Below are 56,646 nucleotides of genomic sequence, written 5' to 3'. Positions count from 1 at the left end.
CGCAGCCCGCGCGTGCCTTCGCGACATACGCCCAAGCCGGTCGCGCGTTATCGCGGCACCCTGCGTGATCGGTACCTAGTGCACGATGGTGGCCTCAGTCAGGCCCGGTGATCTTGGAGGCCCTGGTGGCTGCGGGTCTCGCCGCCGCGCGGTGCGACGAGTTCTCCACCTGGGGATGGTGGTGAGTTTCTTCGCCTAGGGTCGCGCCGCACGGCCTCGTGCTGGCCTCATCGCTCGGGTCGCGACGGCGGCCGCACCGCGGGCCGCACACATTGCCGCGGTCGCCGCGATCAGCCACAGCAGCAGTGGAGTGCCCTGAGCGAGGACAGAGCCTGCGAGCAGGGTCAGCGCAAAGGTCATCACCGCGGTGTAGCCGACTGCGAGGATGGCGAACCACCGCGGAACGGTCAGCGGGCGGCGCGATCGCGGGACGGGGGCCTGGTCGAGTGCTGGGTAGGGGTAGTTGCTCACGGTCGGCTCTCCGGGTCGGGATCTGTAGATGCTTCGTGGTCTCCGGTGGTCAGCGGCGCACGGCGGACTTCTTCGGCCGCCTCGCTGGGTTCACCGTGCCGTGTGCCGACGTGGGCTTCGGCGCGCATCCGCTCCACCATGTGCGGGTAGTGCAGTTCGAACGCCGGACGTTCTGACCGGATGCGGGGCAGTTCGGTGAAGTTGTGGCGCGGCGGCGGGCAGCTGGTGGCCCACTCCAGCGAGTTGCCGAAGCCCCATGGATCGTCGACGGTCACGACCTCGCCGTAGCGGTAGCTGCGGAAGACGTTCCACAGGAACGGCAGTGTCGAGACGCCGAGGACGAACGCGCCGGCGGTGGAGATGATGTTGAGCGTGGTGAAGCCGTCTGAGGGCAGGTAGTCGGCGTACCGGCGGGGCATGCCTTCGGCTCCGAGCCAGTGCTGCACCAAGAAGGTGAGGTGAAAGCCAATGAACGTCAACCAGAAGTGGATCTTGCCCAAGCGTTCGTCGAGCAGTCGGCCGGTCATCTTCGGGAACCAGAAGTAGATGCCGGCGTAGGTGGCGAACACGATCGTGCCGAAGAGCACGTAGTGGAAGTGGGCCACCACGAAGTAGCTGTCGGAGAGTTGGAAGTCGATCGGCGGACTGGCCAACAGCACACCGGTGAGTCCGCCGAACAGGAAGGTGACCATGAAGCCGACCGAGAACAGCATCGGGGTTTCAAAGGTCATGTGGCCGCGCCACATTGTGCCGATCCAGTTGAAGAACTTCACGCCCGTGGGTACCGCGATCAGGAAGGTCATGAAGGAGAAGAACGGCAACAGCACGGCACCGGTGACGTACATGTGGTGTGCCCACACCGCGACCGACAGGGCGGCGATGGCGAGGGTGGCGTAGACCAGTCCTGAGTACCCGAACAACGGTTTACGGCTGAAGACCGGGAAGATCTCGGAGACGATGCCGAAGAACGGCAGCGCGATGATGTACACCTCGGGGTGACCGAAGAACCAGAACATGTGCTGCCAGAGAATGGCGCCGCCGTTGGCTGGATCGAACAGATGCGCGCCGAACTGGCGGTCGACTTCGGCGCCAAGCAATGCCGCGGTGAGCAGCGGGAACACCAGCAAGATCAGCACACTGGTGACCAGGATGTTCCACGTGAAGATGGGCATGCGGAACATCGTCATTCCCGGTGCGCGCAGACAGATGACCGTGGTGACCATGTTGACCGCGCCCAGGATGGTGCCCAGACCAGACACGGTCAGTCCGAGAAACCACATGTCGGAGCCGACGCCGGGTGAGTGGATGGCGTCGCTGAGCGGGGTGTAGGCGGTCCAGCCGAAGTCCGCGGCGCCACCCGGGGTGATGAAGCCGGCGATCGCGATGGTCGAACCGAAGACGAACAGCCAGAAACCCAGTGCGTTGAGTCGCGGGAAGGCGACGTCGGGAGCGCCGATCTGCAGGGGCAGTACGAAGTTGGCGAAGCCGATCACGATGGGGGTGGCATACATCAGCAGCATGATCGTGCCGTGCATGGTGAACAGCTGGTTGTACTGCTCGGTCGAGAGGAATTGCATGCCCGGCGTCGTAAGTTCTCCGCGCATCAGCAGCGCCATCAATCCGCCGATGAGGAAGAACCCGAAGCACGCGACGATGTACATCATGCCGATCAGCTTGTGATCGGTCGTGGTCAGCATCGTGTAGATGAATGACCCTTTGGCCTTTCGCCGCTCGGGATAGGGCCGCGTGGCGACCACCTCGGGCGGGCGCGGGGACACCGCGGTCATGAGGCCTCCATCTGACTCGGAAAATGGTGGCCCTGATCGAAGCAACACGCGCATCGTGCGTGCGACTTCCCGGGCCGTTACTACGGACTGTAGTCGATTAACTACTAGGTAGCATAGTTGGTACTGGAATCCCGAGTCTCGACCGGGAGGCGACAGAACCGCGGCGAAACGTCGCCTCCCTCATTGAGTTCGGCCCGACCGGTAAGTCGCGACCGTGCGCCGCAGCCACCCTTACCGCCAGAGGTCTGCGCTTCCGGTGCTCGGCGGTTCGTTGGGCGTGATAGTAGGTTCGGCGTCGCTGTCGGAGGGCAGACTGACGCCGCGTTCGGCGAGCCATCGCACCGGGTCGAGGGCGGCGCCGGATGCATCAGCAACCTCGAAGTGCAGGTGAGGCCCGGTCGAGTTGCCACGATTGCCCACCGTGGCAATGGGTTGACCGACCGTGACCGGTGCTGTCGCGTTGATGAGATTGTCGTCGTTGTGGCCGTAGGTCGTGATTGTTCCGTCGGCATGCCGGATGCGTACCCACAACCCGAAGCCTTCAGCTGGCCCCGAGTTGATCACTTCGCCGTCGGTGACCGCGAAAATCGGTGCCCCCAGGTCGTTGCCGATGTCCATACCCTGATGGCCGCGGCCGTCACCGAAGGTGGAGGTGACTCGGCCGTTCGTGGGAGCGACCACCGACCCCGGCGACGGCGACGAATAGACGGGTGGACCGGCTGGTGCCGGGTGCGCAGCCGCGGGATCATGGGGACGCATCTCGAAAGCCAGAAGCGCCAGCAACCGCCCGATCGGCAGCGCGTCGACAATCAGTTCGGCGGCTGCTCGTCCCGCACCGAGCACGGCGGCGAAGCATCCCACCGCAGTGATGGGATCCTCGGCTGGCACTGGCGGCTCGACTGGGCGCGCTCGGTCGGCCAGACATGTGCTGACTGTTCGGATCTCGTCGGCGAGGGTTCCCATCGCCGGGCCGCCCAGTGTTGCCGAGATCGTCTCGGCGACCAGTTGGGCGAACTGCTGAGTCACATGGGCGGTATCGGCGTCGGCTCGTGCTCGAGCGTCGACCGAGAAGCTCAGCAGAACCGCAGCAACGATTCCTGCGACCCCCAGTCTCAGACAAGGCCGTGGAGCGCCGCAGCGGCGGGTGAGGGACGACATAGGCATGCCAGCGAGACCTTCCGGAGACGGGCGCGACGCACTGACGTTCAGCACCACACGCCAGGTGCACATGAGGCCACGATCGGCAGCCCTCCGTTCGAACCATAGGCCCCACAGGTCACAGCAGTAACACGATCTGATTGAGTGCCCATCGCAATCGCGGGGCCTCTACTACTAGGTGATGTAGTTGCGGATGGGCAGTGACTGCCGAGTCGGGAAACACGCCCGAGTCCGAACGTATTAGCAGGTGGGCGTTCCTAACGCACTCGGTGAACGTCACACATGTACGCCGCAGAAAGTCGGCCACCGGTCGGGTGAGGGCCACAAAAACTATGCCTATGTTGACAAGTCGAATGGTGATCTACCACGCTGCGTAGTAGATCAACGTCGAGGAGTGCTGGTGCAGCAGGGGAGAAGGGTATCCGCGGTGCGGGCGGCGGTCCTGGCGCTGATATGCGTGGTGCCGTGGGTAGCGTCGGGTTGTGGTAGCGCTGGCGACGACGCCGTTGCGCAGGGGGGAACCTTTCAGTTCGTCTCGCCCGGCGGGCAGACGGTCATCACCTACGATCCGCCCGCGAGCCGTCAGAGGATCGCTACCGTCTCCGGCCCTGACGTGGTGACCGACCAGACCATCGGACTCGACGACTTCGCAGGCAAAGTCGTCGTCATCAACGTCTGGGGTTCGTGGTGCGGACCCTGCCGGGGAGAAGCCGACGACCTCGAGCATGTCTACGCCCAGAACAAGGCCTCGGGAGTCGAGTTCCTCGGTATCAATCTGCGCGACAACCGGCAGGCAGCGAAGGACTTCATTATCGACAGAAAAGTCGCCTTTCCCTCGATCTACGACTTTGCCGGTCTGACCCTGGCTGCGCTGACCACCCCAACGTCGGTGGTGCCGACCACCATCGTGCTCGACCGCGACCACCGTCCGGCCGCGGTGTTCCTCAAGGCCATCACCGCCGACGAACTCGGGTCAACAGTTCAGCGAGTTCTCGCCGAGCCTGTGGCACCACCCCAATGACCCCGCAGTCGGTCGAAGTGCAGGCCGCGGTCGGCGAGACGTTTGCCAACCTCGTCGCCAGCGGTCCGCTCCTACTGGCGCTGCTCGCGTGCGTGATCGCCGGACTGGTGTCGTTCGCCTCACCGTGCGTGGTCCCCCTCGTTCCGGGGTATCTGTCGTATCTGGCTGGCGTGGTCGGCGCCGAGGCGCCTGCGGTGTCGGTGGGGGAGCCGAACAAGCGGGGTCGTTCGCGCGTGGCGCTCGCCGCAGGCCTGTTCGTCCTCGGTTTCACCGTGGTCTTCGTGGCAGCGACCGCCACCGTACTCGGAGTCACCACCACTTTCGTGGTGAATCGTGAAGTCCTCCAGCGCATCGGCGGCGTGGTCACCATCATCATGGGTCTGGTGTTCATCGGGCTGGTGCCGGCACTGCAACAGGAACGACGGTTCGCCCCCCGCCGCGTCTCCAACATCGCCGGCGCTCCGCTGCTCGGCGGGGTCTTTGCACTCGGGTGGACCCCATGCCTAGGGCCCACGCTCGCGGCGGTCATTGCTACGGCCAGCGGCACCGAAGGTGCCACCGCAGCGAAGGGCGTCGCGCTGATCGTGGCGTACTGCGCGGGCCTTGGTATTCCTTTTGTCGTGCTTGCGTTTTCCTCGGCGTGGGCGTTGCGCAGCCTCGGCTGGTTGCGGACCCACGCCCGCATGATCCAGATCGTCGGCGGCGCCATGATGATCGCGGTAGGTATCGCCTTGATTACCGGCCTGTGGGATCAATTCATCGTGTGGGTCCGCGACGCGTTCATCACCGATACCCAACTACCCATCTGAGGCCTGTAGTGGCGGCGCCGTTTCGACGGACCCAATACCACCGGCATCACGCCGCCGACGTCGGGCCATCTCAGCACATCCCGATTCAGTCGTGACGTGATCCGCCGGTTCCGTTCCGCCCCGATCTGTCATATAGTCACATGCGCATGTATTGATATATGTGGACAGCGTAGCTATCTGGGTGTGGATGAGAGGGAGTACGACGCATGGGAGCCGGACACAATCACGGACCAACCGACCCCGCATCCAGCGACTCGTCGCTGCGTGTCCGGTTGGCGATCGCGTTTGCTCTGACGGGGATCATTGTCGTGGCCCAGCTTGTCGGGTCGGTGATCACGGGAAGTCTGGCGCTGCTGACCGACACCGCACACGCCGCGACAGATGCGATCGGTTTAGCGGTCGCGCTCGTCGCAGCAACCGTGATGCACCGCCCGGTCAGCAAAACCCGCACGTGGGGATTGCGGCGCATCGAGGTCATCGCCGCTCTGGGGCAGGCCTCGCTGCTGCTCGCTGTGGGCCTCTACGCTGCTGTCGAAGGCGTACGACGACTGTTCTCGCCACCCGAGGTGCCCTCGACCGAACTCCTGCTCTTCGGAGTCATCGGGCTCGTGGCGAACATCGTCGCCATGCTTGTGCTCGCCTCGGGACGCGGCGCCAACTTCAACATGCGAGCGGCGTTTCTGGAGGTCCTCAACGACGCACTGGGGTCGCTGGGTGTGATCGTCGCCGCAATCGTCATCGCTACCACCGGTTTCCAACAAGCTGACGCGCTGGCCGGGTTGTTCATCGCCGCGCTCATCGCACCCCGCGCCCTCAAACTCATGGCCGAGACGACGCGGGTGCTGATGGAATTCACCCCGAAAGGGATCGATCTCGACGACGTCAGGGCCCACATCCTCGAGATGGATCGTGTGCACGACGTGCACGACCTTCACGCATCGACGGTGGCCACGGGCCTACCGATCATCAGCGCTCACATTGTGGTCGATGACGACTGCTTCCAGGACGGCCACGCCCCCACCATCTTGGATGACATCCGGACCTGCGTGGCGACCCACTTCGCCATCTCCTTCGAGCATTCCACCTTCCAGCTCGAGACCAGCGCCCAGCGCCACCACGAGGAAGCGTTAGCCACCCATCACCCGTGAGGGATCACATCGGCGTCACACCACACCTGCGGTCTGCGCGAGTGCAGATCTCTGCTACACGAGTCTGCCGTCTCGGCCGGGCGCTGCCGCGGAGGTGTCACATCAGCGTCGACCAGTACCACCAGAAACGGTGGGCGATAAGGGCGATCACTGCCAGCACCCACACCAGCGGTACCACGGTGTGCACCGTGAGGATCGCATCGAGGGCTCGGCGTGCTGTCCCGGGTGGGCAGAAATGGTCGGCATTGCGCAGGCTCACATACCAAAAGGCAACCACGACAACCACCCACACGGCCATGCAGTACGGACAGAGCGCGTTGATTCGGTACAGGCTCTGGAAGATCAGCCAATGGACGAACACCACCGCACCCGTCAACCCACTCTGCAGCCCGATCATGACCCAGGTGGGCGGCCGGCTCCCCATCAGGACCGCGACAGCAATCAGCGCGGAGAAGCCGGCAATTCCGATCAGTGAGTTGGGAAACCCGAAGACGACCGCCTGGGGGGTGTCCATCACCGATCCGCAATTGACGATCGGGTTGATACTGCAGGTCGGTGTGTACGCCGGATCGGTTGCCAGTTCGAACTTTTCAACCGTCAGCGTGAACGCAGCGATGAGCCCGATACCTCCGCAGACCGCAAGGATCCACCCGAGCAGTCGCGGAGACACTGGGAATCGTGTCACTGGCGCCGAGGGTGAGGATGGCGAGGCCTGGCGGGGTGGTGGTGGGACGGTCACTGGCGTACTGCGGATTCGAGCGCCGAGCTCAGATCGCCATAGCTCTCGGGTTTGATCAGTTCATCGTTGATGAAGAAGGTGGGTGTACCGGTGACACCCAGCGCTTTGCCGTCAGCGACATCGCGGTCGATGAGTTCGCGGGTGGCCTGCGAGTTGTAGTCGGCGGCGAATCGATCCATGTCCAGACCGAGCTCCTGGGCATAGGAGAAGAACAGATCATCCAGCGGTACCCGCTGCTCACCCCAGCTGCGTTGGGTGTCGAACATCTTGCGGTACATCGGTTCGAACTGACCTTGCTCGGCCGCGGCAGCCACGGCCCGTGCCGCGCGGTCAGCGTTGAAATGCCCGGGGAGCGGGAAGTAGCGGACCACGAAAGTGACCTGATCGCCGTATGTTTGGCGAAGCTGCTCCACCGCCGGGTATGCCGCCCCGCACCCTTCACATTCGAAGTCCAGGAATTCCACGAATGTTGCCTTGGACTCGGTCGGAGTCGATAGACGTGGGGAATCATCCCGTACCGTCATGCTCGCCTGGGCGGCAGCCTGTTCGCTGTCGCCGGCCCGGGACACCACGAACACCACTGTCAGCGCCAGGCAGAACACGAACACTACGGCGAGTGAGATCTTGACGGTGCGGCTCACCGGGGCATCCTCGACTCGAGTCGAATCTTCAGCGCTTGACCTGCCACGATGTTCACTCCCGTCAAACTACTACTACGTTAGCTAGTAGTTTACAGGCGCGCGGCCCCGGCCGGGCGACCGCGGGCGGATCGGTGCGCTCGACAAATTTCGGTGAGGGGTGCGGTGCGCGGTGGTGAGTTCTTCGGGTGCTCGGCGGGCCGGTGCGTCGTTTCCACCGATGCTTCATCCGGTGCTGCGCAGCGCTGCTGCCGTCGGCGCCGGCGGCATGCTGTACGTGAGTTTCCCTCCGCGTCAGCTGTGGTTCCTCGCCCCGTTGGCTATCGCGGTTCTGGTGGTGACGCTGCGGGGGCGGTCGTTGTGGGCGGCATCCGGCTATGGCTATCTGGCTGGGCTGGGGTTTTTCGTGCCTTTGCTGCCGTGGGTCGGCATCTATGTGGGTGCGGTGCCGTGGCTGGTCTTGGCAGCAGTCCAGGCGGTGGCGTTCGGGATCTTCGGGGCGTTGGCAGCGGCACTGGGCAGATGGCGCGGCGCGCCGGTGTGGTTGGCAGGCGCCTGGGTGGCAGTCGAAGCTATTCGTTCCCGGATACCGTTTGGCGGTTTCCCCTGGGGCCGAATCGCATTCGGTCAACCGGACGGGTTGCTCCTGCCGTTGGCGGCGCTGGCCGGCGCGCCGGGGTTGTCGTTCGTTGTGGTGCTGCTCGGCGCGGCCCTGGCCGCGGCGGCGGGGGCCGTGGTCCGCCGGCAGCCTCAGACGTTGGCCGGGCCTGCGGCCACGGTTGCCGTGATTGGACTGCTGGTGTGGACGATGACGCCCGCGGGGGGAGGCGATGACGCGGGGGAGCGGTCGGTGACGGTGGCAGTGGTGCAGGGCAATGTGCCGCGGCTGGGGTTGGATTTCAATGCTCAGCGACGCGCAGTGCTCGACAATCATGTCCAACGCACCCTCGACCTGGCCGAGGAGATCCGCTCTGGGCGGGTCGTGCGTCCCGATGTGGTGGTGTGGCCGGAGAACTCATCCGACATCGACCCGTTCGGTAACCGCGATGCTGCGGCGCAGATTGATCGTGCCGCGCGGGCGATCGGGGTGCCGATCCTGGTGGGAGCGGTGATCGCCGGGAGCAACGGCACGTCCCGCAACACGTTGGTGGTGTGGGATCCGGTTACCGGTCCTGGTCAGGAGCACGACAAACGTCAGCTGGTGCCGTTCGGGGAGTACTTGCCGCTGCGGGAACTGATGACACAGCTGTCGTCCTACGCCAGCCGGGCCGGCAACTTCGTTCCTGGCACGGGCAATGGTGTCGTCGATCTTGCAGGTGTACCGGTGGCGGTAGCGACCTGCTACGAAGTCGCGTTCGACGATCTGGTGACCGACTCGGTGCGCGCCGGCGCGCAACTGATCGCCGTGCCGACCAACAACGCGACGTTTGGGCGCACCGAGATGACCTACCAGCAACTCGCGATGTCGCGGGTGCGGGCAGTCGAGCACGGTAGGGCGGTAGTCATCGCAGCAACCAGTGGGGTGAGCGCGATCATCGAGCCTGATGGGGCCGTTGCACAACGCACAGCGCTGTTCACCCCCGATGTCCTCATCGCGCGGGTGCCGCTGAGGACAACGACGACTCTGGCTACGCGGATCGGAGCAGCAGGAGAAGGGATCTGTGCTGCCGCGGTCCTGGCGGCACTGGTTGTACGCACGTGGAGATCACGCCAACGCACCTGACGCGGCGTGATGTGCCTCAGTGGCGTTCGCGATGAGGCGTTGGTGAGCTACTCGGTGTGTCATCGGCGTCATCCGACGGGCTCGAACAGCAGCTGCACCCTGGTTCTGTTGTGGCAGCACAACTCGTGCTGGTCGCCGCGCCGCGTAATCGTGGAGCCGGCAGCAGGGGTGCCTCGGGCACCGGCCGTGGCTGATCGGTGGTGGTGGCTGATACCGGGGCGCAGCAGGCGTCGCCTGTGTCGTGGTAGGCCGCCACCGAGATGTTGAGCTTGCCGGGGGTTACCCGGTGCACGGCGCCGGTGCCCGGCAGTGCTTTCGTCCGGGCGGCGCGAATCGCGTTGGCGATCACCAGCACTTCTGCGAGTTCGTGGACGAAGACCACTGTGGCCAGGCCGAGGACGCCCGTGGCGGCCAGCGGAATCAGAACACCGATGATGGCCAGAGAGAATCCTATGTTCTGCACCATGATTCGGCGTGCGCGCCGAGCGTGGGACAGCACTTGTGGGAGATGGCGGAGATCTTCGCCCATCAACGCCACATCGGCGGTTTCGATGGCGACGTCGGTACCCATCGCTCCCATCGCGATTCCGACATCGGCGGTGGCCAACGCTGGGGCGTCGTTGACGCCGTCGCCGACCATGGCGATCGCCCGCCCGCGCGCCAGTGTGGGCAGCAAGTCGGCTTTGTCTTCGGGAAGCAGTTCGGAATGGACGGTGCTGATTCCGGCCGCCGTGGCCAAGGCGTGTGCGGTGCGATCGTTGTCCCCGGTCAGCATGACCGAGTTGACACCCAGCGCCGTCAGCTGAGCGACCGTTTCAGCGGCCTCGGGGCGAAGCTCATCGCGGACGGCGATGGCGGCGACGACGGTGCCATCGCGTTCGATCAGCACGACGGTGGCACCGTCGCTCTGCAACCGGGTGACATCGCCGGCGAGCGCGCCAGGATCGAGCCACCCGGGTTTGCCCAGGCGCAGTTGCTGTCCGCGTATCTGGCCGGTGAGTCCGTGACCGGCGATCGCGGTGACGTCCTCGGCAGGTGAGCCCAGAGCAGGTGCGGCCGCGAGAATCGCACTCGCCAGCGGGTGCTCGCTGCGTGCCTCGAGCGCGGCGGCATAGGACAACGCGTCCTCGCGGGTGATTTCGGGGGTGCTCACCACGGCGATGACCTCCGGAGTGCCGCGGGTCAAGGTGCCGGTTTTGTCCAGTGCGACGACGCGGACCCGTCCCAACTCCTCTAGTGCAGCACCGCCTTTGACCAATGCGCCATGGCGGCTGGCGGCGCCGATCGCGGCGACCACCGTCAGCGGCACCGCGATCGCCAACGCACACGGGGACGCGGCAACGAGGACTACCAGGCCGCGTTCGAGCCACAGCAGGGGATCACCGAGCAGCGCACCGATACCTGCCACGAGCGCCGCGAGCACCATGATGGCCGGGACCAGGGGGCGGGCGATGCGGTCGGCGAGACGTTGGCCGGCGCCTTTGCGTTCCTGCGCTTGCTCGACGATGTGAACGATGCGGGCCAGGGAACTATCCGCGGCGCGGGCGGTCACGCGGACTTCGATCGCACCGCCACCGTTAATCGCGCCGGCGTAGAGCAAGTCGCCCGGACCCGCCTCCACCGGAACAGATTCGCCGGTGATCGCCGACATATCCACGCTGGTAGTGCCCGCGGTGATCGTCCCGTCGGTCGACGCGCGCTCACCGGGACGCACCACCAGCACATCGCCGATGATCAACTCATCAGGGGACACGGTGATCTCGCGACCCTCACGAATCACCGACGCGGTCGGTGGAACGAGCGCGAGCAGTGCCCGCAGCCCGCGCCGGGTCTTGGTGACCGCGTAATGCTCGAGTCCTTCAGCGACCGAGAACAAGATTCCCAGCAGCGCAGCCTCGGGTATTTGGCCCAGCGCCACAGCCCCGATCGCGGCGATCGTCATCAGCGTTCCGACACCGATGCGCCCGTGGCGCAGCGACATCAGCGTCGACGGCACGAACGTTGAGGCAGCGACGACGACCGCGACCAGTTCCACGACGATGCCCGCGGTCTCTGATAGAGAGTCTCCGATGATCCAGCCGAGCGCGAGGAACACTGCTGCGGCGGCGGCGAAACGCAGCTCGCGCACCTGCCACAACCGAACCGGGCCCTGATCGACCTCGGCGTCGAGGTCGGCGGGATCTGATGGCCCGCAGCATGCGTCAGCCATGAGCTCGCCCCTGCACTGTGGCCGCCGACGGTGTCGTCGTGGCTGCGGTGGAGAGTCCTGCAATCGCGAGAACCGCTGTCACGAGAGCGTGGCCGGAGGGGGTCAACGCGTACATCACTAACCGTCCGTGCCGGCGCCCGGTCACCAGGCCGGCGCCCTTGAGTAGGCGCAGATGGTGCGAGACAAGGTTCTGCGCCAGGCCTACCACCCACGCGAGGTCGCAGACGCATAATTCCTCGCCCGACAGCAACGCCGTTGCCACTCGCAGCCGGGTGGGATCACCGAGTGCGCGAGCTCCGGCGGCGGCACTGTCGACCGCGGTCACCTCGGGTAGCGCAGTCCGGATTGTTTCTGCGTGCGGTAGATCGAGGCACAGCAGGTCGCATGTGTCCACCGACTCCTGAGTCATATCAACATCCTTACGTTTATTGATATGGCTTACTATAGGCGTGCCGGCGCGAATACCTCAACACCCATCGATATGGCGAGTGGCGTCGACAAGCTCCAGCCAGGCGGGGGGCGCCTAGGTGTCGGTGTTGCCCTTCTTCCACTGTGACCACGGGATGTTCCAGTCGCCGAGTCCATCGACTCCCGACAGTGTGTCGGCGTTGGTGTTCTTGACCGTGACGGGGTCACCGCGCAGGGTGTTCTTGACGAGCCATTCCGCGTCTGCGGGACTCAGGTTTGGGCAACCGTTGCTGACGTTGCTGTTGCCTTGCGCCGACATCGACCACGGTGCGCCGTGCATGTAGATGCCGCTGTAGGACATTTGCACCGCCCATTGAACGGGTGTGCGGTATCCCGCTGCGGACTCGACAGGCACTCCGTAGGTGGACGAGTCCATGATGATGTGCTCGACGCGATCTCCGATCATGTAGATGCCGCGGGGCGTCGGAGTGCTGTCTTTGCCGAACGAGGTCGGCATGGTGCGGATGACCTTGCCGTCTCGTTTGACGACGATTGTTTTGGTGTTGTCGTCGGCGACGATTTCCTGAGCTCTGCCAATGGTGAAGTCGTAGGACAAGTTCTCGTCGCCGTAGAGCCCGTCGCCGAGGTCGACTCCGTAAATGTTGACGGCGACACTGACTTTGGTGCCCGGTGTCCAGAAGCGTTCGGGCCTCCACCGGACCTCGGAGTCGCTGATCCAATAGAACGCACCCTGCATCTGGGGGTCAGACGACACGGTGATCGCCGCCTGTGCCTTCTTTCGGTCGGGGATGGGATCGGCGAACCGCACGCCGATCGTGTGGGCGATCCCGACGGTTTTCTCGCCGAGGATGGCCGCGCTGGTCAACGATTCCGGTGAGGTCGTGGTGAAACGCTGCGAGACGACCGATCGACCGCCCACGCCCACGGCCTCGGCTTGAACCACGTATCGCTTCGAATACCCCAGGGGCTGGGTGCTTGTCCACGTTGAGCCGTCCTCGCTCAGGGAGCCCGCCAAGGGACGGCCGCTGGCTGTGGGAATACGGACGTTAGTCAACGCGCCGCGACTGGCCGTGACAACAATAGGAAGCCCAGGTTCGACGACCGCGTTGGGCGCAAGTCGCCCGCCACCTTCAGTGGCCACAGCGATGGAAGGTTGTGTGATGTCGGCGAAGCTGTCAACGGCCCGAATCTCGTTGCTGAAGGCGGCACCTCCGGTCGAGCTGCACGAGGTCAACACCATCACCACCGCCGTCAGCGTTGCGAGCATCAGCAGTCGCGGGATACCGGCCCGGACCGACCCGCGGCATTCACGAGAGTCCGAGCACTGCGGCCGCCCACCGTGAGTCGATCGGCGATCACGTGGCTCTTCGGTAGCTCGAGTCCCTCTTACGCGGCCCATCGATTGTCGAACCCTCCCACTCGGCGCTGGACTAGGTTTACTAACCACGATAGTAGTTGAAGGCTGTGCGCTCCTCTAACCACTGCACCGCGTGAGAGAAGGTTCGAAACGTCGTCGTGGTGGGCGACCGCCGAGACACCACGTCGACCTCACTATTGCCGTGTGGCGACACCCAACAGGTAGTCCCCGCCGATGCGTGTTCGCCACCGCTCGCCGACCTCGAGACCGTGGTGGGACAACTCGTGCAGGAATTCACCGGCGGTGAACCGATCCTCGCTCGGATGGTCAAACAGCACTTGGTAGGTCGGCCGAGCAAGGGCGGTCGCGGTGACCTCGTCAAAGAAGAACCGCCCACCCGGTTTGAGTACGCGGGCCACCTCGTCCAAGGCTTCCCGCCAGTTCGGGATGTGGTGAATGATCGCGAAGTCGAAGACTGCGTCATAAGTACCGTTCTGCCCGCCGCCAACGTCGTGCAATGCTGAACGCAGGTCCGTTGCGCTACCTCGGGCGAGGTGTGCCCTGCCGGTGTGGCGGCGCAGGCGGTGGCGAGCGCGAGTAATCATCGCCGGATCGAGGTCTACCGCGTCGACGCGCGCGGCGCCGAACTCGTCGAGGATCAGCCGGGTGCCGTACCCCGACCCGCACCCCAGCTCGGCAACGTGCGCCCCCGGGGTCCGTCCGCCCAACGCGGTCAATACACGCGCCTCGTAGCGCTGCAGCCACCGCCGGGGCGGCGAGTTCACCAGAACAGTCTCCACGCGGTTCATCAACATTGGTGACCACCCTCCCACATTCATCGGCAGCGACCGCTTATTATCGTCTGGTGACGATCAATAGCATGGATGGGTGTCGAACGTCGAGAGCCGGAACGAATGTGGACGCGGCGGTGGCGTTGTTTCACAGCCTGTCCGATAGCACCCGTTTGTCGATTGTGCGTCGTCTTGCCGGCGGGGAGGTCAGGGTCGCCGACCTGGTAGGGGAGTTGGGTTTGGCGCAGTCGACAGTGTCGGCGCATGTGGCATGTCTGCGCGACTGCGGGCTAGTTGAGGGACGCCCACAAGGTAGGCAGGTGTTCTACCGCCTCACTCGGCCCGAGTTGATGGATCTGCTGGCCTCGGCGGAGACCCTGCTGGCGGCCACTGGTAGCGCGGTAGCGCTGTGCCCGAACTATGCCGGCGACGCCGCCGCAGCGTCAGCGAGTCCTACCCCGGCTGGAGCCTTTACGTGACCGACGCGACGCCGGCAGTGACGAAAACACTCCACCCCCGAGGCGTTCTCATGGCCCTGGTTGTCGTGGTGACCTCCGTCGGGCTGGCAGTCAACTCCTTCGTTGTCAGCCGACTCACCGAGGGCAGTGCGGCCGATCTGGGAGTGCTCCAATTGCGGTTAGCGTTCAACCCCGGTATTGCATTCAGCCTCGGTGATCGGCTGCCCAGCTGGGCCATACTCGCCGTGGCCGGGTTCATCACCCTCGCACTGGCCGGCTACGCAGTGCACGTCGCACCCGACGCGGGGGTCGCCGGCCGGATCGGATTTGCCGCGGTCCTCGGCGGCGCACTCACCAACCTGATCGACCGCGCCGCCGACGGCGTCGTCACCGACTACTTCCATACCGGCTGGTTCCCCACGTTCAACCTCGCGGACACATTCATCACCATCGGCGTCGTCCTGATCGTGCTAGATGTGTTGCGGCAAGATTGGTCAGCTCCGCGCGACACCTAGGGGATCGAACCGTCGCGCGGACTCGCTTAACCGGTGACTGTCAGGTAGATCAAGGCGACGTTGAGCACGATGATGACCGCTGCAGTCAGCCAGGCCAGCGACGTGGTGAGTCGATTGTTCACATCCTCGCCCATCAGCATCCTGTCGCTGGTGAAACGCACTAACGGAACCAGTGCGAAGGGGATGCCGAAGGACAGAACGACCTGCGAGACAATCAGAGCTCGGCTGGGATCAATTCCGATGGCCAACACTGTGATGGCAGGTACCAGGGTGATCAGGCGTCGGAGTATGAGCGGAATCCTGCGCTGCAACAGCCCGTCCATGATCATCGCGCCGGCGTACGCCCCGACCGAGGTTGATGCCAGCCCCGAGGCAAGAAGCCCCAGCGCGAACAGCAACGCCACCACTTGCCCCAAGGTGTCGGCGACCGCCGCATGCGCTCCGTCGATCGAATCGACCCCTTCACGGCCACGCAAAGTGGTTGCTGCCACCAGCAGCATGGACAGGTTGACCGCGCCCGCCAGCAGCATCGCCAGACCGACATCAATCTTCGTCACACGCAACAGCCGCGACCGGATCGGCCCCTCCGGTTGATGGCCGTGTCGATCCCGCACCAAACCTGAATGCAGATACACCGCGTGAGGCATCACCGTCGCACCCAACATGGCGGCCGCGATCAGCACGCTTTCCGTGCCATCGAACCGCGGCAAGAGGCCCCCCATGACAGCCCCGGGGGGAGGTGGTGCCACCACGGCGCTTGTCAGAAAACCGATGGCAATGACAGCCAGCAAGCCAATGATCACCCGCTCGAACGGTTGCTGCCCTCTGCGGTCTTGGACAAGAAGTAAGACCATCGACACCGAACCTGTGATGACGCCACCGATGAGCAACGGCAGGTCGAAGAGCAGATTCAGCGCGATAGCTCCGCCCACCACTTCGGCGAGATCGGTTGCCATAGCGACAATCTCAGCCTGCACCCAGTAGGAGAGCCTGGCGGTCCGCGACGCGCGCAGACGCACCGTCTCAGGCAATGACCTGCCCGTGACCACCCCGAGCTTGGCAGAAAGGAACTGCACCAACCCTGCCATCACGTTCGCAACCACGATCACCCACACGAGGAGGTAGCCGAACTGGGCGCCAGCGCTGATATTGGACGCGACATTGCCGGGATCAACATAGGCGATGGCTGCGACGAAGGCCGGACCGAGCAGTAGGGACCCAGACCGAGCTCGCGCGAACCGCGGACGAGCCGAAGCCATGACCTCTCGCATTGCCGCCCCTCAATCACAAAGTTCGGTCTACCGAATACAACTATTCGGTACACCGTAGTTGATGGGGCGGCACATGACGAGGCTTCGTGAGCTTGGTTGGTGGGGTGACGTCTTCGACGGCCTGCAAGTACGAGTGCGCCGCAGCGGGGCGCATCCCTGCTTGTCATCTGCGTGTCGAAATACTACGCTACGTAGTATTTTGATGTGGGCAGGAAGAGCAGGTGGGACCCGGATGGCGATGCGGGCGAGGAAGTCCCGGCGGCCGATGATGCTGGGAGTCGACTGGCAGACAGCTCAGGATCACGTCGCCGACCGCGCACTCTGTTCTCTCGCGAGGGATGACGACTTCCCGGGTGCGGCGTTACCCATACGACGACGATGATGCACACCGGCACCATCGAAGCGCCGACGCCGCGACGAGTACACCCGGCGCTTGGCCCCCTGCGCAGATTGTGGCGCTCGCTGACGTCGATGAAAACAGCACTCGTGCTGCTGTTCCTGTTGGCTGCGGCCGCCATCCCGGGCGCTCTGCTGCCGCAGCGCCCACTCAACGAGCAGAAGACTGCCCAGTACATTGCCGACCGCGGCGCCCTCGGCACTTGGATGGACAGACTGCAGCTCTTCGACGTCTTCGCCAGCTCGTGGTTCACCGCGATCTACGTCCTGCTGTTCGTGTCGCTTGTGGGATGCCTCACTCCCCGGATCCTCGAGCATCTGCGAGCGGTCCGAGCCCGTCCAGTTCCCGCGCCGCGCAACCTCACCCGCCTGCCGCGGCACCTCGAGGACACCGTAGAAGGAACACCCGAAGAGGTTGCTACCCTCATCAACGCCAACCTCCGGGGCTGGCGCCGAGCCACCACCACACGACCAGCGAATGCGCACCGACCCACCGCAGCCGTAGAGATCTCCGCAGAAAAGGGTTACCTTCGCGAGTGGGGCAACCTCGTGTTCCACTTCGCCCTACTCGCCTTGCTGATATCGATCGCGGCCGACAAACTCTACGGCTACGAAGGCACCCGCAGTCTCGTCGCCGATGGCACACAAGGGTTGTGCAACACCTCGACCGCGGTTTATGACTCATTCCGTGCAGGCAGCCTCGTCGATGGCACCGATCTCTCACCATTCTGTGTCCGCGTCGAGGGCTTCGATGCCCGGTTCCTGCCGAGCGGTCAGCCCGACATGTACGAAGCCGACGTCACCTACACCGGGGACGTGCGACAGTCCGATCCCGATACGTGGAGCACTGCACGCGTCCGAGTGAACGAACCGCTGCGAGTAGCTGGCGACCGCGTCTATGTCCTCGGCAACGGCTTCGCACCGACGTTCACTGTGACGTTCCCCAACGGTGAGCAACGCACTCAGACAGTACTTTTCATTCCCGACAACTTGCAGACGATGCTGTCCTCCGGCGCGGCCCGTTTCGATACCCCAGCCGGCCTCTACCCCGACCCAGACGAACGTCGCAATCGACAGATCGCGATCGAGGGCCTATTCGCGCCCACCGCAGCATTCCAAGGAACCCTGCTCACCTCATCGTTTCCCGTGCCGAATGATCCGTATGTGGCGATCAGGATCTACCAAGGCGACACCGGACTGGATACCGGTCGCCCGCAGAATGCGTACTCCTTGAACCGAGCGCTCATCGAGCAGGGTCGGCTCCAGCAGCGGGCACAGGTCAATCTCAGCCCGGGACAGACTCACACCATCGCCGATGGCACCGTGGTGCGCTTTGATGGGTATGAACGCTTCGTGTCCATGCAGGTATCACACGGGCCGGCACAGAACTGGGTTCTGTTGTCGGCGACCGTGATGCTGGCTGGGTTACTTGTGTCTCTACTTGTCCGGCGTCGCCGAATCTGGGTGCGGCTAGTGCCCGTCGAAGTCGACGGCCAACGACGCACCGCAGTAACAATCGCGGGACTGGCCCGCACCGATCAGGCCGGGTGGGGCGAGGACTTCGACCAGCAGGCGCGGCGATGGCTGACCCAGCCAGGGCCGACAAACCGCCGACCACGGCGCGCACATCAGCCATGAACTTTCACATCCGTACAGATCTCATCTCATGAACCGCCCCCGCTGCAGGACGCGGCACCGAGCCAACTGTCGCGTCACAATCCATCCCGATCGCATTCACCCCACACGGAGCCACATCGACCATGCGCACAAACACTTCTCACAGCGCCACCACCACGCCAGCCTCTTCAGCCAGATCCCTGGTCGCCATCACGCTGCTGTACAACGTCGCGCGCCTAGCACTCGCTGCTGCGCTAACTGGACTAGTTCTGTTGGTCGCCTACCTAATTGACGTGGACGTCCCGTTTTTCGTAGCCGTCGTGCTCGCCGTGATTCTCAGTAGTCCAGTCTCGATGATCGTCCTCAAACCCCTACGAACTCGTATCAATCACCGGGCCGAAGCAATGGACTCCCGCCGAGCAACCAAGAAGGGACTCGCCAGACCGGACGCGCCATAGGTTGATATCAGACCAGCAAACATGGTCAGCAGGCCGCCTGTCCGACAGGTGCCGGAACATGCAGTGCAGTCTGCCGGATCGGTGAAACCAACGCAGTTCACCCTCAATGACCACAACCACCCGCACACCGATCCTCTCAAACGATCGGGGTAGGCGCCCATCTGTGTGGCCGTCGAACCGATCACTGCGCCCGCGGATTTGGCCCGACCTAGTCCCGCCTCGAAGCTCGCGACACCTGAGCGGGACCACTCGTCGTCACACCTCCCGCGCCGATGAGGCGGGTCATCCGACGACGTAGACTCCCCGGGTTCTCAGCCACTGTGCAGGATCGAGTTTGGGTCCATCTTGCTGCCAGACCTCGTAGTGCAGGTGTGGGCCGGTGGAGTAGCCGCGGTTTCCTACCGTTGCGATCTGCTCGCCGGCCAGGACTCGCTGTCCGACGCTCACCAGTGTCTCGTTGATGTGCCCGTACACGCCGATCGTGCCGTCGTCTTGCAGCACTCGTATCCATAGACCGAAGCCATCAGCCGGACCGGATTCGATGATCTGCCCGTCGCTGGTCGAGACCACCGGTGTGCCAATCGTGTTGGCGATGTCGAGGCCATAGTGCGTGGTACTCCATCGAGCTCCGTAACTCGAGGTCACGGTGCCGTAGGTCGGTGCCGCCGACCGCGGCCGTTGCGGCACCGGGGGTTCAGGCGGCCGCGCGCGATCTGGCTGTGTCAGTTCTCGCATAGCCGAGGTCAGCTCATCGCGTGACGATGCACGTGCCGACGTGCGGCTTCGCTGTTCGTCCACCGATCCGACGGTTACAGAGCGTGGGGCTGCTGCGGGCTGGACGTCGACGGGCACGCCAGCCTGAGTCAGGGGAGTGACCGTCAGGTCGTGTCGATCGGCGACCGCAGTGGCCGCAGTCCCGCCGGCAGCGCATAGAACCACCGCGGCCATGAGTGATCCACCCAACCCGGCCGCAGCCGCCGACCGAGTTGAGGTGCCCGAGACCTCCTCGCCCTCGAGCACCTCGAGAAAGCCTGACTGAGCTTGCTCGCTGGACTGAGGTTCAACGACCCACAACGCCCGCTCCCACGGTGCGGTAGGCGCTGCCGATGGATGCCTGCCGAGGTCGAGCGGGCGCTGTGAGCGAGGCGGCCCGAAAGCTCGATGGCCAGGCCCGGCTTGGCGGGGCAAGGCAGTACGCGAGCGCGCAGTGTGTGGACGGCCACTGCGAGGTGGGTATGACAGCGACGCCCCGGGCGCCGTCGTCGATCGAGCATGCGGCGAGTAGGAGGGCACCGGGGCGCCCGAGAAGATGGGCCGCGTGAACCCAGCCGACACCTCGGGTTGGACAGGCATTCGGTGTCGCCCGGCCGCATGCACGACGTGTGAATGCTGGGGCCCCGCGAGTCCAGGGGTGAGGCTCGCCGATGCGCCGCGCCGGAACGCAGAGATACCAGCGGAGGGCGGGCTGGGATCAGCTTTGCGATGCCGTGCCAAGAGGAGTCCTTCAGTCCAAGCGTCAGTCCGGATGAAAACAGTTCGATATCGAACGAGCCACAGACAGGTTACTACTATCCAGGTTAGTTTCTCCCCGCTGGCCCCAAAATCGATTCTTCGAGCTCTGCGCAGCTCCGACGGTGCGCTTGGTTGACCAGCGGGTACATTGTGGCCGACTACGCGTCGGCGTCAATGCGTGCGCAAGTTCTCGCCTGGGCAACTGCGTCGATAACGAAGCGTCCGGCTCGTAACGGTCACCATAGATCGAACCGACTGGTGGCTTGGCTGACAGCCCCTGTCGCCGACAGCCTGCACTCGACGATCACCCGCCAGAGAGCGCGACAGCGGTCCTGGCATGATCGGCCGCATGCGTGGACTGCTACGAGCGCTCGGGTGGGGTGCGGTCCTCGCCGCTGCTGCCGGGATTGCTGCCCACTATTCTGGCCTGGTCAGCAATCTCGTGTCCCGGGTGGCGGCGTTCACGCCGGTGCTGATCATCGTCGGCGTCGTCGGTCTGCTGCTGTTGCTCGCTGCGCGCGCCTGGCTCTCCGCGGCGGGAGCTGTGCTCGTCATCGCCGTGGGCGTGACGGCGCAGGCCCCGCTGTATCGGGGGGCGGACGAACAAGTCTCGGACTCGGACCTGACCGTGATGCAGGCCAATATCTATCTCGGGCAGGCTGATCCGGACGCGCTAGTGTCGCGGGTGCGCGACTCAGGCGTTGACGTCGTGACGGTGGTCGAGCTGACGTCTGAGGCGGTGGGAGCCCTCGAGCGCGCCGGGTTGCGGCAAGCCTTGCCGTTTGCGTTTCTTCGTCCCCGAGACGGTGGAGGTGGAGCTGGCATCTATGCGCGGGCCCCGCTGACCGACGGGCAACTCTTGCGTGGGTTCGAACTGTCGAATCTTCGTGCGCGACTGTTGCTTCCGAACCGATCGCCAATTTCGATCTATGCACTGCACCCGTTGCCGCCGTATCCCGAACCGTCGTGGCGCTGGGATGCCGAGCTCCGCGAGTTGCACTCGATCCTCTTCGCCGACACAGATCCACTGATCATCGGCGCCGATGCGAACTCGACCTACGATCACCGCTCCTTCCGGCAGCTACTGTCGGGACCGCCGGATTCGCCCCAGCTGACCGACGCCGCCGAGCATCTCGGATCGGGCGTCGTCGCGACCTATCCTGCCGGCCGGCCCTACCCGTCGCTGCTTGCGCTCGACCGGGTGCTGACACGCAATGGCCCGACACCGACATCGTTCCAGCGGATCGATCTGCCGGGCTCCGATCATCACGGGGTGCTCGCGAGCATCCGGCTCAGCGAAGGATGACGTCCCCGAGTAATCTCGAACCATCGGAACACCTCGGTTCGTGACCGACAGCCTTATGTCAACTCGATCGAGCCTGGCAAGCTATCTCCCCCAACGCTTTCCATATGCCGCCACTGGCTACTTCATGATTCAGCCGGGTGGCGCCGGTGAGGGTGGAGGTGGGTTGCGGTCGCCGGGTTGGGGAATCGGGAAGGTCATCGACAGGCTCGGTGGGTCCGGTGGTGCGAGCCGGCTTTGGGGGTTGGCGCGCACCGCGGCCTCAGCCTCGGCCAGGGGCGCGGAGGCTCTGCCGCGGGCTTGCTGTTCGGTCACCGGTTTGCGGCCGTCAACCGGGATGAGGGTGTACCACTCCTCGGACTCGAGGTAGCGGGTGGCGAACAGGTACCACTGGCCGACCTTGAGTGGTGTGTCGCCGTTGACGGAAATGTAGACACCGTCTTTGACTCCGCCTTGCTGGTTGACTACCACGCTCTCGAAGACTTCGCCCTTGATCGCTGTTTTGGTGAGCACGCTGTACTGAGTTTCGGGGAGCGGCCCGAGTGCCTTGGCGCCAGCAGCTGATTCGACACGGCCGCTGAAGACGTGTGTGGAGATCGCCATCAGATTACGCAAGTCAGAGGTGTCGGTAATCGAGTCCGCATGGGCGGTCGAGGTGGCCGTGGCCGATTCGAGGGGCGGGATGCCCTCATTGACGGTTTGTTCGCCGCACGCGGCCAAGGTGGCAGCGGCGAGGATGCCGGCGATGCCGAGTGTGAGGGCCGCCGGTCGTGCTGCTCGGTGGTGGGTCATCAGAATCCCCACTTGTTGTGGTATAGGTCGCGGGTGAGGCCGGTGGGTGTGTAGGACGTTTCGCGGGCCCCGTCATTATCTGCTATCAGGTCGTTGGAGCAGGTGGAACAGCCCCAGTGCGTGCCCGACCTCAGTCCAAGTTATGTCACTTTCTAGTAAAAGTGCCTGTCCCCCAGCTGTTTTAATGTGCCGATAATTTACGTTCTGTCAGGTAGTCCTGACGGGGCATCCGTTGATGTCTGGTTATCTTGACGTCACAGGTCTACCGTAACTGCATGGGCTGGATACACGAGAGCTCCACGCACCTGCACGAGGCGGCGTTGGTGCCGTTCTTCGAGGACGGGACCGTGAGCCACGGGTCGATCATGACCGACGGCGTGGACTACGAGATCGTCGAGACCGGCCGGCGGCCGGACGATGACCGTCGTCGGCCGTCGGCCGAGATCGTCGGGTGGTTGTTGCGCTGCGATTGCGCCCGCCGATCCAGTCCCGAGGTGTCGACCTGGACCGATCCGGTCCAGTGGTCGCGAGTGCCCTCATCCTCCCTCGAGGATCTCACCAGCCATCGCGTGTTCGCCCCCGACACCGACCTCGACGTCAACGTGCGGCCAGAGGTCGCAGAGGCCGCCCGAGCGGTGTGGCGGGGCGAACATCTCGACCCGATCGACGTTGACGACGAGATACGGGCCGCCGCAGATGCCCGCAGGAACGCCGACGCGCAACTCGACGCCGCCGTGGCCAAAGCCCGCCGACTGGGTCGCTCGTGGGCCGACATCGGCGCGGCCACCGGCATGACCCGACAATCGGCAAACGAGCGCTGGAAAGACCGTACGTGACTGATGCCGTCACGCTACGTCGCAACCCACCCGGGCTCCCAGACGTAGTGTCACGCAGGAAAATCTAGTACGCGAAGTAGCGAGGATCGTCCTTCAAGACGAGCGCCTCGCCATCATGCTCTGTGGTGTCGGTCGAGAGCTGTAGGAGGTGCTGCTCGGGGTACTTGTTGGGGTCGACGTCGGGGTCGTCTGGGGCGTAGTCGAGGTCGTACTCGGTCTTCGGGACCGCGACGTCGCCCTGAGCGCGCCATAAACCCGCACCCGGTAGACGCCGGGCGGCAGGACGAATGCGTCGAGGTGCCGTCGATCTGGTCGCGGCCCTTTGCCCCAGTCTCCCTAGGCTCGACGGGCGCTCGTCATGCAATGACCGTCTGCCCACGCCGCACGGATCAGCCGAACCCAGCGGCTGCACGGCGACCAAATTCCTGGTCCTTGGCACCCATGCAGTCGTGCTGAACCCCATCCCGACCCACACAGCTATTCAGCTATTCATTCTGTACGCGGGGACCTAACCGAGCGTCTAACGATTACCGTCCGGGTGTCAGCCCAGGGTGGATGCGTAATGGTGTCGAAGCTGGAGCAATCCCGATCTTAACCATGGTGTCATTGACCCGTGGTACTGAGACCATGCGCGACTCCTCGAGCTACCGCCTGGACACATCCTCCTCAAGATCGCGACACGCCCCTCGAACCAAGCTCCGACCGCCAACGGGCCGTATATAATATGCACCCTAGACTCTTAGAGTCTGCCTTATTCAGTTGCCGACGGTTGCGGATCGAGGCGGGGAAGATCCGCGCTCTGGAGTTTGCTACATGACCGATAAGGCAGCGCTCAAGAGGAGTCCATACTATGCTCGATGTGATCGCTGGTGCGGCTGCCAAGTCCGCGGCAACCGCTATTACGTCGGTAACGCTAAGTGAGTACCGTAACCGGCTCAGTAGGAAGCAATTTCGCGAGCAGCTCACAAGTGCCCAACGCAAAGGCCTGACCAAGACCAGCGAAGAAGTTATTGACGATTTTTCTTACCCTGTAATAAAGCGTTTCATAGGATACTTGGAATCAACCCAGTATCAATTGATTATTCGCCGAATCATACAGTCCTGCTACAGCAAGGATCACGGCAAGCTGTCGTCAGAACACATGTTCGAGATCGAACAGTCCATTCGAATCGAGGTGCAGACCACTCCCGAACAAGCAGCGATACTGGCCGATATCATCGTCGAACACTTGACGCCGACAATCGTAGTCCACTTGGCTGAATCGCGCTCGGGTGACAAACTCCCTAAAGAAGTTCTCGCGTCGGCATTGCCGGCCATCGACCAAGTTGATGACGTGTCGGGGCGCCACGTATCAGTCCTCCGCCTGCTAGTCAGTCTAGCGCCAGTTCTCGAGTTTGCAGACGCAGTTTCCCGTCAAGTTGCAGCTGTGCACAGTCGGATGCCCCAACACGGAGCCGGCATGGCACGGCACAAACACGACTTTGACACGTTGTATGTAGCGCCCGTAGTTAGTTACGACTCCGCAGCTTACGAACCAAGACTAGACTACGCATCACGGCTGGTGATATTAGGTGATCCAGGAGCTGGAAAGTCCACTCTTGTCACACACACAGCACTGTCGATTGCTAGGAATTCGGTCAGGGACCAAGACGGCACCACCGTGTTCTTCTTGACCCTTAGGGAAATAGCACATGATATTGTTGAGAAGAAGAAGACAATCGTTGAATGTATCGAATCAAGCTGCGCATCACCTTACAACGTAGTAGCACCTAAGGGCGCCGTTGATTATCTCCTAATCACCGGTAGAGCGAGTGTGGTGTTCGACGGACTCGACGAGTTGACCGAGATATCAAAGAGACAACGGGTTGTTGATGCTGTAACAGCATTCGCAAACCTTTACCCGGCTTCACCCATCTTCGCGACTTCACGCGCCGTCGGCTATGAGAACGCGCCGCTGAATGCAGCTTCCTTCCGACACGGAAGAATACTAAGTTTCGACGACGATCAGGTGTTCGAGTACGCGAACAAGTGGTTCCAGGCAGAGTCGACCGATACCTCCCGTATCGAAAAGCTCAGATCGACGTTTATGACATCCAGTGGATCTGTGCGTGACCTTCGCTCAAACCCTCTAATGCTTTCGCTCATTTGTTTCCTCTACGCCTCGGAAGGCTGGATACCAAAGAATCGGCCCGAACTCTATGATAAATGCACAAGACTCTTGTACGACACCTGGGACAGAGATCGATCGATTGAGGGCTTTCAACCCTTCGGCTCGGCTACTAAAGCCTCGGTCGGCACGCTCGCGAGATGGATGTTAGCGAACCCAAGCACACAGAACGGCGTACCTCGCGATCGAATCATCGAAGTACTCGCAGACTACCTCCATCCTCGAGTTCATGAAACTCGTGAAGCCGCTGAAGATTCAGCAAGCGAAGTCGTGGAATACTGGACTGGACGGGCTTGGATTCTCACCTCAGTCGGCGCCACCAATTCACAAGAATTGTACGCGTTCACGCACCGAACATTTCTAGAGTACTTCGCTGCATCAAATATTATGAGCTTGTCGCGAACTCCGTATTCCCTACTTGGAACCCTCTCCGCCTACATCAATGATGGGGCACATGAGGTGGTGTGCGATATCTGCCTCCAGATGGCCCGCGATCAGGAGGATTTCGTTGATGAATTCTTGGAGCTACTCCTCGATCACATCGACGAAGGCCTGTTAACAGTTGGGAACACCCTTAGGTTCGTTGTTAAGTGCCTACTGCATTCCACCCCTCGGCCAAATACCCGTCGCAGAGTTGTGACCGCGATGAGTCGGGCGGTGAGAACGGATCACGGTCTGTTCAGAGCTTATTCGGCGCTCTTGTGCGCCGAGCGGGACAATCTGCCGTCGATCGCGGCGGTTATCTACGATCCAGATCTGTCCAAGCTCGGTCCAGAAGACTTCGCCGATGTCGTTCTACGCTTCTCCACCTGGATGATAGCTGCCGAATCCGACTCTTTCATTCCAGATATCCACGGCAAGTTCTGGGCAGAGTTGGCGATCAATCATCGTGCGCTAGTAGCGCGCGTCAACGCCGTTAACCTCGACGCTGACCCAGATTGGATTCGAGTGTCAAACTTCCTCTATGGTGATCTGTCAGCGTCGACGCTTGTCGATACGTTAGACCGCCCCGACAGTCTTATTTTTTCTGAGGTGTATCCACGAAGTGCAGAGGTGCCGCTGTGCACGCGACTACTAGCAGCCGTTCTTAATAGCCTCGTCGAGACGAAAGAGTGTCAGACTTTCAGTGGCTTGGGGGATTTTGCTTTTTCACCCGAGGACAGCCAGATCATTGCCGAGTATTTGGCATCGAAGGTACTGACGAATCCCGTCGACCTCCCCTCGATCGATCAACTCATCCGGATCACTCTGCCATCTGTTCAGATCGATATCCGAACGGTGGACCGCCGCGTGTTCTCGCTTGCTGCAGTATTGGCTGCCGTTCAGACCGACATTGATTACGCAGTGTCGCGCTTCTCTCGTGGCCCTAATTGGCAAAAGAAGGATTACTGGGATCACCTCCTAGGCGTAACTCCAAAGTCTTATCGTCTGACCGATCTGCCGGTGACGCGTCCGACGCGAGTGTTCCTCTATCGATGGTTTGGTTCCGGAGTATGGACAGTTAAAGGCGATGACAGGAAGGTTCGAGACAAGTTATTCGACGTGGAGGTAAAGGCATCGTCAGGATAGACTGTTCGACGTCGTGGCATGTGAGACCAGCCCTAGGTCGTTCGATATCTTCCGGTGGCGTCCCGATGAGAGAACCCGTCCATGGGTCGGCGCCAGCCACCCGTGACGTGCCCACCTGACGCCGGATGCTGTGCACCCAGGGGCGTCGGATCGACACCGGATACCACAGCCCTCGGTGCGTCACGTGACGAAGCAGTATGTCCGGGTCGCGTGAAACTCACCCTGTGGCAGTCATTTTGAAATACCGATAATGTAAGTTATGTCATCAACTCGGCAATCGGGAACGGCCGACTGGTAGTGAGTGTGGCCTCGGTGGCCGTCCCTTCCCAGGCGATCTTGAGCTTGAGAGTTCGGTGTGCTCAATCAGCTATAACAGGCGAGCGGCGGCGCTGAGTACGGTCAGGTGGTCGAGAGTGACCGCCCAGGACAGCCGGGCGTCATCCAACTATCAGCTCTGGCTTGTGGTGTGGGCGGAGTGGACGTGATCAAAAGCGCTGCCGGATCTCGGTCGCGTCCTTCCTTGATTGCGACTCATGAGTCCGTTAGCTGAGCGTGTAGAGCGATTGTTCGTTTGCGGCGTAGGCTGTTTCGGCGTCTTTGGCGACCAGCGCGTTGACACGATTGATGGTGCTGCGTTGTTCCCAGTGTGTACCGTCTGGGCTGCGCCAGACGGTGTTGGCAGCGTCGATGCCCCAGAGCGTGCCGTCTGGTGCAGCCGCCAGGAGGGCTATAGCCGGCGCATCGGGGACGGTTGTGAAGGTCTGGGCGTCGTCGGTGCTGTGTTGCAGGCCGTCGGGGGTGGTTGCCCAGACGCCGCGGTCGGTGATCGCGAGTGCTGCTGCGGCCAGGGGGGCGCCGGGGGTCCAGCTTGTCCCGTCGTCGGTGGATACGAGCAGGCCATTGATGCCGTCGAAGCCTACGAGTATTTCTCCGTTGGTGGCGAGCGCGTGGAAGTCGATTTCGCCGGCCACCGATCTCGGTGTCCATGTCTGACCGCCGTCTTCGCTAGCGATGAGCCCCAGCGGGTTGGGTGCCGAGCTCCGCGGGCCGGGATGGCCGGAGGCGAAGATCCGATCAGAGCCGGTTACGCCGGTCAGTCCCATGAAGTCGTCGTCGGAGACGCCGACCCGACTGGTGGTTCCGTCTGCGGTGAGGGCGACTACGCCGGTGTGAGTTCCGGCGAGGATGGTGCCGTCGTCGCGGATGTGCAGGGCGTGGAGGTGGTCGAGTTCTGGGGTCAGTGTCGTCTGCGCTGGGGCCGCCGGCGGTGGTGAGGATGTGGGTCGTTCCTGGGTGGAGCAGCCGGTCAGCACAGTCACCGTGGCGATGACTGAGAGAACGACCGCAGCAGTGCGGATAGACAGGCTCGAGGCAGGCAAGCGGCTACGACTTTCGTGTGGGTAGGGCCGAGTTCGGTAGTGGCGGCTCTGGTGGTGGGTGTGTTCGGCGTGGCGGCGAGACCGAGTAGAGAGTCACCCTGGCCCTCTGGGGGCGTCGTGATCACGACATCTGGGTGGGAGTGGAAGGTTGCGAAGATTCTTGACCGCAACGTCTTTGGAGAATGAGGGAGATCAGGACGGTACCAAGGTGGTGACGCGCCCCGGAGAGGTCGCCGATCGCAGCGAGGTGGCGGGCGAGACCGATGTGCGCGGCGAGGTGGCGGCGTCGGTTCGAGGTGACGCTGAGGTGGTGGGCGCGGTGGAAAAACTGGTGGGCCGAGTATGGCGTGGGTGCTCGGTAGACGTCTCGCATGGCATGCAGATACTGGCGATGATGGTCGTTCGGGGGCGAGTGCGTCTCCCTCGGGGTCTCGGTCACGGCGTATTCCTCGAACTGGTACGCGCAGGCCAGGTCAACCCGCGTCATCACACTACTATATAGCCTAGTAGTTAGCGACGCGGTGGGTGCTGGAGTTGGGGCGTCACGGGCGAACCTCTGCGGCATACTGGCTGGTGGTGCAGATGTGCGGACACACCGGAAGGGTGTGTTGACCGTGGGCTCAGCGAGCAGACGGCGGGGCGTCGGGGATCGAGACGAACGATGGGTGAGCATCCATGAGTGCAGCGGTGGTGTTAGTTGTTGCCGCAGGTGTGCTGGGCTGGTTGTGGCCTCGATGGATGGTTCGAGTGCAGGGCCGTATCGATGCTCGTTGGGTGTTGGTGGCCTGGCCGGCCGCACAGGTTATGTTTGCGTTGCTGTGGGTGGGAGCTGTTGTGACGCTGACGGTTCCCGGTCATTTCGGCATCCATTCGTTGTCTGAGGTGGTGTCGTGTCTGCGGGTGTTGTCACACGGCGCATCCCCGCGGGTGGAGGCGATCTCCGGTGGCGTGCTGGCGGCGGTGACCGTGGCAGCGATTGTCCGAGCAGTGACGATCGCGGTGCGATCGGCGATGCGGATGCGTGGTGCTCGTGAGGAGTATTTGCAGTCGTTGCGGTTGGTGGGCGCCCGCAGTGAGCGCTATCCCGATGTGTGGTGGCTCGCCGACGGGCGGCCGATGGCGTTTTGTCTGCCGGGTAAGAAAGCCGGCATCGCCGCCACGACCGGGTTGCGGGCGGCGTTGTCCGGTGAGGAACTCGATGCCGTCGTTGCCCATGAGCGCGCACACCGGCGGCAACGTCATCACACCGTGGTGTTGGCGGCCCGCGCTCTCGGGCGTGCGTTCCCGCTGATTCCGTTGTTCAGCCGGGCGGGCCGTGAGGTCTCCGACTTGGTCGAGCAAGCCGCCGATGCCCGCGCCGCCCAGCTGGTGGGTGCGCGGGCGGTCTGCTCGGCATTGGGAACGTTGGCCCGTTCGGGACCTGTAGCGGGCCCGGTGGGTGTGCTCTCGATCAGCGAGTCGTCGACGGTGGGGCCTCGGCTGAGCCGTTTGGACTCCGGTCGCCGGTGCCGATCGCGGCGTCATCATGTGGGTGCCGCCGCGGCGGTGGCTGGTGTGGTCGCGGTGCCGACCACACTGGCGGTGTCCGGTGTCGTGGCGGCGATGGTGATCGCGATGTGTGTGTAGCCGAGACCGACCCGGGCGGGCCCGACCGCTAGGGGTTGTTGAGAAGCTGCTGCATCCTGGCGATTTCGTTCTCTTGGTCAGTGACGATCTGACGTGCCAGGGCGATCGCCTCGGGCGATTGGCCGTCTTGGATTTCGGTCTTGGCCATGGCGATGGCGCCGCGGTGGTGTTCGATCATCTGCGTCAAGAACAGGCGCGACGCCTCGGCTCCTTGCGCGTCGCGTAGCTGCTGCATCTGTTCTGGCGACATCATTCCCATCATCGACGGCATCGGGGAGGCACCCGGTGCCATCGACGTGTCCATGTCCATGTTGTGGCCCTGGCCCTCGAGTGGGGCTCCCCACTGCTTCAGCCACGACTGCATCTGTTCGATCTCGGGCTGCTGAGCGTCTTTGATCTGCTGCGCCAGACTGACGACCTTGGGGTTGATGTTGTCTTTCTCCAGCAGGATGTCGCTCATCATGATCGCCTGGGTGTGGTGCGGGATCATCTGCTGGGCGAAAGAGATGTCCGCGCTGTTGTGTTCGGCAGTGGCCGCCGCCGACGATTCGGCGCTCGTTGAGCTGGTGCCCATGCCCGTCATCGAGGAATGATCCTCAGTCGAGGTGTCCGAACACGCGGCCACCACTGTCAGAACAGCCGCCGCGGCAGCAACGACGACACCGGTTCGTGTGGCTCTCATCGATCTCCTCCTTCAAGAGTGATACTTCGCCACCGCCCGGCGGCGCTTCGATAACGATTCTACTAACACCGATAGTAGTTAGTCGCCTACTCTACACCCTCCAAACGGGCCGTGAACTGCGCAAACACGGCCGCCAATGCCCCAATAGTTCGCTTCGTCGAGGTGTCGCGTGTGACTGGTGGGGCACAAGTGACTTGTGGTGTGATCTCGCGGGTACACGCACGGCACTCGTGCGTGGGTCTACGACGTCCGCGGGAAAGGTCCGACCGCATGCAGACGGTGTTGACATCGCTACGGGTCAAGGCGGGGCAGCAGTGGGGCCCCAAAGCGCTGGGGGTGGCAGCGGCGATGTGCGTGGGCGTTGCGCCTGTGATTGCCACCGCACCGGCGGCGGCCTCGACCGATGGACATGTGGCCGGGGAGTTGATCGCGATCGTGCAGGACTCGGTGAAGGCCGCATTGGGTGGTGCCGCGGCGGCGAGTTTGGGGGAGCCGATCACGCAGACGGCGTCCTGCCTGGGTGCTCAGGCCCAGTCGGGCAGCGTCGGCGATGCGGGCAGTGCGACCGCGCTGCAGTGCTTCGGCACGTTTTCGCTCATCGATCCGATAGACGGGTTCCGGATCATCGACGCGTTACCGCTGGCCCGGCTGGTGGCCACCCTGATCGCCGCGATCGTGCCGCACGATCCGAACGAGCCGCATGGCCCCCAGCCGCAGGAACCCGGAACGCCGACGCCGCTGCTGCCCGGTAGTGGCGGTGCAGTGGCGCCGACTGCGGGTGAGATCACGTCCACCTTCGGTGACGGACGGGGCCATCAGGGCATTGATATCGGCAATGAACTGGGTGCGCCGATTGTCGCGGTGGCTGACGGGGAAGTCATCACCTCCGGACCCGCTGAGGGGTTCGGGTTGTGGATGCGGATCCGGCACGATGACGGCACGATCACCACCTACGGCCACAACGACGAGAATCTGCTCGAGCAGGGCGCGCGAGTACGGATGGGGCAATCGATCGCCACAGTGGGCAACCGTGGGGTCTCGACCGGCCCTCATCTGCATTTCGAGGTTCTCGACCCGACGGGAGTCAACGTCGATCCGGCACAGTGGCTGGCCGATCGCGGGGTGGTTCTGGCGATGGCCGCTGATGCCGACGCCCCCGCGCCGGGGCCGGTGGTGCCCCAGTGGGTCGGCGAACGACGCCTGTGACGAACCCGGTGTGGTGGGTCAGGAACGAACGAGGCGAGCGATGGCCGCCGAGGCTTCAGCGATCTTCTCCTGCGCCTCCTCGCCGCCGGCGTGGGCGGCATCGAGCACACAGTGGGTGAGATGGTCGTCGAGCAAACCCAGCGCCACCCCCTCCAGTGCCTTGGTCAGCGCCGAAATCTGGGTCAGGATGTCGATGCAGTACTGCTCCTCGTCGACCATCCGATAGATACCTCGGGATTGCCCCTCGATGCGCTTGAGGCGGGCCAGGTATTTGCCCTTGTCGCTGATGTAACCGTGGGAAGAGTGTTCCGAGGCAGAGGATTCTTCCGGGGTGGAGGATTGTCCCGGTGCGGACGCAGCGGTCATGGACTCACCTTCTCAATGGATCGCGGTCGGTTGTGCTGCAGTGCACGCACTGTACTCGCGCCTGGGTGCAGGTCGAGTCGGCGTAACAGTTGCGCGTTGAGTGCGACCACGACCGTCGAGGCTGACATCAGAATCGCTCCGACCGACATCGGCAGGACGAACCCGATGGGCGCGAGAATTCCGGCGGCCAGCGGTACCGAGATCAGGTTGTATCCCGCTGCCCACCACAGGTTCTGCTTCATTTTTCGGTAGCTGGCGTCCGACAGCTCGATGACCGACAGCACCGAGCGGGGGTCGTCGCTGGCGAGGATGACCCCGGCCGAGGCGATCGCGACGTCGGTGCCGGCCCCGATCGCGATGCCCACATCGGCCTGGGCCAGGGCGGGGGCGTCGTTGACGCCGTCGCCCACCATCGCCACCTTGCGTCCTTCGTGCTGCAGTTCGGCCACCTTGCTGGCTTTGTCTTCCGGGCGTACACCGGCGAACACCCGGTCGATACCGAGGTCGTGAGCGACGGTGTGCGCCACTGCTTCGGCGTCGCCGGTGATCATCACAACCTCGACCCCGCGGGCGTGCAGCGCCTCGACGGCTTGGCGGGATTCCCCGCGCACCTCATCAGCAAGTTTGACAGCTCCGATCAGCTCAGTGTCGCGGGTGACATGCAGGATGATTGCGCCGTCGGCGCGCCAGCGATCAGCGATGGCCAGTTCCTGATGGCCCTGTTCCTCGAGCATGCGGGGCCCGCCCACCCGCACTGTGGCGCCCTCGACGCGAGCGGTCACACCGACCGCCGGTGACGAGGTGAAGTCGGTGGCCGCCGGCACCGGCCGCGCGCGGTCGCCGGCCGCTGCGACAATTGCTCGCGCCAGCGGGTGCTCACTGTCGGCTTCGGCGCTGGCGGCCAGGGTGAGCACGGTGTCCTCATCGACGCCGTCGGCGGCCGCGATCTCGATGACCGTGGGCTCACCCTTGGTCAGGGTTCCGGTCTTGTCGAACAGCACCGCATCCACAGTGCGCATGGCCTCAAGTGCCAACCGGTCTTTGACCAGCACGCCGCCGCGGGCGGCGCGTTCGGTGGCAATGGCCACCACCAGGGGGATAGCCAAGCCGAGTGCGTGCGGGCAGGCGATGACCAGCACGGTGATGGTTCGAATCACCGCCTGGTCGGGTTGGCCGATGACCGTCCACACGATGGCGGTGATGATCGCTGAGCCGAGCGCGAACCAGAACAGCAGCGCTGCGGCGGAATCGGCCAGCCGCTGGGCGCGGGAGGTGGAGTTCTGCGCGTCTGCCACCAGGCGCTGAATCCCGGCCAGCGCCGTGTCGTCGCCGGTGGCGGTGATCTGGACCCGCAGCCCCGAGTCGGTGGCCACCGTGCCGGCCACCACCTGATCGCCGATGCCGCGGCGCACCGTGCGCGATTCTCCGGTGACCATGGATTCATCGAGCTCGGCCGAGCCGTCTACGACGCGACCGTCGGCCGGCACGCTGGCCCCCGGGCGCACGATCACCACATCTCCGACCTGCAGCTCACTGGGAGCAACCGTGGTGATCTGGTCGCCCTCGACGCGTTCGGCCTCATCGGGCAGCAGCGCGGCCAGCGAGTCCAGGGCCGAGGTCGTCTGGGCCAGCGACCGCATCTCGATCCAATGCCCCAACAGCATGATCACGATGAGCAGCGCCAGTTCCCACCAGAAGTCCAGTTCGTGGTGCAACACACCGATGCTCGCACCCCAGGACGCCACGAAGGCCACCGTGATCGCCAAGGCGATCAACAGCATCATTCCCGGTGCACGCGACCGCAGTTCTGCAGAGGCGCCTACCAGGAACGGCCGCCCACCCCAGCAGTACATCACCGTACCCAGCACCGGTGAGACCCACTTCAACACTTCACCATCGGGTAGGTCATAGCCGATGAGCATCGCGAACATGGGCGAAAAGGCCACGACCGGCACAGCCAGGGCACCCATGATCCAGAACAGCCGCCGGAACTGCCCGACGTGATCACCATGCCCCCCATGCCCAGCGTGATCATGGTCTGCGCGGGCGCGCTCAGCATGGTGATCGTGGTGGTTGTGTGACGCTGCGGCGAGTTGGCCGTGGTGGCGTTCATCGGCGGCGTCGTGACCGACGTGCTCAGGGGAAGAGTGCTCGTTCATGCCGCTACCTTATACCCCTGGGGGGTATACGTCGAGGGGTTGGTGGGTGGAACTGTGGACGATGAGTGGGGCGGGCTGGTGAAGGCGCGCAGCCGCAGGCTGTTGCTGACGACGAACACGCTGGACAACGCCATGGCGGCCCCAGCCAGCATGGGGTTGAGCAGTCCCAGCGCGGCCAGCGGTATCGCGGCGACGTTGTAGGCGAATGCCCAGAACAGGTTCATTTTGATCGTTTTCAGAGTGGTGCGTGCCAAGGCGATCGCGTCGGCGGCAGCGTTGAGGTCGCCGCGGACCAGGGTGATGTCGGCGGCATGCATGGCGGCGTCGGTGCCGGTGCCCATCGCCAGCCCGAGATCGGCGTGGGCCAGGGCAGCGGCGTCGTTGACGCCGTCGCCGATCATGGCCACAACCTTGCCGTCGGATTGCAGGTCGGTGATGACGGCGGCTTTGTCGGCCGGCAAGACGTTGGCGATGACGGTGTCGATACCGACCTCAGCGGCCACGGCATCGGCGACGGTCTGGTTGTCGCCGGTCAACAGGATGGGCGTCATACCCAGTGCGGCGAGCCGGGCGATGGCGTGTGCGCTGGTGGGTTTGATCGCATCGGCGACCGCCAGGACCGCATGGGCGCGGCCGTCCCAGGCGACGAGTACGGCGGTCTGTCCGGCTTCTTCGGCGGCGGTCTGCGCCTCGTTGAGGTGAGGGTCATCCACGGCGATGCCGTGTTCGGCCAGCAGCGTCGGACGCCCGACGGTGACCACACGTCCCTGGACCGTGCCGCGCACGCCTCGACCTTCGAAGCTGCGGAAGTCGTCGACCTCGTCGAGCGGCCCGACTTCGGCGGCTGCACCAGCAGCGATGGCGGCCGCGACGGGGTGCTCGGAGGCATTTTCCACCGCCCCAGCGAGGGCGAGCACGTCTTCGCGAGTGGTGGAGGGGGAGGTGGTGACCTGGACGAGTGTCATCTGGCCCGTGGTGACCGTGCCGGTTTTGTCGAGGACAACGGTGTCGACGGTTCGGGTGGATTCCAGGACTTCGGGGCCTTTGATCACGATGCCGAGTTGGGCTCCGCGGCCGGTACCGACCAGAAGTGCGGTCGGGGTGGCCAGTCCCAGAGCGCAGGGGCAGGCGATGATCAGCACAGCGACCGCGGCGGTGAACGCCGCTTGCAGGGGATAGCCGGCGCCGATCCACGCGCCGAGGACAGCGATGGCGACGGCGATGACCACCGGCACGAAGACGCTCGAGATCCGGTCGGCCAGTCGCTGGGCGTGGGCTTTGCCGGTCTGGGCGCGTTCGACCATCGCGGCCATTTGCGCGAGTTGGGTGTCCGCTCCCACGCGGGTCGCCCGCACCCGCAGGTGCCCGCCGGCGTTGACTGTCCCGCCGGTCACGGTGTCGGCGGGGGCGACCTGGACTGGCATCGACTCGCCGGTGACCATGCTGGCATCGACTGCCGAGGTCCCGGACACCACCACACCGTCGCTGGCGATCTTCTCGCCGGGGCGCACATTGAACTCGTCGTCAATGGCGAGCTCGCCGATCGGGATCCGATGCTGGTGGCCGTCCCTGATCACTGTGACGTCTTTGGCGCCCAGCTCCAACAAGGCCCGCAACGCCGCACCGGCGCGCCGTTTGGACCGCTTCTCGAAGTATCGGCCGGCCAGGACGAACATCGTGACCCCCGCGGCTACCTCAAGGTAGATGTTGCCTGCACCGTCAGAAGCGCTGACCGTCAGGGTGAATCCGTGGGTCATGCCTGGTTGTCCGGCGGTGCCGAAGAACAACGCATACAACGACCACAACAGCGCCGCGGTGGTGCCGACCGAGATGAGGGTGTCCATGGTGGCCGCACCGTGGCGCAGGTTGAGCAACGCGGCGCGATGAAACGGCCATGCCGCCCACACGATCACTGGCGCGGCCAACGTCAACGACGCCCACTGCCAGTAGGTGAACTGCCACGCCGGGACCATTGCCAGCGCGATCACCGGTACCGAGAGAACCACCGCACCGATCAGTCGGTGACGCAAGGCCACGAGCTCCCCGTCGTCGTCCGAAGGGTCATCGTCGGGGGCGGCACCTTTGGTGGGAGTGGCGGGCAGCGCAGCGTGGTATCCGGCCTGTTCGATGGTCTCGATCAGCAGGTGTGGGTCGACACCGGCGGGTGCGCTGACGTGAGCTTTTTCGGTGGCGTAGTTCACCGAGGCGCTCACTCCGTCGAGTTTGTTCAGTGTGCGTTCGATGCGTGCCGCGCACGATGCACACGTCATGCCCGACACGGCGAGTTCGACATCGACGGCGCCTGTCTGCTCGGCGGTGGCCGCAGGTGGGTGGATCGGAGCTGAGGTGGTCATGGGGGAGTTCCTCGTTGGGTGAATGCCTCGGCGCAATGCCCCGGGGTGGCGCTGGTCAGCGAGTTAGTGTCCGGCGTGCGGATCGGCCGAGGGGGCCGTGGAGTCAGGTGTCGGGGCAGGGGTGCCGGTGGGGGCATCGAGAACGAAGGTGGCGGTGTGCACAGCGCCGTCGACCTGGAAGTCGAGGTAGAGCAGATAGCGGCCCGGGGTGGGGGCGGTGGTGGCGAAGCGGACCTGTGGTCCCGCGAGTTGACCGGCGGTCGGTGCCACGCCCTCAGGGTGAACATGCAGGTAGGCCAGGTCGCCTTGACGCAGGGCCACCAAGTGACCGAAAGCGCCCAGATACGGCTGCAGGGTGGTAACCGGTTGTCCTGCTCGGCGCACGGTGACGGTCAGTTCGGACTCGGCGCCCGCGCGCAGATGACCGGCCAGCTCGATGTCGAACCCGTCGACGGATGACTGTCGTGATTCGGCGGTGGGTGGGGCCGGCTGGTAGTCACCGCTGACTTCGACGGTGCTGGTGAGGGTGAGGGGTTGGCCGGTGGCGGCGGGCACGAAGTCGGCGTAGATCCGGTAGCTGCCTCCCGTCGCCCACTGCCAGGGCAGCGTCCAGCGCCCTTCGGGCGAGAGGGTGGGGTGCACGTGTCGGAAGTTGGTGCCATCCGCGCGGACGACGATCAGGTGCAGCTGCTTGTCGTGCTCGGTGGCGAAGTCGGTGACCGCGGTCCCGGCGGCATCGAGGATCTCAAAGCTCAATGGAGCCTGCACCCCGGACGCATGGGGTGCCACCACATTCCCCAGGATGAAGCCGGCTGCTGCCATCGAAACTCCGCGAACCTGATCGGCCCCCGGAGACGAGGCGGATGTTCGCGACTGTGGTGCAGCATTGTGATCGGCATGGGCGGACTCAGCCGGGGAGGTCGACGCCCTGTCGGGAGCAACACCAGCGGCGATGGCATAGGCCGCGGCGAAAACTATCAGCAGAGCCGCAGCGAAGACGCCGAGCTTGGTTGGAACATTCATCGCTGGATTCCTGTCATCGGTGGTGGCGACACCCACGCCGCCCGGGAGAGGCTGAAGTCGCCAGTGGGGCAGACACTTCAGCCCCTCGTCGGCTACTGCGCCAGGTGGTACCCGGCCTCTTCGATCGCGCCGCGGATCGCGTCGGCCTCGATCGGGGCCGAGCTGGAGATGGTGACTCGCCCGCTGGCCACGTCGACCTCGACGTCAGTTACGCCGGCCAGTGCGCCGACTTCTTCACGCACCGACGCCGCGCAGTGCCCACACGTCATTCCGGAGACGATCACTGTCGATGTGCTCATGAGATGTGCCCTTTCGGTACAGCAGTTGTCAACTTCAGAAGACGGCTGCACTCGTTGCAGGCGTTTCGAGGGTGAGTGCACGTGTCTTCTGACATTCTGATGTCAGAAGTGCGGTGCACGGTCGCACGCTCGGCTCTCGGTGACAGGGAGGCTTGTGATGGACCCCGACAAGCTCGACGTCGTGGAGACCGGTGTGCTGACAGCGTCGGGGGAGCGGTGGTCTCAGGCTGAGGCCCGTTTCGCTGTCCTGGCTCCCTTGCTGGAGATGCATCCGGTGCGTTCGGAAGCGGTCGACGATGCCGCGCAACGGTTGGGATTGTCCAGGCGGCAGGTCTACACGTTGGTCGGCAGGCTCAGGAACGGGACGGGGACAGTCACCGATCTTCTGACGAAGGTCTCGTCGGGAGGGCGTGGCCGCAGCCGAGTGACGGCTGAGGTCGAGGAAGTGATCGGCGATCATCTTACCCGCTATTTTCTTCACCGCCAGAAGCTGAGTGTCGCTGCGCTGCACCGACGTATAGCACTGGCGTGCCACCGCGCGGGTCTGCCAGTGCCGGCCAGAAATACCGTCACCGCGCGTATCGCCGCGCTCCATCCGGCATCGGTGGCCAGGTCACGTGGAGGACCCGATGCCGCCCGCCCACGTCAGTCCGCCGGCGACAGTCCACCGACGGTTTCCGGGATTCTCGATCAGGTCCAGATCGACCACACCGTCGTTGATCTGATGGTCGTTGACGAGTACGAGCGGCAACCGATCGGCCGCCCCTACCTGACGATCGCCATTGATGTCTTCAGCCGTTCCGTACTCGGGTTCGTCGTCACTCTGGAGCCGCCGTCGTCGATATCGGTCGGGTTGTGCCTGGAACGCGTCTGCTGCGAGAAGCAGACATGGCTGGAGGCGTGCAAGCTCGCGGAGCAGGTGCAGTGGCCGATGGCAGGGAAGCCGAAACAGTTGTATCTCGACAACGCCTCCGAGTTCAAAAGCGAAGCGCTGCGCCGCGGATGCGCCCAGCACGCCATCACACTCGAATACCGTCCTCCGGGCCGACCGCACTACGGCGGGATCGTCGAACGCATCATCGGAACGGCGATGACGGCGGTGCACGAGCTGCCTGGGACCACCTTCTCGAACCCAGCGGACCGAGGAAGTTACGACTCGGACAAGCACGCGGCGTTGACATTGCGTGAGTTGGAGCGCTGGCTGGTCCTGGCCATAGCCGCGTATCACGTGAGCGTTCACACAGGGATCGGGAACACTCCGGCCGCCGTGTGGGCCGGCGAGGTCGCCGCAGTTGGTCACGCCCCTCGTGTGGTGCTCGGCGAAACCGCGTTCCTGGTGGACTTTCTTCCCGTCATCCGGCGACGTCTGACGCGCACGGGCTTCGTTCTCGATCACGTGCACTACTTCTCGAACGCGCTCAAACCGTGGGTTGCGCGGCGAGAGGACCTGGGGCGGTTCGTGATACGACGTGACCCACGCGATTTGAGCAGAATCTGGGTCCTCGAACCAGACGGTGCCGGCTATGTCGAGGTGCCGTACCGGACGATGTCACATCCCGCGGTGACACTGTGGGAGCACAGAGCTGCTATCGCCCGTCTCCGCGAACAAGGTCGGTCGAACGTCGATGAGAGCGCACTGTTTTCGATGATCGAGCAGATGCGCGAGGTCACCGACCGCTCGCAGAAAGCCACCCGCAAAGCCCGGCGCAACCGTGCCCGCCGCACGCATCTCACCGGCGACGCCGCGTGTGCACCGATCCCGGCGATCCACCCGCCGGTGGAGCCTCGAGCGGACGGCGGCACCGCAACGCCTGTCTTCAGCGACATCGAGGAATGGTGAGGCGATGACCGCATCGACAGGAAGCAGCGACGAACCCACCGAGTCGTCCATCGAGGATGTGGGGCACCTGCGGGAGTCGGTTCGACCGCTCACCGCACTCGACGACGCGGAGCGGATCCATCGAACCGGCCGGATCGACGAGGCGACGTGATCGGCGAGGAGCAACGTTCCACCTGGACGCAGCACTCGCGACATTTCCGCGAGCGCGATGTCCGTGGAGGGGATGGCGCAGAGCGAGAACGTGCACACCACGGTGTCGAAAGATGCATCGGGAAAATCCAGAGCGTGAGCGTCCCCGAGAGCTAGGCGAGCGTCGGGTCTGACGCCGGCGGCCCGAGTATGCGCCTGCGCGAGCATGTCCGGGCTCAGCTCGATTCCGGTCAACGACGTCCCTGCCGGGTAGTGCTCGAGATTGAGTCCAGTTCCCACTGCGACCTCGAGAACCTTGCCTCGGGCGCGACTGCAGATCCAGGACCTGGTGTCGCGGAAGAGGACTCGGTCGAGAAAGGTCATGTGTTTGTCGTAACCGGCCGCTTGCTTGTCCCAGAATCGCTGCCACCGGGCGAGACGGTGCGTTGGATCGACGACCATCGCTCAGTGCTCTCGGCCGGGAGCGATGGGTGCCGCGGCGGTGCGTGAGGCCCCGGGCTCGGGGTGCGCCGCGAGATAACGCTTCTTGACCAGTTCCGATTCCTGCGCTTTGCGGGAGTTCGTCAGATCGCGCGGCAGCATGTGCCGTACGAGGCGGCGTTGCCGATTCTCTTCCATGTACGAGGCGGTGAAGAACACCGAGAGCAGGACCGCGAGAAGCACCATGGAACCACGCAGCCACAGCTCACCCGGAAAGAACATGAACACGGCGTAGATGGGAAGAAACGGAACCTGGCCGCGAATCAGGTGCCGAACGACGGCGTGATCACCCGTCAGATCGTTGGCCACCCAGTCCGTCATGGTCGAGGGAAGAGTGCGGCCGAAGGCGTAGCTGACCCACTGCCACGGCGTAGGGCGGGTCCTGTCGCGGTTCACCGGGTCGGCGTCATTGTGCTCTGGCGCATCCCCAGCCGCCGCATTGCCAAGCTGGCCGGGCACCATCCGACTGCCGAGTACAGCAGCAGATTCCCGCCGACGAATGCTGTCAGGGCATGCCAGCGGCGGTCGTGAAGGGAACCGGCGGCGAGGCTGGCGAGGATCATGGTGCCCGCCAGCGCGGGGACTGCGCGTTCGATACTCGGTCCGCCGGGGCCGGTGAGAGTGTCGGTGCATGACATGCGGTAGAGCCTCGCTTCTCTGCGTGTGGTGCGGTCGTTCGTGCATACCCTAGGGGGTAGAAGGAATGGTATCACCATACCCCTGGGGGTACTGTGTTACGGTTTCTCCATCATCCCGACCAGTAAGGACATGATGTGAGTTCTACGGACGTTCGAACCGACGAGAGTTCTGCAGACAGCTCGCCGCCAGGGATCACCGGGGGGCCGTTGGCGCGCTTCGGTGCGCGCATGGCAGGCAATTTCAAGTGGGTGGTGACCGCGTGGCTCGTGGTGATCATCGGATTGGGAGCGTTTGCCCCGTCGGTGTTCGGCTCTCTCGCCGGTGCCGGTTGGCAGGCCAATGGATCGGAGTCGGTCCAGGTTCGCGAACTCGCACAGGAGCACTTCGGCGGGAACTCTTCTGCCGCGATACAGGTTGTGGTGCACTCGGACACCGAGCAGGTGACGGATCCCGCTGTTGCGGCTGTCATTTCCGAGGTCACCGACATTCTGGCCGCTGACTCGCGGATTTCCGAGGTGATCCCCCCGCAACCGGGGATGTCGATCAGCCCCGACGGGCACACCGGAATCCTCATCGGTGGAGCGAACGGGACGACCGACGAGATGGTGAAGGCCGTCGACGATCTCAAGGGTGACTTGACCGCAGCCTCCACGGACTCGATCGAGGTCTACCCGACCGGAGCATCGGCGCTGTGGAGTGACTTCAACAAGGCCAACCACGACGCGATGATCAAGGCCGAAATCATCTCCTGGCCGGTCACATTGGCGATCATGGTGCTTGCGTTCGGATCGCTCGTCGCGGCAGGTCTGCCCCTGCTGTTGACGCTGGCCGGTCTGGTGGCATCTGCGGGTGGCTTGGTTCTGCTGAACGAAATCACGCCGATCTCGGTGTGGGCCATGAACTTTGCGATGATGTTCGCGCTGGCGCTCGGTATCGACTACGCGCTCTTCCTCGTCGTTCGATTCCGGGATGCGCTCCGTAAGACCATCGACGCCGGACGGATCGACCCGCAGCGTGCAGTGGCAGAAACGATGGACACGGCAGGCAAAGCAGTCCTGCTGTCCGGTCTGACCGTGCTGATCAGCTTGTCTGCCGTGCTTCTGGTACCGGCACCTGCTGTGCGCACGATGGCGGTGGGCATCATGCTCGCGGTGGTGTTCGTCCTCGCGGCCACCCTCACACTGCTCCCCGCAGTTCTGGGCAAACTCGGAGCCAAGGTCAATGCCGGGTCCCTCCCGTACGCGAAGCGACAGGTGCACCGTTCGCCGAAATTCGCGTCCTGGGGTCAGCTGCTGCACAAGCATCCGTGGCCGTTCGCCATCGGCTCGCTGTTGATTCTGGTGGCGCTGTCGATTCCGGCACTGGGCCTGAAGGTCGCCATGCCGTCCATTTCGGTTGTGCCCGAGGACGCTCCGGTCCGGCAGGGCTACGAACTGGTGCAGGCGCAGATGGGTGAAGGTGCACCAGGAATGCTGCAGATCATCGCCCCCACATCGGAGGCGGAGCAGACCGCACAGATCGCAGCGAGCGTCGACGGCGTATCGATGGTGACGCCGCCCATGCCCGCCATGGACGGATCCGACTTCGTCATGCTGCAGGCCATCCCGAACGTGGACCCGTCGGACCCCGCACTCGAGACCACACTCGACGCGTTGCGTGCCGAGCTGCCCGAGGGAGCGATCGTCGGCGGTGCACCCGCGGAGAACCTGGACCTGCAGACCGCGTTGAACGAGTATCTGCCGATCGTGGTGTCGGTGATCCTCGTACTCGGATTCCTGCTGCTGCTGATCGCACTGCAGGCACCGCTGATCGCCCTGCTGGGGACCGTGGTCAGCCTGCTGTCCACCGGAGCGGCCTTCGGTGTGGCGAAGCTGATCTTCCAGGACGGTCACGGCTCGTCGCTACTCGGATTCACCCCGCAAGGATTCCTGAACGGCTGGGGACCGGTGTTCTTCTTCGCGATGATCTTCGCAATCGCGATGGACTACACGGTGTTTCTGCTGTCGAGCGTCAAGGAACACTACGAGAACACCGGTGATCCGCACGGTTCTCAGGTCGACGGAATGGCGCATTCGGGTCGGGTTATCTTCGCGGCTGCCGCGGTGATGATCGCGGTGTTCTTCTCGTTCGCGCTCGCCGAACCACTGCCACCCAAGGAGATGGGAATCATCCTCGGCGTCGCCGTACTGCTGGACGCGATACTCATCCGCCTGGTTCTGCTGCCGGTGTTGTTGCGGTTGACCGGCCACGCCGCATGGTGGTCACCCACGTGGTTACGAGCAGTACTACCCAAGATCGGCTTCTCGCACAGCTGAGTGTCAGCAATCTCGAGCAACACAGTGGTGGCCGATACCGTCCGGTGTCGGCCACCACGACCACTCTTACCCCTAGGGGTAAACTGGAGTTTCATCGAACGAAGGACTGAACGACATGACCGGTGACACCGAAAGCATCGCATTGGTATTGAACCGTCTGCGGCGTGCGCAGGGTCAGCTTGCAGGAGTGATTGCCATGATCGAGAGCGGTCGGGACTGCAAGGATGTCGTCACCCAGCTGGCCGCGGTATCGAAGGCTCTCGATCGGGCGGGCTTCAAGATCGTGGCCACCGGACTCCGTGAGTGCATCACGGGCGCGGAGACGGGCGAGAAGATGACCGAGGCCGAGCTCGAGAAGCTGTTTCTCGCCCTCGCCTGACAACGGTCCGATCACCCCCGCATCGATGCACGGGGGTGATCGGAGCGAGGCAGGGTATTCGGTTCGAGGTGGGGTGATCGGGCCCGCGACGTGTCAGCTCCTGCGCGCTGGACCGGGCTGCTCGTCCGGGCGGGTGAACACCACACGTGCCCAGAGAACAGTGGAGAGCAACGCGGCCACCGCACCCAGATACAGTCCGATCGATGGACCTGCCACCGTCGCGGTCGGTGCCAGTGACTGACGCGCCCAGATCGCAAGCACACCGAACACCGTGGTGACACCGTTGCCCGCCAAAGCCAGAGCAGCCCACCGAAACCGCCGAACCAGTCGCGCGATCGAGGCCGCTACGACGGTGAACGTGAGAGTGAATGCGGTGAACAGCGTCGCCAACACGCCCGCTGACTCCGCGTCGGCGCTTTCGGTGCGCAGAAGAACGTCGTACCCGTGTGCGCCGCCGGTGTGCGGAAGCGCCATTCCGAGCACGGCCGCCGACACCAGAACGAACAGATACGGGGTGAGCCGGGTGATCACCACCTCCGGTATCACGCGTCGTTCGATGGCCTCGAACACCGACCGGTAGTGGCTCAGGTCGCCCTCGCGGTCGTAACTGTGCGGCGGTCGACCGTTCACGCTCGGCCGGTGAGAATGGCATTCCAATACAACGCCGGCAGTCCGCGTCTCTTGAGGAACCACATGTCGCGGCGTTCGCGGGTGGTGTCGATCAGCGGTATCGAGGGAGCCGGCTGCATCGTGTAGTCGAACTCGGCCAGAAGCATCGTCTTGCGAGAGGTGGTCAAGGGGCAGGAGGCGTACCCGCCGTACTGTGCGGTCAGTGGACGGCCGGCGATGCTCGCCTGCAGGTTCTCGGCAACCACGGGTGCTTGCTTGCGGATGGCGGCACCGGTCTTGGAGTTCGGTGACGATCCGGCGTCACCGAGGGCGAAGATGTTGTCGAACCTGTTGTGTCGCAGTGTGTTCTTGTCGATCTGGACGTATCCGGCTGGATTCTCGGGGTCCGCTATGGGGCTGGCCTTGATCCAGTCCGGTGCGGATTGGCGCGGTACGACGTGGAGCAGGTCGTAGGGTAGCTCGTCGGTGGTACCTGCGCTGTTATCAGTGATCGTCACCGATCGGCCGTCCGGGTCGACGGCGGTGACTTCGCTGTTCTTGCGCACCTCGATGCCGTAGCGCGCCACGACTCGTTCGAGCTCCTCGGCGAACACCGGTACCCCGAACATTCCGGGTGTGGGCAGGACGAGGACAACTCGGATGGCGTCGAGCACGCCCTGCTCTCGCCAGTAGTCGGCCGCGAGGTACGCGATCTTCTGCGGGGCACCCGCGCATTTGATGGGGCCGGACGGCATCGTGAACACTGCGGTGCCCGACCGCATCTTCTGAATCATCTGCCACGTCTTGGGCGCGAGATCGTAGCGGTAGTTGCTCGAGACCTGCGGGGTGTCGATCGATTCGGCCATGCCGGGCACCGAATCCCAGTCGAGCTGGATGCCGGGGCACACCACCAGGTGGTCGTAATGGATCGTAGTTCCCGAGGAGGTGCTGACCGTCTGGGCATCCGGGTCGACCCCCTCGGCGCGATCCTTGATCCAGCCGACGCCCTGGGGCATCACCGACGCCTCGCTACGCGCACTTTCCGCGGCCGGGGCGCGGCCTCCACCGACGAGCGTCCACAAAGGTTGGTAATAGTGGGTCTCTGCCGGCTCGATGATGCCGATGTCGGTCATTCCTGCTCGCCGCAGACGTGCCGCGAGCGAAATACCGGCGTTGCCTCCGCCGATGATCGCGACTTTGTGGTCGATGGTGTGCGCGGACATGTGGTCCTCCTGTTCGAGACACGAGCTCGGTGAGCTGTCTCGATTTCGGTTGGTGCCGGGGTGGTTCAGCTCGACGTCGGTGTGGCGCGAGCTGAGTGGTCACGACATTGGTGGTCACTGAGGCCAGGTGCACTGCATCCACAGCAGTCGTGCTGGAAGGTCATTCCGGCGTTCGAGCAGGTGGTGCAAGGACACGTGCCGAGGTGTACGTTGCCCTCTCCTTGATTGATCGTCCGGATGTACGTACATTATGGATGAGGCTAGTCGCCGATTCCGGCAAACGCCACACTCGGGACGAATGAAGTTTCCTCGTCCATCCCGAGTCGGCGAGTGCCGGACGACTGAGGAGGACGTGATGGTCGGCAACCGCTGCGGTGCCGCTGTGAGTCGTCGCGCCTCGCTGGATCGGCCGGTTCCCACGCCCCTGGGTGTTCGTTGGTATGCCGACCCAATCCACCTCCACCCCGTGAGATCGGGAGCGTGCGCCTCGCCGCACAGGACCTCTTGAAAATACCCCACGGGGTACCATGAATCTTGACACCTGTACGAACGCCGCCACGATCGACAAGGAGATTTCGATGCTTCTCGAACGCATCTACGACGAAGACCTCGCCCAAGCCGGATACTTCATCGGCTGTCAGGCCAAGGGGGAGGCAGTGGTGGTCGACGCCCGCCGCGACATCGGTGTGTATCTGGACCTGGCCGCTCGGCATGGCATGACCATCACCGCCGTGACCGAGACCCACATCCATGCCGACTACCTGTCCGGCACTCGCGAGCTAGCCGAGGCCACCGGGGCGGTCACCTACGTCTCAGGAGAGGGCGGCGACGACTGGCAGTACGGCTTCGAGGCCGAACGCCTCCACGATGGTGACACGCTGGCTCTGGGTAACATCACCGTGCAAGCCGTTCACACGCCCGGTCATACCCCGGAGCACCTCTCGTTCCTGGTGACCGACGGTGCCTTCGCCGATGCTCCGGGATACATGTTGACGGGCGACTTCGTCTTTGCCGGCGATCTCGGCCGACCGGACCTACTCGACGAAGCTGCAGACGGTGTCGACACCCGGTTCGAGGGTGCCAAACAGATCTTCCGCAGCCTGAAGCGATCGTTTGTCACGCAGCCGGACCATATCCAGGTCTTTCCGGGTCACGGTTCGGGCAGTGCCTGCGGAAAAGCTCTCGGCGCGCTCCCGTCGACCAGCGTCGGCTACGAACGCCGTTTCGCTTGGTGGGCCGGGTATGTCGAGCGCGACGACGAGCAGGGCTTCGTCGATGAGATGCTCGACGGCCAACCGGATGCACACGCCTATTTCGGCCGGATGAAGCGTCAGAACAAGCAGGGCCCGGTCGTTCTCGGGCCACTCTCTCCGCTGCACGAGTACGACTCCGCAGACTTGGCACGCGCTCTCGACTCCGACGAGGTCGTCCTCCTCGACACCCGCGGCCACGATGAGGTGCACGGCGGCGCTGTCCCCGGAGCGCTCAACATCCCCGGCATCGGCAAGGCAGCCTCGTTCGGTGCCTGGGTCTACGACCCCGAGCGAGAGGACACTCCACTGGTGGTGCTCGCCGAGGACCGCACTGTCGCCGACGAGCTCCGTGATCACCTGCTGCGGGTCGGCATCGATACGGTGACCGGGTACGTCACAAGTCTACGAGGACTCCCCATGACGACACCCGAGACAATCGGTGCGGACGAGCTGGATTCGTTCGACTCGGCAATGGTGCTGGACGTGCGCAACAAAACCGAACACGCCGACGGCCACATACCTGGCTCCGAACAGCTCAGCGGCGGCCGATTGCTGTGGAACCTCGACGGACTGCCCACGGGCGGACCGATCGTGACCTATTGCCAGAGTGGCGTCCGTAACGCGGTCGCAGCCAGCGCCCTGCGCCGCGCCGGCTACCGAGTTGTCGAACTCGAGGGCAGTTACGCCGCCTGGGCCGAGCGCAAGCTCGAAACAGTCTGATCGAACACGCCCGAATCGGGGGCGGTCGTGCTGTCCGCCGCCGGTTCGGTCCTGTGCTCGCCCTGTCGGCTCGTTGCCACCTGCGGTAGAGCAGACCCCGGGGCGACACTCCCGATCCGGTACCCGACTGGGAAGCGAGGTGATGCCGCGTCGCTGCGCCGACGGATTCGCCAGGTTCGGCGCGATCTCCACCAGGAGCTCGTTCGTGCTCGGCGAGAACTTTTCTCGATGCGAGGGTCGTCTCGTTGCGTGTCGACGACGCCGACGGATGGTCCGTCGGGGGACGGGGGAGCTGCGGTCCCCGAGATCCTCGGTCGACATCGCTTCGACGCGTAGGGAGCATCACCGCCGTCCGTACGGATGTACGTACATTTGTTGTACAGTGGCCCCGAGGGTCAGCAGCAGGCGGCTCGAATTCGGATTCCGACACAGATCGACAGGAGGGCCTCTGATGGTTGAACCAGATCGCAGTGCCGCGCTCGACCGCTCCAGTGCGATGCCGCTGTGGGCGCAACTGCATGCCGATCTGGTCCGCCGAATCGGTGACGACGAATTCGCCGGCTCCGAGTTCCCGGGCGAGCATGCGTTGACGACGAGCTACGGCGTCAGCCGTCACACCACCCGCGAGGCCCTGCGGCACCTGCGGAACGAAGGAATCCTGATTGCAGAGCGTGGCCGGCCTTCTCGGTTGGCGGCTCCGCCGGTGATCGAGCAGCCACTCGGTGCGCTCTACAGTCTCTTCGCTGCTGTGGAAGCCACGGGTGTTGCTCAGCACAGCGTGGTGCGTGCACTCGAACTGCGGACCGACCCCGCGGTGGCCGCTACCTTGCAGGTCGGTCCCAAGGCTCCGCTGCTCTACCTGGAGCGCATCCGTATGGCAGGGACCATGCCGTTGGCGCTCGACTATGCCTGGTTGCCGGGGGATCTGGCACGCGACCTCCTGGATGCGGACTTCACTCACACGGCTCTGTACATCGAGCTCGAGAAACGCTGCGGCATCCGCCTGACCGGTGGCCGCGAGGACGTCACTGCCGTCGTCCCGGATCCGGAGGATGCGGCAGCACTCGAACTCGATTCGAAGACCGCCGCGCTGTCGATCCGCCGCTTGGGCTGCATGAATTCCCGGCCGGTGGAGTTGCGGCACACAGTGATTCGAGGAGATCGGTTCACCGTCTCGGCCACGTTCTCACCGAGCGAGGGCTATCGCTTCGTGCCGGCCACGCCGCTGCACGCCCTGTAAGCACCCACTGATCCAAGGAGCGTTGTTCATGACTGAAGCACCACCGGAAGCCGATCCGGCCGCCGCACACGCACTGATCGCCGAATCAGGAGCCATCCTGATCGATGTCCGCGAGGACGACGAATGGGCAGCCGGCCACGCCCCGGACGCCGTCCATGTACGCCTCGGCGATCTCGATCCTGCTGCCTACCCTCCTGATCAGAAATTGGTCGTGGTGTGCCGCTCGGGCGCTCGGTCGAGCAAAGCTGTCGCGGCCCTCACTGATGCCGGTCGCACAGCGCACAATCTGTCGGGCGGAATGAAAGCGTGGCACGAAGACGGCCGCCCTGTGGTCCGCGATGACGGCACCCCCGGCGCAGTGATCTGACATGATCGCCACCCTCGCGATCGCAGTCGCCGCAGGGATTCTCATCGGGCTCTCCCTCGGCGCACTCGGTGGTGGGGGATCGATACTGACTGTTCCTGCCCTGGTGTATCTCCTGGCGGTCGAACCGCAATCGGCAACGAGCGCCTCGCTGATCATCGTCGGAATCACCTCGATCATCGCGGCCGTCAGCCATGCGCGAGCACTGCACGTTCGGTGGCGGGCAGCGGCAGTGTTCGGAATCCTGGGCTCGGTCACCGCCTTCGGTGGATCGATCCTCAACCGATCGGTCGACCCGCAGATCTTGCTGCTCGCGTTCGCGGCACTGATGATCGTCGCCGCCGGCGCGATGCTGCGCCGCACCAGGCGCGGACACGATACGGACCTGCCGACACCGAACCCGGCCGAGACCCCGGGAACACGCCCGAGCGCCGTCGCGGTCGCCACCAAGCCCGCAAAAGTGAAGATCACCGCGTCGCAGGTAGTCAAGCTGGTCGCCTCCGCGCTCGTCGTCGGCTTCCTCACGGGTTTTCTGGGAGTGGGTGGCGGCTTCCTCATCGTCCCCGCTCTGGTTCTGGCACTGGGCTACTCGATGCCCGTCGCGGTCGGAACGTCACTGGTGATCATCTCCATCACCAGCGCGGGGGCCTTCATCGAACGCCTCGGCACGGGTGCCGCCATCCCGTGGGAGATTGTCGTACCGTTCACCCTCGCGGCAATTGCAGGCTCGTTCGCAGGAAAAGTCATCAGCGACAAAGTCACTGCCACCACACTCACCCGTAGCTTCGCCGCCCTGTTGCTCGCCGTGGCCGTCTACGTCACCGTCCAGGCCTCCATGGCCCTGTAACGCACATCGTTGTGCATCACAGCCTATTTCTGCGCACGCAAATGCGGCGCATCGCACACCTGGATCGAGGAGATCGTCGATGACCGCACTGATTCCCCGCCCTGAGGCGGCCAGGCCGTATCCGATGCGTCACGAGCCGAAGGGCTCGACGCTGTTCCAGCTGGTGACCACCACCGATCACAAGACGATCGGCAAGATGTATCTGGTCACCTCGTTCGGGCTCTTCCTCATCGGCGGGTTGATGGCGCTGCTCATGCGCACCGAACTCGCCGTACCGGGGTTGCAGTTCCTGTCCAACGAACAGTACAACCAGCTCTTCACCATGCACGGCACGATCATGCTGCTGCTCTACGCCGTCCCTGTCGCATACGGATTCGCCAATTACATTCTGCCGCTGCAGATCGGGGCACCCGACGTCGCGTTCCCGCGACTCAACGCGTTCGCGTACTGGCTGTATGTCTTCGGATCGCTGATCGTGCTCGCCGGGTTCATCACCCCGGGAGGTGCCGCGGACTTCGGGTGGACCGCCTATACGCCGCTGACGAGCGCACTGCATTCCCCCGGTGTCGGTGCCGACCTGTGGGTACTGGGCCTGATCCTGTCCGGCTTGGGCACGATCTTGGGTGCGGTCAACTTCATCACCACCGTGGTGTGCCTGCGCGCACCCGGCATGACTATGTTCCGGATGCCGGTCTTCACCTGGAACATGCTCGTGACCTCGGTGCTGGTACTGCTGGCGTTCCCGACCTTCGCGGCCGCGTTGGCCGGGCTGGCCTTCGATCGACACTTCGATGGTCACGTGTTCGACCCGGCGACCGGGGGAGCGGTGCTCTGGCAGCACCTGTTCTGGTTCTTCGGCCATCCCGAGGTCTACATCGTCGCGCTCCCGTTCTTCGGCATCGTCTCCGAAATCTTTCCGGTCTTCAGCCGCAAACCCATCTTCGGCTACAAGGGTCTGATCTTCGCCACCCTCGGCATCGCAGCGCTCTCGATCACGGTGTGGGCGCACCACATGTACGCCACCGGAGCTGTTCTGCTGCCGTTCTTTTCGTTCATGTCCTTCCTCATCGCCGTGCCGACCGGGGTGAAGTTGTTCAACTGGATCGGCACCATGTGGCGAGGACAGGTCACCCTGGAAACCCCGATGCTGTTCAGCATCGGATTTCTGATCACGTTCCTGTTCGGCGGACTGACCGGTGTGCTGCTGGCCAGCCCCCCGATCGATTTCCACGTCACCGACACCTATTTCGTGGTGGCGCACTTCCACTACGTGCTGTTCGGGACCATCGTCTTCGCCACCTACGCCGGGGTGTACTTCTGGTTTCCCAAGATCACCGGACGCATGCTCGACGAACGCCTCGGCAAGTGGCACTTCTGGACGACGTTCGTCGGGTTCCACATGACGTTCCTGGTCCAGCACTGGCTCGGCAACGAAGGGATGCCGCGCCGATACGCCGACTACCTGCCCTCCGACGGATTCACCACCTTGAACCTGATCTCCTCGATCGGAGCGTTCATCCTCGGGCTGTCCACGCTGCCGTTCGTGTGGAACGTGTTCAAGTCCTACCGATACGGCGAGGTCGCCACCGTCGACGATCCGTGGGGCTACGGCAACTCTCTCGAATGGGCCACCACCTGCCCACCGCCCCGCCACAATTTCACCGAAATACCCCGGATTCGCTCCGAGCGGCCGGCGTTCGAGCTGCACTACCCTCACATGGTCGAGCGCATGCGCACCGAAGCCCACGTCGGGCTGACGGGCCACACCGCCGACGTGCGGGCACCCTCCGAAATCATCGCCGACGGCGTCGAAGAGGGCACCGCCAGCGGGACCCCAGAGGACAGACGGTGACGAGCACGCGGAGACTGCGCTCGACAGGTGCCGCTGTCCTGGTACCGGGGCGAGTGTCGTACGCGATCGCGGTCGCCATGGGGTTCTACGTGCTCGCGCTGATACTGGTGTTCACCTTCCTCGTCCCTCGACTCTCACCCGGGTCGGCGACCGCTGTCACCGCTGCCGTGGTGGCCGGCTTCGCGGTGCTGCTGATGGCGGCGATGATGTTCGCAGCCCGCACACCGCTGCATCCTGCAGCGGTGTCTCCGGTCCGCGACACGGCGGCGGAGCGAGAGGACGACATCGTCGAAGGGTGGGCGGTGGTCCTGAGCATCGACATCGATTCACGACGGGTGGAACTGGAAGTGACGGTGCCCGGGTCCGGAACGTACCGGTGCGATGTGCGTGCAGAACGGTCGACCGTCCGCGCACTGGTGACCGGTGCCACTATCTCGGTGTGGGTCGATCCTCATCATCGTCGGTCGTTGACCTTGGTCGGGGTCGGTCCGAGCATCGGCGACGATACCTCCGGGAACGGGCGTTGCTGATCGAGCAACCTCGCCCGCACCCCGCGGCGGCGCAAATCCGGGGTCGCAGACGTCGATCGCAACTACCCTCGACTGCCCTCCGGACGGCTGGCTGCGCCGGTGGCCGACGTGAGTGTGCCTGCGTGACATCGATTGTCCCGCGACGGAGCCCCCGCTTGCCGGCGATGGCGAGTGTGGTCGTGGTGTTGCACCTGATCGGGTGGGGGCTGTTCGTTCACTACGATGCGGACCTGCGCATGCACGGTCCGACCGGTCGACGCCGCGACAGGCGAGACCACGAAGACCGGGACCGCGACAACCGAGATCGCGAAGAAATGTGACTCGGGTCGCAGCCCTGGCAGGATCAGGGCTGCGGACCGCGATCTACTTCTTGGAGAACATGCGGGAGAACAATCCCGGTGACTTCGGATCGGAGTCGTGCCCCTTGCAGCGATTGGACGCCGGAACGCCCCGCATCACCTGATCGACGTGTTGACCACATCCCGCCCAGGTCGTTTTTCCGCATTTCTTGCACGTGACAGCCCTGCACATGAGTCTCTCCTTCGGTCGATAATTCACTTCCCAATATACCCTATGGGGTATCTGATTCTGGGTGTCGGGGATGATCGGTCATCGCGGTGGGCGGGGTCCGCCCAAGTGGGCGACGTCGCAGACGAACTGTTCGGGTACCGCGCTGGTCCACGGCCGCAGGCCGAGTGCGGTCTTGATACCGATCAGGGCCTGTGCGATGGGTGGGCACCGGCGACACTGCCGCAGGTGCGTATCGATGCGGGCCGAGGCGTCGACATCGAGACGCCCGTCCAGGTAGTCCGATGCCGCGGCGAGTGTGCGCCGGCACGCCTGGGAGTCGTTTCGCGGGTGTGCGGGACCGTTGTCGAGGGCGCGTAGCAGCTTCACCCGTGCGCGGTGGATGCGCTTGTACACCGCCGCGGTGGTGAGCGCGCCGACCGCACCGATCTGTGTCGCCGTCCAGCCCTCGCCGTCGTGCAGTGCCAGGACCATTCGATCCTCGACGGTCAACGTCGCCAGCGCCGCTCGCACCGTGGACCGATCGCTGAGCGCCTGCGCCACCGTCTCGGGATGCTCGAGGTCGCTGATCGGTCCATCGATGTCGCCCGTGCCCGACGGTTCGGTGCGCTGATTCTCCGCGCGTGCGGCCACATCGCGGGCACGATTGATCGCGATTCGATACAGCCACGTCGAGAGCGCCGATTCGGATCGAAACGTTCTCCGGTTGCGCCACGCGCGTTCGAGGACGTCCTGCACCAGATCGTCGGTATCGGCCGGTGATCGTGTTATCGCGGCTGCGAAGCGACGAAGAGTCGTGCCCTGGTCGATCAGATCGCGCGCGAAGCGCTCGTCGTATGCCGCGCTGTCGAGGTCGGGGCTGGGCTGTTCGCGCGAGGAGCCGCGGATTGGTCCACTTCGGCGTTCTCGCCCGTCCAACAGTGAAAGTCCCTCTACAGAACTGGAATCATCATGTCGTTCGTCGAATTCATGCGCAGTACTGCCGGACGCGCACCGCGCATCGTCGTGGGAATCGCTCTGATCGTGGTCGCCGTCGCACTCGGCGGTGTCGGGGGCATCGTGGTGGGAGTGATCGGCGGCGTCTTCGTTCTGACCGGGGTGATCAACGTGTGTCTGCTCGGCCCGCTGTTCTCCGTCGATCTTCGAGGTCGACCCAAGACGTCCTGAACAGGGCGCGCGGGCGGGCAGCTCAGAAATGGGGGATCACCTTGAACGCGGTGTACCCGTCGCTGCTCTGGGCCAATGCGACACCGTTCGAGGTCACTGCTGTCGGTGCGGCACTCGGTGATGTACCGGTGACGCGGCCGGAGGTCGCATCGATGGCAGTCACCCCCGAGTCCGACGCGCCGTAGACGACGCCGCCGACCAGAGCGAAGCGGTCGGCACCGGGAAATTGATCGGCGGTGAAACCTCGGGTGCCGTATTGCTCGAACAGGACAGCGATGCCGTCGTCGGTGAGGTCTGCGGTGGTGATCATCGTCGCCCCGCTACTGCTGTCGGCGGTCACCACCATCGGACTGCGGCTACCGCTGATCCATCGGATCTCGGCATCGGAGAGTCGATAGACCGCCTGGATCGGTTCGGGACGGGTCGGGATCGTCCATGCCACGACCACTGCATTGCCGGCGGTGGCGACGAATCGTGCGGTCCCGGGGATCGCTGCGGGGGGCGGGGTGAGGGTGTCGGTGGACCAGGCGGTGTTGCCGGTGTCGGCGGTCACGATGCGCGCTGTGTCGCCGTCGACGGTGACCGCGTATCCACCGGATTCGGAGATCGCACCCGTCAGGTCGGTGCGGTGTCCGTCGGTTGCCGAGATGGCGGCCACGGCCGCGGGCTTTGCTGTCTGCGAGCAGTCGGCGTCGATCAGCAGCCCGGACCCGGTCAGGCAGCCTGCAGTGGAGACCGGACCCCATACGAGGTCGCCGGTGCGGGTATCGCGGGCGGTCATCGTGGCCGGTGCACCCGAACCGGGATCATCGATGTCCTCGGTGATCAACAGCTCACGGTTGTGTGTGCTGGTCACCGCGAACTTGTCGCGATCGGCGGGTACGTCCACGCCGAACCGTGGTGTGCCGGTGTCGTCGAGTACCTGCACCCGGTGCGAACCGGATGCGTCCGAGGAGTCGACGACTCCGACGAACCCGTCCTTGACGATCTTCGGCTGCGACAAGAACGGGATCGACCACAATGCCGTGTCTCCGAAGCCCGCGGGCGGCGCGGACGGCGACGACGGGTGCGCCGCCGGATCAGTGCCCGTGGCCTCTCGAGCAGGCGAGGAACTGCATCCCGACACCACCGCGACGGCGCACAGTGCAACGGTCCCGATCGCCGCCGCCGCTCTGCCGATACGGTGCGCACCCATCTACGTGGTGGTGCTGTCTCCGCCGAGTGCCATGATCGCGCTCTGCAGCAGTGCTGTGGCCCGGTCGGCGACCTCGGCCAGGCCCGCTGCATCCGAGAGCCCCACCATCACCTGGGGGTTCATCGCTTCGACGATGGTGCTGCTGCCGTCGGCTCGCACCACCACGTTGCACGGCAGCAGCAACCCCACCTGCCGATCAGTGTCGATCGCAGCCTTCGCCAACTGCGGATTGCACGCGCCGAGAATGACGTAGCGTTCGATGTCGGCGTCGATCTTGCTCTTCAACGTCGACTGCATGTCGATCTCGGTGAGCACTCCGAACCCTTGTTCGGCGAGTGCCTCACGGGTTGCGTCGACAGTTTCCTCGAACGGCATGTCCACTCGGGTACCGATGGCCAATTCGGTCATAGTTCGTTCGGTTCCTTTCGATCGGTTCGGGTGTCGGTCACGCGATGGTCGGTGCGCGGGTGAGCAGGTGCTCGGTCATACTGCGCAGGACGCGGAGGTGCAGTCGCGTTTGCGCCATCGGACGATCACCGCTGCCGTCAGCATCGCCAGGGACACCCCGGCGAGGATGGGTTGTATCGGTGCCCACAACCCCAGTGCACCCGAGGTGCCGAGCGCGAGAAGTACCAGCTTGTTGCACACCGGACACCCGACGGCGAAGAAGGTCAGTACGACACCGAGAGCGGCGGGTGTGCCGGTCCGCTCGACCCGCGCGGGTTTGTCGATCCCGAACCACAGTGCGGTCAACAGGGCAGTGGCCAGCAGAACTGGAAGCTCCCACGCCCGCACCGGCACCTCACGGCCGAAGACCGGCGTGTCGATGATGTCGGTGGGAATGCCCACTACCAACACCGTGACCGCACCGGCGACGGTGCCGCGTGCCGCCCGTATCCCCCAACGCCCGTACCGAGCGATCACCTCGTCATCGGAACGGCCTGCGGTTTCGACGACGAGGCGGTCGGACGTGGCGGGCTCGGTCATCAGCGAGTATCTCCTACGGGTTGTAGTTGTGTGAGTAGGGTGACACTGTGAGGGTATACC

Annotated in this window: 53 protein-coding genes and 1 pseudogene; 24 read left to right on the top strand and 30 right to left on the bottom strand. The window is 64.2% G+C overall.

Annotated elements, in window-relative coordinates:
- Positions 1-195: 195 nt before the first annotated feature.
- From AC3B6C_RS25620 to AC3B6C_RS25610, 3 genes are all read right to left on the bottom strand, one after another.
- Positions 196-471 carry a hypothetical protein gene (locus AC3B6C_RS25620; RefSeq protein WP_211540770.1) on the bottom strand — a complete coding sequence of 92 codons (276 nt, stop codon included), beginning with the start codon at positions 469-471 and terminating at the stop codon, positions 196-198.
- Positions 468-2,258: an aa3-type cytochrome oxidase subunit I gene (ctaD, locus tag AC3B6C_RS25615; RefSeq protein WP_211540771.1), complete on the bottom strand. Its 1,791-nt coding sequence runs from the start codon at positions 2,256-2,258 to the stop codon at positions 468-470. Before ctaD (AC3B6C_RS25615) ends, AC3B6C_RS25620 begins: the two co-directional genes overlap by 4 nt.
- A gap of 231 nt (positions 2,259-2,489) precedes the next feature.
- The gene (locus AC3B6C_RS25610; RefSeq protein WP_258325144.1) at positions 2,490-3,284 is read right to left on the bottom strand and encodes a M23 family metallopeptidase; all 795 of its coding nucleotides are present in this window, start codon (positions 3,282-3,284) and stop codon (positions 2,490-2,492) included.
- Between the two features lie 532 nt (positions 3,285-3,816).
- Between AC3B6C_RS25610 and AC3B6C_RS25605 the strand changes: the two genes are divergently transcribed.
- From AC3B6C_RS25605 to AC3B6C_RS25595, 3 genes are all read left to right on the top strand, one after another.
- Positions 3,817-4,437: a TlpA family protein disulfide reductase gene (locus AC3B6C_RS25605; protein ID WP_084813247.1), complete on the top strand. Its 621-nt coding sequence runs from the start codon at positions 3,817-3,819 to the stop codon at positions 4,435-4,437.
- Positions 4,434-5,246, top strand: coding sequence for a cytochrome c biogenesis CcdA family protein (locus tag AC3B6C_RS25600; protein WP_211540772.1), 813 nt, complete (start codon positions 4,434-4,436; stop codon positions 5,244-5,246). The genes AC3B6C_RS25605 and AC3B6C_RS25600 overlap by 4 nt, the downstream gene beginning before the upstream one ends.
- 206 nt (positions 5,247-5,452) lie before the next feature.
- On the top strand, positions 5,453-6,394 hold the full coding sequence (locus AC3B6C_RS25595) for a cation diffusion facilitator family transporter (RefSeq protein WP_127964025.1): 942 nt from the start codon (positions 5,453-5,455) through the stop codon (positions 6,392-6,394).
- A gap of 97 nt (positions 6,395-6,491) precedes the next feature.
- Here the strand turns inward: AC3B6C_RS25595 and AC3B6C_RS25590 are convergent, their stop codons facing one another.
- Entirely contained in the window at positions 6,492-7,064 is a 573-nt protein-coding gene (locus AC3B6C_RS25590) for a vitamin K epoxide reductase family protein (protein WP_211540803.1), read from the bottom strand.
- A 65-nt stretch (positions 7,065-7,129) separates the two neighbouring features.
- Entirely contained in the window at positions 7,130-7,774 is a 645-nt protein-coding gene (locus AC3B6C_RS25585; RefSeq protein WP_075863778.1) for a DsbA family protein, read from the bottom strand.
- A 217-nt stretch (positions 7,775-7,991) separates the two neighbouring features.
- Here AC3B6C_RS25585 and lnt point away from each other — a divergent pair, with 217 nt between their 5' ends.
- Entirely contained in the window at positions 7,992-9,494 is a 1,503-nt protein-coding gene (gene lnt / locus AC3B6C_RS25580) for an apolipoprotein N-acyltransferase (protein WP_211540778.1), read from the top strand.
- 16 nt (positions 9,495-9,510) lie between these two features.
- Here the strand turns inward: lnt and AC3B6C_RS25575 are convergent, their stop codons facing one another.
- The 4 genes from AC3B6C_RS25575 to AC3B6C_RS25560 form a co-directional block, all read right to left on the bottom strand.
- Positions 9,511-11,703: a heavy metal translocating P-type ATPase gene (locus tag AC3B6C_RS25575; RefSeq protein ID WP_258325143.1), complete on the bottom strand. Its 2,193-nt coding sequence runs from the start codon at positions 11,701-11,703 to the stop codon at positions 9,511-9,513.
- A complete protein-coding gene (locus AC3B6C_RS25570) occupies positions 11,696-12,112 on the bottom strand; it encodes an ArsR/SmtB family transcription factor (RefSeq protein ID WP_258325142.1) in 417 nt (138 codons plus the stop codon). The genes AC3B6C_RS25575 and AC3B6C_RS25570 overlap by 8 nt, the downstream gene beginning before the upstream one ends.
- 114 nt (positions 12,113-12,226) lie before the next feature.
- Positions 12,227-13,399: a L,D-transpeptidase gene (locus AC3B6C_RS25565; RefSeq protein WP_211540786.1), complete on the bottom strand. Its 1,173-nt coding sequence runs from the start codon at positions 13,397-13,399 to the stop codon at positions 12,227-12,229.
- Positions 13,400-13,683: 284 nt separating this feature from the next.
- Complete coding sequence (locus AC3B6C_RS25560) at positions 13,684-14,304, bottom strand: class I SAM-dependent methyltransferase (RefSeq protein WP_488376485.1); 621 nt, start codon at positions 14,302-14,304, stop codon at positions 13,684-13,686.
- A 50-nt stretch (positions 14,305-14,354) separates the two neighbouring features.
- On the opposite strand from AC3B6C_RS25560, the gene AC3B6C_RS25555 reads away from it, so the two are divergent.
- Entirely contained in the window at positions 14,355-14,759 is a 405-nt protein-coding gene (locus tag AC3B6C_RS25555) for an ArsR/SmtB family transcription factor (RefSeq protein WP_211540792.1), read from the top strand.
- Between the two features lie 50 nt (positions 14,760-14,809).
- Positions 14,810-15,253: a signal peptidase II gene (gene lspA / locus AC3B6C_RS25550; RefSeq protein ID WP_211540795.1), complete on the top strand. Its 444-nt coding sequence runs from the start codon at positions 14,810-14,812 to the stop codon at positions 15,251-15,253.
- Between the two features lie 26 nt (positions 15,254-15,279).
- Here lspA and AC3B6C_RS25545 read toward each other — a convergent pair whose 3' ends face one another.
- On the bottom strand, positions 15,280-16,524 hold the full coding sequence (locus tag AC3B6C_RS25545; protein ID WP_211540797.1) for an Nramp family divalent metal transporter: 1,245 nt from the start codon (positions 16,522-16,524) through the stop codon (positions 15,280-15,282).
- Positions 16,525-16,902: 378 nt separating this feature from the next.
- On the opposite strand from AC3B6C_RS25545, the gene resB reads away from it, so the two are divergent.
- Positions 16,903-18,558 carry a cytochrome c biogenesis protein ResB gene (gene resB, locus AC3B6C_RS25540; RefSeq protein ID WP_249146427.1) on the top strand — a complete coding sequence of 552 codons (1,656 nt, stop codon included), beginning with the start codon at positions 16,903-16,905 and terminating at the stop codon, positions 18,556-18,558.
- Positions 18,559-18,680: 122 nt separating this feature from the next.
- Complete coding sequence (locus AC3B6C_RS25535) at positions 18,681-18,995, top strand: DUF4229 domain-containing protein (RefSeq protein ID WP_211540798.1); 315 nt, start codon at positions 18,681-18,683, stop codon at positions 18,993-18,995.
- 282 nt (positions 18,996-19,277) lie between these two features.
- Here the strand turns inward: AC3B6C_RS25535 and AC3B6C_RS25530 are convergent, their stop codons facing one another.
- On the bottom strand, positions 19,278-19,640 hold the full coding sequence (locus AC3B6C_RS25530; RefSeq protein ID WP_338858013.1) for a M23 family metallopeptidase: 363 nt from the start codon (positions 19,638-19,640) through the stop codon (positions 19,278-19,280).
- Between the two features lie 1,318 nt (positions 19,641-20,958).
- Here AC3B6C_RS25530 and AC3B6C_RS25525 point away from each other — a divergent pair.
- On the top strand, positions 20,959-21,813 hold the full coding sequence (locus AC3B6C_RS25525; RefSeq protein ID WP_338086033.1) for an endonuclease/exonuclease/phosphatase family protein: 855 nt from the start codon (positions 20,959-20,961) through the stop codon (positions 21,811-21,813).
- A 129-nt stretch (positions 21,814-21,942) separates the two neighbouring features.
- Here AC3B6C_RS25525 and AC3B6C_RS25520 read toward each other — a convergent pair whose 3' ends face one another.
- A complete protein-coding gene (locus AC3B6C_RS25520; protein ID WP_488376477.1) occupies positions 21,943-22,614 on the bottom strand; it encodes a hypothetical protein in 672 nt (223 codons plus the stop codon).
- A gap of 263 nt (positions 22,615-22,877) precedes the next feature.
- Here AC3B6C_RS25520 and AC3B6C_RS25515 point away from each other — a divergent pair, with 263 nt between their 5' ends.
- Together AC3B6C_RS25515 and AC3B6C_RS25510 are read left to right on the top strand one after the other, a co-directional pair.
- Positions 22,878-23,438: a hypothetical protein gene (locus tag AC3B6C_RS25515; RefSeq protein WP_488376475.1), complete on the top strand. Its 561-nt coding sequence runs from the start codon at positions 22,878-22,880 to the stop codon at positions 23,436-23,438.
- 850 nt (positions 23,439-24,288) lie between these two features.
- Complete coding sequence (locus AC3B6C_RS25510) at positions 24,289-27,174, top strand: NACHT domain-containing protein (RefSeq protein WP_488376473.1); 2,886 nt, start codon at positions 24,289-24,291, stop codon at positions 27,172-27,174.
- Between the two features lie 542 nt (positions 27,175-27,716).
- On the opposite strand, the gene AC3B6C_RS25505 is transcribed toward AC3B6C_RS25510, so the two are convergent.
- Entirely contained in the window at positions 27,717-28,553 is an 837-nt protein-coding gene (locus AC3B6C_RS25505; RefSeq protein WP_488376472.1) for a F510_1955 family glycosylhydrolase, read from the bottom strand.
- A gap of 121 nt (positions 28,554-28,674) precedes the next feature.
- Positions 28,675-29,040, bottom strand: coding sequence for a hypothetical protein (locus tag AC3B6C_RS25500; protein WP_175404277.1), 366 nt, complete (start codon positions 29,038-29,040; stop codon positions 28,675-28,677).
- Positions 29,041-29,228: 188 nt separating this feature from the next.
- Here AC3B6C_RS25500 and AC3B6C_RS25495 point away from each other — a divergent pair, with 188 nt between their 5' ends.
- The gene (locus AC3B6C_RS25495; RefSeq protein ID WP_058250556.1) at positions 29,229-30,179 is read left to right on the top strand and encodes a M56 family metallopeptidase; all 951 of its coding nucleotides are present in this window, start codon (positions 29,229-29,231) and stop codon (positions 30,177-30,179) included.
- 28 nt (positions 30,180-30,207) lie between these two features.
- On the opposite strand, the gene AC3B6C_RS25490 is transcribed toward AC3B6C_RS25495, so the two are convergent.
- The gene (locus AC3B6C_RS25490) at positions 30,208-30,861 is read right to left on the bottom strand and encodes a DUF305 domain-containing protein (protein WP_058250557.1); all 654 of its coding nucleotides are present in this window, start codon (positions 30,859-30,861) and stop codon (positions 30,208-30,210) included.
- A gap of 270 nt (positions 30,862-31,131) precedes the next feature.
- Between AC3B6C_RS25490 and AC3B6C_RS25485 the strand changes: the two genes are divergently transcribed.
- Complete coding sequence (locus AC3B6C_RS25485) at positions 31,132-32,067, top strand: M23 family metallopeptidase (protein WP_058250558.1); 936 nt, start codon at positions 31,132-31,134, stop codon at positions 32,065-32,067.
- Positions 32,068-32,085: 18 nt separating this feature from the next.
- Here AC3B6C_RS25485 and AC3B6C_RS25480 read toward each other — a convergent pair whose 3' ends face one another.
- The 5 genes from AC3B6C_RS25480 to AC3B6C_RS25460 all read right to left on the bottom strand — a co-directional run bounded on the left by AC3B6C_RS25480 (position 32,086) and on the right by AC3B6C_RS25460 (position 38,268).
- Complete coding sequence (locus AC3B6C_RS25480; RefSeq protein WP_058250559.1) at positions 32,086-32,433, bottom strand: metal-sensitive transcriptional regulator; 348 nt, start codon at positions 32,431-32,433, stop codon at positions 32,086-32,088.
- Positions 32,430-34,592 carry a heavy metal translocating P-type ATPase gene (locus tag AC3B6C_RS25475; protein WP_488376460.1) on the bottom strand — a complete coding sequence of 721 codons (2,163 nt, stop codon included), beginning with the start codon at positions 34,590-34,592 and terminating at the stop codon, positions 32,430-32,432. Before AC3B6C_RS25475 ends, AC3B6C_RS25480 begins: the two co-directional genes overlap by 4 nt.
- The gene (locus tag AC3B6C_RS25470) at positions 34,589-36,946 is read right to left on the bottom strand and encodes a heavy metal translocating P-type ATPase (protein WP_488376455.1); all 2,358 of its coding nucleotides are present in this window, start codon (positions 36,944-36,946) and stop codon (positions 34,589-34,591) included. Before AC3B6C_RS25470 ends, AC3B6C_RS25475 begins: the two co-directional genes overlap by 4 nt.
- Positions 36,947-37,009: 63 nt before the next feature.
- A complete protein-coding gene (locus AC3B6C_RS25465) occupies positions 37,010-37,969 on the bottom strand; it encodes a hypothetical protein (protein ID WP_435084754.1) in 960 nt (319 codons plus the stop codon).
- Positions 37,970-38,061: 92 nt separating this feature from the next.
- Entirely contained in the window at positions 38,062-38,268 is a 207-nt protein-coding gene (locus tag AC3B6C_RS25460; RefSeq protein ID WP_101823217.1) for a heavy-metal-associated domain-containing protein, read from the bottom strand.
- Positions 38,269-38,425: 157 nt separating this feature from the next.
- On the opposite strand from AC3B6C_RS25460, the gene AC3B6C_RS25455 reads away from it, so the two are divergent.
- On the top strand, positions 38,426-40,108 hold the full coding sequence (locus AC3B6C_RS25455) for a Mu transposase C-terminal domain-containing protein (protein WP_058253861.1): 1,683 nt from the start codon (positions 38,426-38,428) through the stop codon (positions 40,106-40,108).
- Between the two features lie 4 nt (positions 40,109-40,112).
- Positions 40,113-40,259, top strand: a complete 147-nt coding sequence (locus AC3B6C_RS25450; RefSeq protein ID WP_175404389.1) for a hypothetical protein — start codon at positions 40,113-40,115, stop codon at positions 40,257-40,259.
- Positions 40,260-40,273: 14 nt separating this feature from the next.
- Here the strand turns inward: AC3B6C_RS25450 and AC3B6C_RS25445 are convergent.
- The 3 genes and pseudogenes from AC3B6C_RS25445 to AC3B6C_RS25435 all read right to left on the bottom strand — a co-directional run.
- Positions 40,274-40,621 (bottom strand): annotated as a pseudogene (locus AC3B6C_RS25445) (class I SAM-dependent methyltransferase); the annotation flags it as partial.
- An 81-nt stretch (positions 40,622-40,702) separates the two neighbouring features.
- Entirely contained in the window at positions 40,703-41,200 is a 498-nt protein-coding gene (locus AC3B6C_RS25440) for a DUF5313 family protein (protein WP_231742688.1), read from the bottom strand.
- Entirely contained in the window at positions 41,131-41,301 is a 171-nt protein-coding gene (locus AC3B6C_RS25435; RefSeq protein ID WP_374100926.1) for a YgaP-like transmembrane domain, read from the bottom strand. Before AC3B6C_RS25435 ends, AC3B6C_RS25440 begins: the two co-directional genes overlap by 70 nt.
- A 303-nt stretch (positions 41,302-41,604) precedes the next feature.
- Here AC3B6C_RS25435 and AC3B6C_RS25430 point away from each other — a divergent pair, with 303 nt between their 5' ends.
- Together AC3B6C_RS25430 and AC3B6C_RS25425 are read left to right on the top strand one after the other, a co-directional pair.
- Complete coding sequence (locus tag AC3B6C_RS25430; RefSeq protein WP_058253864.1) at positions 41,605-43,692, top strand: MMPL family transporter; 2,088 nt, start codon at positions 41,605-41,607, stop codon at positions 43,690-43,692.
- A gap of 115 nt (positions 43,693-43,807) precedes the next feature.
- Positions 43,808-44,071 (top strand): metal-sensitive transcriptional regulator, encoded by a 264-nt coding sequence (locus AC3B6C_RS25425; protein WP_058253865.1) that lies wholly within the window; start codon positions 43,808-43,810, stop codon positions 44,069-44,071.
- A gap of 93 nt (positions 44,072-44,164) precedes the next feature.
- On the opposite strand, the gene AC3B6C_RS25420 is transcribed toward AC3B6C_RS25425, so the two are convergent.
- Together AC3B6C_RS25420 and AC3B6C_RS25415 are read right to left on the bottom strand one after the other, a co-directional pair.
- Positions 44,165-44,701, bottom strand: a complete 537-nt coding sequence (locus AC3B6C_RS25420) for an Rv2732c family membrane protein (protein ID WP_058253866.1) — start codon at positions 44,699-44,701, stop codon at positions 44,165-44,167.
- Positions 44,698-45,903, bottom strand: a complete 1,206-nt coding sequence (locus tag AC3B6C_RS25415) for an NAD(P)/FAD-dependent oxidoreductase (protein ID WP_058253867.1) — start codon at positions 45,901-45,903, stop codon at positions 44,698-44,700. Before AC3B6C_RS25415 ends, AC3B6C_RS25420 begins: the two co-directional genes overlap by 4 nt.
- A gap of 578 nt (positions 45,904-46,481) precedes the next feature.
- On the opposite strand from AC3B6C_RS25415, the gene AC3B6C_RS25410 reads away from it, so the two are divergent.
- The 6 genes from AC3B6C_RS25410 (at position 46,482) to AC3B6C_RS25385 (ending at position 52,709) form a co-directional block, all read left to right on the top strand.
- Positions 46,482-47,876 carry an MBL fold metallo-hydrolase gene (locus AC3B6C_RS25410; RefSeq protein WP_058253883.1) on the top strand — a complete coding sequence of 465 codons (1,395 nt, stop codon included), beginning with the start codon at positions 46,482-46,484 and terminating at the stop codon, positions 47,874-47,876.
- Positions 47,877-48,327: 451 nt separating this feature from the next.
- Positions 48,328-49,116 (top strand): GntR family transcriptional regulator, encoded by a 789-nt coding sequence (locus tag AC3B6C_RS25405; RefSeq protein WP_058253868.1) that lies wholly within the window; start codon positions 48,328-48,330, stop codon positions 49,114-49,116.
- 28 nt (positions 49,117-49,144) lie between these two features.
- Positions 49,145-49,483, top strand: coding sequence for a rhodanese-like domain-containing protein (locus tag AC3B6C_RS25400; RefSeq protein WP_082653028.1), 339 nt, complete (start codon positions 49,145-49,147; stop codon positions 49,481-49,483).
- Position 49,484: 1 nt separating this feature from the next.
- Positions 49,485-50,327, top strand: coding sequence for a sulfite exporter TauE/SafE family protein (locus AC3B6C_RS25395; protein ID WP_058253870.1), 843 nt, complete (start codon positions 49,485-49,487; stop codon positions 50,325-50,327).
- 79 nt (positions 50,328-50,406) lie between these two features.
- Complete coding sequence (gene ctaD, locus AC3B6C_RS25390; protein ID WP_058253871.1) at positions 50,407-52,179, top strand: aa3-type cytochrome oxidase subunit I; 1,773 nt, start codon at positions 50,407-50,409, stop codon at positions 52,177-52,179.
- Positions 52,176-52,709, top strand: coding sequence for a hypothetical protein (locus AC3B6C_RS25385; RefSeq protein ID WP_058253872.1), 534 nt, complete (start codon positions 52,176-52,178; stop codon positions 52,707-52,709). Before ctaD (AC3B6C_RS25390) ends, AC3B6C_RS25385 begins: the two co-directional genes overlap by 4 nt.
- Before the next feature lie 363 nt (positions 52,710-53,072).
- Here AC3B6C_RS25385 and AC3B6C_RS25380 read toward each other — a convergent pair whose 3' ends face one another.
- Positions 53,073-53,240, bottom strand: a complete 168-nt coding sequence (locus AC3B6C_RS25380) for a hypothetical protein (RefSeq protein WP_085950765.1) — start codon at positions 53,238-53,240, stop codon at positions 53,073-53,075.
- Positions 53,241-53,318: 78 nt separating this feature from the next.
- Positions 53,319-54,155: a sigma-70 family RNA polymerase sigma factor gene (locus tag AC3B6C_RS25375; protein ID WP_240199324.1), complete on the bottom strand. Its 837-nt coding sequence runs from the start codon at positions 54,153-54,155 to the stop codon at positions 53,319-53,321.
- Between the two features lie 33 nt (positions 54,156-54,188).
- On the opposite strand from AC3B6C_RS25375, the gene AC3B6C_RS25370 reads away from it, so the two are divergent.
- Positions 54,189-54,404, top strand: a complete 216-nt coding sequence (locus AC3B6C_RS25370; protein ID WP_058253873.1) for a YgaP-like transmembrane domain — start codon at positions 54,189-54,191, stop codon at positions 54,402-54,404.
- A 22-nt stretch (positions 54,405-54,426) separates the two neighbouring features.
- Here AC3B6C_RS25370 and AC3B6C_RS25365 read toward each other — a convergent pair whose 3' ends face one another.
- The 3 genes from AC3B6C_RS25365 to AC3B6C_RS25355 form a co-directional block, all read right to left on the bottom strand.
- On the bottom strand, positions 54,427-55,599 hold the full coding sequence (locus AC3B6C_RS25365) for a PQQ-binding-like beta-propeller repeat protein (protein ID WP_058253874.1): 1,173 nt from the start codon (positions 55,597-55,599) through the stop codon (positions 54,427-54,429).
- Positions 55,600-56,007 carry a DUF302 domain-containing protein gene (locus tag AC3B6C_RS25360; RefSeq protein ID WP_058253875.1) on the bottom strand — a complete coding sequence of 136 codons (408 nt, stop codon included), beginning with the start codon at positions 56,005-56,007 and terminating at the stop codon, positions 55,600-55,602. It abuts the gene before it with no gap.
- 75 nt (positions 56,008-56,082) lie between these two features.
- Positions 56,083-56,586 (bottom strand): hypothetical protein, encoded by a 504-nt coding sequence (locus AC3B6C_RS25355; RefSeq protein WP_058253876.1) that lies wholly within the window; start codon positions 56,584-56,586, stop codon positions 56,083-56,085.
- Positions 56,587-56,646: the final 60 nt, after the last annotated feature.

The organism is Gordonia sp. 11cp, from assembly GCF_057767225.1.
Note: the sequence above shows the minus strand (reverse complement) of the source record. Positions and strands in the feature narration are given on the sequence as shown.

Excerpts from the sequence above, each read along its gene's own strand:
- AC3B6C_RS25430 (WP_058253864.1), top strand. The coding sequence starts at position 41,605 with ATGGCAGGCAATTTCAAGTGGGTGGTGACCGCGTGGCTCGTGGTGATC.
- AC3B6C_RS25400 (WP_082653028.1), top strand. The coding sequence starts at position 49,145 with ATGACTGAAGCACCACCGGAAGCCGATCCGGCCGCCGCACACGCACTG.
- ctaD (WP_211540771.1), bottom strand. The coding sequence starts at position 2,258 with ATGACCGCGGTGTCCCCGCGCCCGCCCGAGGTGGTCGCCACGCGGCCC.
- AC3B6C_RS25535 (WP_211540798.1), top strand. The coding sequence starts at position 18,681 with ATGCGCACAAACACTTCTCACAGCGCCACCACCACGCCAGCCTCTTCA.
- AC3B6C_RS25455 (WP_058253861.1), top strand. The coding sequence starts at position 38,426 with ATGGACCCCGACAAGCTCGACGTCGTGGAGACCGGTGTGCTGACAGCG.
- AC3B6C_RS25565 (WP_211540786.1), bottom strand. The coding sequence starts at position 13,399 with ATGCTCGCAACGCTGACGGCGGTGGTGATGGTGTTGACCTCGTGCAGC.
- AC3B6C_RS25460 (WP_101823217.1), bottom strand. The coding sequence starts at position 38,268 with ATGAGCACATCGACAGTGATCGTCTCCGGAATGACGTGTGGGCACTGC.
- AC3B6C_RS25440 (WP_231742688.1), bottom strand. The coding sequence starts at position 41,200 with ATGGTGCCCGGCCAGCTTGGCAATGCGGCGGCTGGGGATGCGCCAGAG.
- lnt (WP_211540778.1), top strand. The coding sequence starts at position 7,992 with ATGCTTCATCCGGTGCTGCGCAGCGCTGCTGCCGTCGGCGCCGGCGGC.
- AC3B6C_RS25475 (WP_488376460.1), bottom strand. The coding sequence starts at position 34,592 with ATGAACGAGCACTCTTCCCCTGAGCACGTCGGTCACGACGCCGCCGAT.
- AC3B6C_RS25570 (WP_258325142.1), bottom strand. The coding sequence starts at position 12,112 with ATGACTCAGGAGTCGGTGGACACATGCGACCTGCTGTGCCTCGATCTA.
- AC3B6C_RS25450 (WP_175404389.1), top strand. The coding sequence starts at position 40,113 with ATGACCGCATCGACAGGAAGCAGCGACGAACCCACCGAGTCGTCCATC.
- AC3B6C_RS25465 (WP_435084754.1), bottom strand. The coding sequence starts at position 37,969 with ATGAATGTTCCAACCAAGCTCGGCGTCTTCGCTGCGGCTCTGCTGATA.
- AC3B6C_RS25575 (WP_258325143.1), bottom strand. The coding sequence starts at position 11,703 with ATGGCTGACGCATGCTGCGGGCCATCAGATCCCGCCGACCTCGACGCC.
- AC3B6C_RS25415 (WP_058253867.1), bottom strand. The coding sequence starts at position 45,903 with ATGTCCGCGCACACCATCGACCACAAAGTCGCGATCATCGGCGGAGGC.
- ctaD (WP_058253871.1), top strand. The coding sequence starts at position 50,407 with ATGACCGCACTGATTCCCCGCCCTGAGGCGGCCAGGCCGTATCCGATG.
- AC3B6C_RS25595 (WP_127964025.1), top strand. The coding sequence starts at position 5,453 with ATGGGAGCCGGACACAATCACGGACCAACCGACCCCGCATCCAGCGAC.
- AC3B6C_RS25515 (WP_488376475.1), top strand. The coding sequence starts at position 22,878 with ATGGGCTGGATACACGAGAGCTCCACGCACCTGCACGAGGCGGCGTTG.
- AC3B6C_RS25470 (WP_488376455.1), bottom strand. The coding sequence starts at position 36,946 with ATGACCACCTCAGCTCCGATCCACCCACCTGCGGCCACCGCCGAGCAG.
- AC3B6C_RS25365 (WP_058253874.1), bottom strand. The coding sequence starts at position 55,599 with ATGGGTGCGCACCGTATCGGCAGAGCGGCGGCGGCGATCGGGACCGTT.
- lspA (WP_211540795.1), top strand. The coding sequence starts at position 14,810 with ATGGCCCTGGTTGTCGTGGTGACCTCCGTCGGGCTGGCAGTCAACTCC.
- AC3B6C_RS25500 (WP_175404277.1), bottom strand. The coding sequence starts at position 29,040 with ATGACGCGGGTTGACCTGGCCTGCGCGTACCAGTTCGAGGAATACGCC.
- resB (WP_249146427.1), top strand. The coding sequence starts at position 16,903 with ATGATGCACACCGGCACCATCGAAGCGCCGACGCCGCGACGAGTACAC.
- AC3B6C_RS25490 (WP_058250557.1), bottom strand. The coding sequence starts at position 30,861 with ATGAGAGCCACACGAACCGGTGTCGTCGTTGCTGCCGCGGCGGCTGTT.
- AC3B6C_RS25395 (WP_058253870.1), top strand. The coding sequence starts at position 49,485 with ATGATCGCCACCCTCGCGATCGCAGTCGCCGCAGGGATTCTCATCGGG.
- AC3B6C_RS25410 (WP_058253883.1), top strand. The coding sequence starts at position 46,482 with ATGCTTCTCGAACGCATCTACGACGAAGACCTCGCCCAAGCCGGATAC.
- AC3B6C_RS25435 (WP_374100926.1), bottom strand. The coding sequence starts at position 41,301 with ATGATCCTCGCCAGCCTCGCCGCCGGTTCCCTTCACGACCGCCGCTGG.
- AC3B6C_RS25425 (WP_058253865.1), top strand. The coding sequence starts at position 43,808 with ATGACCGGTGACACCGAAAGCATCGCATTGGTATTGAACCGTCTGCGG.
- AC3B6C_RS25380 (WP_085950765.1), bottom strand. The coding sequence starts at position 53,240 with ATGTGCAGGGCTGTCACGTGCAAGAAATGCGGAAAAACGACCTGGGCG.
- AC3B6C_RS25485 (WP_058250558.1), top strand. The coding sequence starts at position 31,132 with ATGCAGACGGTGTTGACATCGCTACGGGTCAAGGCGGGGCAGCAGTGG.
- AC3B6C_RS25545 (WP_211540797.1), bottom strand. The coding sequence starts at position 16,524 with ATGCGAGAGGTCATGGCTTCGGCTCGTCCGCGGTTCGCGCGAGCTCGG.
- AC3B6C_RS25480 (WP_058250559.1), bottom strand. The coding sequence starts at position 32,433 with ATGACCGCTGCGTCCGCACCGGGACAATCCTCCACCCCGGAAGAATCC.
- AC3B6C_RS25360 (WP_058253875.1), bottom strand. The coding sequence starts at position 56,007 with ATGACCGAATTGGCCATCGGTACCCGAGTGGACATGCCGTTCGAGGAA.
- AC3B6C_RS25355 (WP_058253876.1), bottom strand. The coding sequence starts at position 56,586 with ATGACCGAGCCCGCCACGTCCGACCGCCTCGTCGTCGAAACCGCAGGC.
- AC3B6C_RS25510 (WP_488376473.1), top strand. The coding sequence starts at position 24,289 with ATGCTCGATGTGATCGCTGGTGCGGCTGCCAAGTCCGCGGCAACCGCT.
- AC3B6C_RS25495 (WP_058250556.1), top strand. The coding sequence starts at position 29,229 with ATGAGTGCAGCGGTGGTGTTAGTTGTTGCCGCAGGTGTGCTGGGCTGG.
- AC3B6C_RS25600 (WP_211540772.1), top strand. The coding sequence starts at position 4,434 with ATGACCCCGCAGTCGGTCGAAGTGCAGGCCGCGGTCGGCGAGACGTTT.
- AC3B6C_RS25560 (WP_488376485.1), bottom strand. The coding sequence starts at position 14,304 with ATGTTGATGAACCGCGTGGAGACTGTTCTGGTGAACTCGCCGCCCCGG.
- AC3B6C_RS25405 (WP_058253868.1), top strand. The coding sequence starts at position 48,328 with ATGGTTGAACCAGATCGCAGTGCCGCGCTCGACCGCTCCAGTGCGATG.
- AC3B6C_RS25370 (WP_058253873.1), top strand. The coding sequence starts at position 54,189 with ATGTCGTTCGTCGAATTCATGCGCAGTACTGCCGGACGCGCACCGCGC.